At 60.6% G+C, this 56649-nt stretch carries 59 protein-coding genes (2 of these 59 running past the window's edge); 25 read left to right on the top strand and 34 right to left on the bottom strand.

Annotation, left to right across the window (positions count from 1 at the left end; genetic code table 11):
* The 6 genes from ugpC to FHT29_RS03120 form a co-directional block, all read right to left on the bottom strand.
* Positions 1-394 carry the start of a sn-glycerol-3-phosphate ABC transporter ATP-binding protein UgpC gene (gene ugpC, locus FHT29_RS03145; protein WP_037195081.1) on the bottom strand. 695 nt of this gene lie to the left of the window's left edge, so only the first 394 of its 1089 coding nucleotides appear in the window; it begins with the start codon at positions 392-394; its stop codon lies beyond the left edge, outside the window.
* A gap of 100 nt (positions 395-494) precedes the next feature.
* Positions 495-1370 carry a carbohydrate ABC transporter permease gene (locus FHT29_RS03140; RefSeq protein ID WP_080760681.1) on the bottom strand — a complete coding sequence of 292 codons (876 nt, stop codon included), beginning with the start codon at positions 1368-1370 and terminating at the stop codon, positions 495-497.
* Position 1371: 1 nt separating this feature from the next.
* Positions 1372-2277 carry a sugar ABC transporter permease gene (locus tag FHT29_RS03135; protein WP_037195084.1) on the bottom strand — a complete coding sequence of 302 codons (906 nt, stop codon included), beginning with the start codon at positions 2275-2277 and terminating at the stop codon, positions 1372-1374.
* Positions 2278-2348: 71 nt separating this feature from the next.
* Positions 2349-3617: an extracellular solute-binding protein gene (locus tag FHT29_RS03130; protein ID WP_037195087.1), complete on the bottom strand. Its 1269-nt coding sequence runs from the start codon at positions 3615-3617 to the stop codon at positions 2349-2351.
* Between the two features lie 237 nt (positions 3618-3854).
* Positions 3855-4748 (bottom strand): sugar phosphate isomerase/epimerase, encoded by an 894-nt coding sequence (locus FHT29_RS03125; RefSeq protein WP_047562463.1) that lies wholly within the window; start codon positions 4746-4748, stop codon positions 3855-3857.
* 4 nt (positions 4749-4752) lie between these two features.
* Positions 4753-5796, bottom strand: a complete 1044-nt coding sequence (locus FHT29_RS03120; RefSeq protein WP_047562461.1) for a Gfo/Idh/MocA family oxidoreductase — start codon at positions 5794-5796, stop codon at positions 4753-4755.
* A 135-nt stretch (positions 5797-5931) separates the two neighbouring features.
* Between FHT29_RS03120 and FHT29_RS03115 the strand changes: the two genes are divergently transcribed.
* The 3 genes from FHT29_RS03115 (at position 5932) to FHT29_RS03105 (ending at position 7840) form a co-directional block, all read left to right on the top strand.
* Positions 5932-6975: a substrate-binding domain-containing protein gene (locus FHT29_RS03115; protein WP_047562932.1), complete on the top strand. Its 1044-nt coding sequence runs from the start codon at positions 5932-5934 to the stop codon at positions 6973-6975.
* Between the two features lie 90 nt (positions 6976-7065).
* On the top strand, positions 7066-7455 hold the full coding sequence (locus tag FHT29_RS03110) for a group II truncated hemoglobin (protein WP_037195095.1): 390 nt from the start codon (positions 7066-7068) through the stop codon (positions 7453-7455).
* 7 nt (positions 7456-7462) lie between these two features.
* Positions 7463-7840, top strand: a complete 378-nt coding sequence (locus tag FHT29_RS03105) for a DUF423 domain-containing protein (protein ID WP_047562459.1) — start codon at positions 7463-7465, stop codon at positions 7838-7840.
* 49 nt (positions 7841-7889) lie between these two features.
* Here the strand turns inward: FHT29_RS03105 and FHT29_RS03100 are convergent, their stop codons facing one another.
* The 5 genes from FHT29_RS03100 to FHT29_RS03080 all read right to left on the bottom strand — a co-directional run bounded on the left by FHT29_RS03100 (position 7890) and on the right by FHT29_RS03080 (position 10761).
* Positions 7890-8204, bottom strand: a complete 315-nt coding sequence (locus FHT29_RS03100) for an antibiotic biosynthesis monooxygenase (RefSeq protein ID WP_037195102.1) — start codon at positions 8202-8204, stop codon at positions 7890-7892.
* Positions 8205-8222: 18 nt separating this feature from the next.
* On the bottom strand, positions 8223-8501 hold the full coding sequence (locus FHT29_RS03095; protein ID WP_047562457.1) for a hypothetical protein: 279 nt from the start codon (positions 8499-8501) through the stop codon (positions 8223-8225).
* Complete coding sequence (locus FHT29_RS03090; protein ID WP_037195104.1) at positions 8498-8896, bottom strand: DUF2325 domain-containing protein; 399 nt, start codon at positions 8894-8896, stop codon at positions 8498-8500. Before FHT29_RS03090 ends, FHT29_RS03095 begins: the two co-directional genes overlap by 4 nt.
* A 157-nt stretch (positions 8897-9053) precedes the next feature.
* The gene (locus FHT29_RS03085) at positions 9054-10307 is read right to left on the bottom strand and encodes an energy transducer TonB (RefSeq protein WP_047562454.1); all 1254 of its coding nucleotides are present in this window, start codon (positions 10305-10307) and stop codon (positions 9054-9056) included.
* 4 nt (positions 10308-10311) lie between these two features.
* Positions 10312-10761, bottom strand: a complete 450-nt coding sequence (locus FHT29_RS03080) for a hypothetical protein (RefSeq protein WP_047562451.1) — start codon at positions 10759-10761, stop codon at positions 10312-10314.
* Positions 10762-10956: 195 nt separating this feature from the next.
* Here FHT29_RS03080 and hemP point away from each other — a divergent pair, with 195 nt between their 5' ends.
* The 7 genes from hemP (at position 10957) to FHT29_RS03045 (ending at position 15993) form a co-directional block, all read left to right on the top strand.
* A complete protein-coding gene (hemP, locus tag FHT29_RS03075) occupies positions 10957-11130 on the top strand; it encodes a hemin uptake protein HemP (protein ID WP_037195115.1) in 174 nt (57 codons plus the stop codon).
* A gap of 9 nt (positions 11131-11139) precedes the next feature.
* Entirely contained in the window at positions 11140-12195 is a 1056-nt protein-coding gene (locus FHT29_RS03070; RefSeq protein WP_047562449.1) for a hemin-degrading factor, read from the top strand.
* A 10-nt stretch (positions 12196-12205) separates the two neighbouring features.
* On the top strand, positions 12206-13141 hold the full coding sequence (locus FHT29_RS03065; protein WP_047562448.1) for an ABC transporter substrate-binding protein: 936 nt from the start codon (positions 12206-12208) through the stop codon (positions 13139-13141).
* 37 nt (positions 13142-13178) lie between these two features.
* Complete coding sequence (locus FHT29_RS03060; RefSeq protein WP_052212716.1) at positions 13179-14252, top strand: iron ABC transporter permease; 1074 nt, start codon at positions 13179-13181, stop codon at positions 14250-14252.
* Positions 14253-14259: 7 nt separating this feature from the next.
* On the top strand, positions 14260-15051 hold the full coding sequence (locus FHT29_RS03055) for a heme ABC transporter ATP-binding protein (RefSeq protein WP_047562443.1): 792 nt from the start codon (positions 14260-14262) through the stop codon (positions 15049-15051).
* 180 nt (positions 15052-15231) lie between these two features.
* On the top strand, positions 15232-15579 hold the full coding sequence (locus FHT29_RS03050; protein ID WP_037195129.1) for a DUF883 family protein: 348 nt from the start codon (positions 15232-15234) through the stop codon (positions 15577-15579).
* Between the two features lie 9 nt (positions 15580-15588).
* Positions 15589-15993 carry a hypothetical protein gene (locus FHT29_RS03045; RefSeq protein ID WP_037195130.1) on the top strand — a complete coding sequence of 135 codons (405 nt, stop codon included), beginning with the start codon at positions 15589-15591 and terminating at the stop codon, positions 15991-15993.
* A 118-nt stretch (positions 15994-16111) separates the two neighbouring features.
* Here the strand turns inward: FHT29_RS03045 and FHT29_RS03040 are convergent, their stop codons facing one another.
* Complete coding sequence (locus FHT29_RS03040) at positions 16112-16663, bottom strand: RNA polymerase sigma factor (protein WP_034505427.1); 552 nt, start codon at positions 16661-16663, stop codon at positions 16112-16114.
* Positions 16664-16674: 11 nt separating this feature from the next.
* Positions 16675-16881: a NepR family anti-sigma factor gene (locus FHT29_RS03035; RefSeq protein ID WP_037195131.1), complete on the bottom strand. Its 207-nt coding sequence runs from the start codon at positions 16879-16881 to the stop codon at positions 16675-16677.
* Positions 16882-17141: 260 nt separating this feature from the next.
* On the opposite strand from FHT29_RS03035, the gene FHT29_RS03030 reads away from it, so the two are divergent.
* From FHT29_RS03030 to preA, 4 genes are all read left to right on the top strand, one after another.
* Entirely contained in the window at positions 17142-17936 is a 795-nt protein-coding gene (locus tag FHT29_RS03030; protein ID WP_037195132.1) for a response regulator, read from the top strand.
* Positions 17937-18122: 186 nt separating this feature from the next.
* Entirely contained in the window at positions 18123-19115 is a 993-nt protein-coding gene (locus tag FHT29_RS03025) for a sensor histidine kinase (RefSeq protein ID WP_047562439.1), read from the top strand.
* Positions 19116-19587: 472 nt separating this feature from the next.
* Positions 19588-20946, top strand: coding sequence for an NAD(P)-dependent oxidoreductase (locus FHT29_RS03020; protein ID WP_037195134.1), 1359 nt, complete (start codon positions 19588-19590; stop codon positions 20944-20946).
* A 13-nt stretch (positions 20947-20959) separates the two neighbouring features.
* Complete coding sequence (gene preA, locus FHT29_RS03015) at positions 20960-22273, top strand: NAD-dependent dihydropyrimidine dehydrogenase subunit PreA (RefSeq protein WP_037195136.1); 1314 nt, start codon at positions 20960-20962, stop codon at positions 22271-22273.
* 87 nt (positions 22274-22360) lie between these two features.
* On the opposite strand, the gene FHT29_RS03010 is transcribed toward preA, so the two are convergent.
* The gene (locus FHT29_RS03010) at positions 22361-23005 is read right to left on the bottom strand and encodes a TetR family transcriptional regulator C-terminal domain-containing protein (protein WP_047562437.1); all 645 of its coding nucleotides are present in this window, start codon (positions 23003-23005) and stop codon (positions 22361-22363) included.
* A 300-nt stretch (positions 23006-23305) separates the two neighbouring features.
* On the opposite strand from FHT29_RS03010, the gene FHT29_RS03005 reads away from it, so the two are divergent.
* Together FHT29_RS03005 and hydA are read left to right on the top strand one after the other, a co-directional pair.
* Positions 23306-24559, top strand: a complete 1254-nt coding sequence (locus FHT29_RS03005; RefSeq protein ID WP_047562929.1) for a Zn-dependent hydrolase — start codon at positions 23306-23308, stop codon at positions 24557-24559.
* A gap of 238 nt (positions 24560-24797) precedes the next feature.
* Positions 24798-26252, top strand: a complete 1455-nt coding sequence (gene hydA, locus FHT29_RS03000) for a dihydropyrimidinase (RefSeq protein ID WP_047562435.1) — start codon at positions 24798-24800, stop codon at positions 26250-26252.
* A 33-nt stretch (positions 26253-26285) separates the two neighbouring features.
* On the opposite strand, the gene FHT29_RS02995 is transcribed toward hydA, so the two are convergent.
* Positions 26286-26699, bottom strand: coding sequence for a cupin domain-containing protein (locus FHT29_RS02995; protein ID WP_037195154.1), 414 nt, complete (start codon positions 26697-26699; stop codon positions 26286-26288).
* A gap of 124 nt (positions 26700-26823) precedes the next feature.
* Here FHT29_RS02995 and FHT29_RS02990 point away from each other — a divergent pair, with 124 nt between their 5' ends.
* The 7 genes from FHT29_RS02990 (at position 26824) to FHT29_RS02960 (ending at position 35920) form a co-directional block, all read left to right on the top strand.
* On the top strand, positions 26824-27615 hold the full coding sequence (locus tag FHT29_RS02990; protein WP_037195157.1) for an ABC transporter ATP-binding protein: 792 nt from the start codon (positions 26824-26826) through the stop codon (positions 27613-27615).
* A 7-nt stretch (positions 27616-27622) separates the two neighbouring features.
* A complete protein-coding gene (locus FHT29_RS02985; RefSeq protein ID WP_037195159.1) occupies positions 27623-27958 on the top strand; it encodes a membrane protein in 336 nt (111 codons plus the stop codon).
* Positions 27955-28848, top strand: a complete 894-nt coding sequence (locus FHT29_RS02980) for an ABC transporter permease (protein WP_037195161.1) — start codon at positions 27955-27957, stop codon at positions 28846-28848. Before FHT29_RS02985 ends, FHT29_RS02980 begins: the two co-directional genes overlap by 4 nt.
* Positions 28845-29978 (top strand): ABC transporter permease, encoded by a 1134-nt coding sequence (locus tag FHT29_RS02975; RefSeq protein WP_047562433.1) that lies wholly within the window; start codon positions 28845-28847, stop codon positions 29976-29978. The genes FHT29_RS02980 and FHT29_RS02975 overlap by 4 nt, the downstream gene beginning before the upstream one ends.
* A 55-nt stretch (positions 29979-30033) precedes the next feature.
* On the top strand, positions 30034-31002 hold the full coding sequence (locus FHT29_RS02970; RefSeq protein ID WP_037195165.1) for an ABC transporter substrate-binding protein: 969 nt from the start codon (positions 30034-30036) through the stop codon (positions 31000-31002).
* A gap of 389 nt (positions 31003-31391) precedes the next feature.
* On the top strand, positions 31392-32582 hold the full coding sequence (locus FHT29_RS02965; protein WP_168599110.1) for an efflux RND transporter periplasmic adaptor subunit: 1191 nt from the start codon (positions 31392-31394) through the stop codon (positions 32580-32582).
* Between the two features lie 14 nt (positions 32583-32596).
* Complete coding sequence (locus tag FHT29_RS02960) at positions 32597-35920, top strand: efflux RND transporter permease subunit (RefSeq protein WP_047562430.1); 3324 nt, start codon at positions 32597-32599, stop codon at positions 35918-35920.
* A 42-nt stretch (positions 35921-35962) separates the two neighbouring features.
* On the opposite strand, the gene ureG is transcribed toward FHT29_RS02960, so the two are convergent.
* From ureG to urtA, 16 genes are all read right to left on the bottom strand, one after another.
* The gene (gene ureG, locus FHT29_RS02955; protein ID WP_037195171.1) at positions 35963-36574 is read right to left on the bottom strand and encodes an urease accessory protein UreG; all 612 of its coding nucleotides are present in this window, start codon (positions 36572-36574) and stop codon (positions 35963-35965) included.
* A gap of 106 nt (positions 36575-36680) precedes the next feature.
* On the bottom strand, positions 36681-37367 hold the full coding sequence (locus tag FHT29_RS02950; protein ID WP_047562428.1) for an urease accessory protein UreF: 687 nt from the start codon (positions 37365-37367) through the stop codon (positions 36681-36683).
* A gap of 6 nt (positions 37368-37373) precedes the next feature.
* Complete coding sequence (gene ureE / locus FHT29_RS02945) at positions 37374-37871, bottom strand: urease accessory protein UreE (protein WP_047562426.1); 498 nt, start codon at positions 37869-37871, stop codon at positions 37374-37376.
* An 81-nt stretch (positions 37872-37952) separates the two neighbouring features.
* A complete protein-coding gene (locus FHT29_RS02940; RefSeq protein WP_047562425.1) occupies positions 37953-38813 on the bottom strand; it encodes a GGDEF domain-containing protein in 861 nt (286 codons plus the stop codon).
* Between the two features lie 273 nt (positions 38814-39086).
* Positions 39087-40799 carry an urease subunit alpha gene (gene ureC / locus FHT29_RS02935; RefSeq protein WP_047562423.1) on the bottom strand — a complete coding sequence of 571 codons (1713 nt, stop codon included), beginning with the start codon at positions 40797-40799 and terminating at the stop codon, positions 39087-39089.
* 3 nt (positions 40800-40802) lie between these two features.
* A complete protein-coding gene (locus tag FHT29_RS02930) occupies positions 40803-41426 on the bottom strand; it encodes a hypothetical protein (RefSeq protein ID WP_037195435.1) in 624 nt (207 codons plus the stop codon).
* 17 nt (positions 41427-41443) lie between these two features.
* On the bottom strand, positions 41444-41833 hold the full coding sequence (locus FHT29_RS02925) for a lysozyme inhibitor LprI family protein (RefSeq protein WP_246702988.1): 390 nt from the start codon (positions 41831-41833) through the stop codon (positions 41444-41446).
* Positions 41834-41898: 65 nt separating this feature from the next.
* A complete protein-coding gene (locus tag FHT29_RS02920) occupies positions 41899-42204 on the bottom strand; it encodes an urease subunit beta (protein ID WP_037195184.1) in 306 nt (101 codons plus the stop codon).
* Between the two features lie 11 nt (positions 42205-42215).
* On the bottom strand, positions 42216-42470 hold the full coding sequence (locus FHT29_RS02915) for a DUF1272 domain-containing protein (protein WP_037195186.1): 255 nt from the start codon (positions 42468-42470) through the stop codon (positions 42216-42218).
* Positions 42471-42477: 7 nt separating this feature from the next.
* Complete coding sequence (locus FHT29_RS02910; protein ID WP_034503828.1) at positions 42478-42780, bottom strand: urease subunit gamma; 303 nt, start codon at positions 42778-42780, stop codon at positions 42478-42480.
* Positions 42781-42811: 31 nt separating this feature from the next.
* Complete coding sequence (locus tag FHT29_RS02905; protein ID WP_047562418.1) at positions 42812-43633, bottom strand: urease accessory protein UreD; 822 nt, start codon at positions 43631-43633, stop codon at positions 42812-42814.
* Between the two features lie 165 nt (positions 43634-43798).
* Positions 43799-44494, bottom strand: coding sequence for an urea ABC transporter ATP-binding subunit UrtE (gene urtE, locus FHT29_RS02900; protein WP_047562416.1), 696 nt, complete (start codon positions 44492-44494; stop codon positions 43799-43801).
* A 1-nt stretch (position 44495) separates the two neighbouring features.
* Entirely contained in the window at positions 44496-45251 is a 756-nt protein-coding gene (urtD, locus tag FHT29_RS02895) for an urea ABC transporter ATP-binding protein UrtD (protein ID WP_037195194.1), read from the bottom strand.
* Positions 45252-45255: 4 nt separating this feature from the next.
* On the bottom strand, positions 45256-46416 hold the full coding sequence (urtC, locus tag FHT29_RS02890) for an urea ABC transporter permease subunit UrtC (RefSeq protein WP_047562414.1): 1161 nt from the start codon (positions 46414-46416) through the stop codon (positions 45256-45258).
* Positions 46413-48038 (bottom strand): urea ABC transporter permease subunit UrtB, encoded by a 1626-nt coding sequence (gene urtB, locus FHT29_RS02885; RefSeq protein WP_080760680.1) that lies wholly within the window; start codon positions 48036-48038, stop codon positions 46413-46415. Before urtB ends, urtC begins: the two co-directional genes overlap by 4 nt.
* A 72-nt stretch (positions 48039-48110) precedes the next feature.
* Positions 48111-49400: an urea ABC transporter substrate-binding protein gene (gene urtA, locus FHT29_RS02880; protein ID WP_037195197.1), complete on the bottom strand. Its 1290-nt coding sequence runs from the start codon at positions 49398-49400 to the stop codon at positions 48111-48113.
* Between the two features lie 228 nt (positions 49401-49628).
* Here urtA and FHT29_RS02875 point away from each other — a divergent pair, with 228 nt between their 5' ends.
* The gene (locus FHT29_RS02875) at positions 49629-53018 is read left to right on the top strand and encodes an ATP-binding protein (protein ID WP_047562412.1); all 3390 of its coding nucleotides are present in this window, start codon (positions 49629-49631) and stop codon (positions 53016-53018) included.
* Positions 53011-53934, top strand: a complete 924-nt coding sequence (locus FHT29_RS02870; RefSeq protein WP_037195201.1) for a response regulator transcription factor — start codon at positions 53011-53013, stop codon at positions 53932-53934. The genes FHT29_RS02875 and FHT29_RS02870 overlap by 8 nt, the downstream gene beginning before the upstream one ends.
* A gap of 39 nt (positions 53935-53973) precedes the next feature.
* On the opposite strand, the gene FHT29_RS02865 is transcribed toward FHT29_RS02870, so the two are convergent.
* The 3 genes from FHT29_RS02865 to FHT29_RS02855 all read right to left on the bottom strand — a co-directional run.
* The gene (locus FHT29_RS02865; protein ID WP_037195202.1) at positions 53974-54945 is read right to left on the bottom strand and encodes a D-glycerate dehydrogenase; all 972 of its coding nucleotides are present in this window, start codon (positions 54943-54945) and stop codon (positions 53974-53976) included.
* A 150-nt stretch (positions 54946-55095) separates the two neighbouring features.
* Positions 55096-56217: a branched-chain amino acid ABC transporter substrate-binding protein gene (locus tag FHT29_RS02860; RefSeq protein WP_037195203.1), complete on the bottom strand. Its 1122-nt coding sequence runs from the start codon at positions 56215-56217 to the stop codon at positions 55096-55098.
* 183 nt (positions 56218-56400) lie between these two features.
* Positions 56401-56649: the 3' portion of a DUF6867 family protein gene (locus tag FHT29_RS02855; RefSeq protein ID WP_037195204.1), read on the bottom strand. Its footprint extends 105 nt past the window's final position; the window shows 249 of its 354 coding nt (coding positions 106-354); the start codon falls outside the window, past its right edge; its stop codon occupies positions 56401-56403.

Here is a 56649-nt window from a genome sequence, read left to right as displayed (position 1 = left end):
AAGGCTTGCGATCCAGAAGATGCGGCATCTCTAGAATCTTCGCCGCAGCCTCGATGCGTCGTTCGATCTCGGCCTTCGGCGTTTTGATGTTGCGCAGGCCGAAGGACATGTTGTCGCGAACGGTCATATGCGGATAGAGCGCGTAGGATTGGAATACCATCGATACGCCGCGCTCGCCAGGCGGCAGCTGATCGACCCGCCGCCCGCCGATCCAGATCTCACCGCTGGTGATCGACTCCAGGCCCGCGATCATCCGCAGCAACGTCGACTTGCCGCAGCCGGAGCCGCCGAGGAACACGACGAACTCCCCGCGCTCGATCGTCAGATCGATGTCGTTGAGAACCTGCACGGCACCGAAATGCTTGGTGAGGGACTTGATGTTGATTCCTGCCACTTTCTCCTCCTGCGGAAAACTTGAATTTTGCCAGACCTGCCATTCATCCCGTCCCGGCCCTTCGGATTATTGCCGAGGGGACGGGACTTTCCGCATTGGTTTATTTGACCGCACCGACAGCCACGCCCCGTGTGAGCGTACGCTGGAAAATCAGGAAGAAGATCACCGTTGGCGTGATGCCGAGCAAGGAGGCCGCCGCAATCGCTGTCGGTTCCTGCGTATTCGATCCCGACAGCACGCCCATGGCGACGGAGACCGTCTGGTTGTTGTTGGAGACCAGGAACACCAGGGGGATCAGAAACTCGTTCCAGGTCCAGATGAAGAAGAAGGTCGCGAGCACGGCGAGCGTGGGCCGCATCACGGGGACGATCACCAACCAAAGGATTTGCCAGCGGCTCGCATTGTCGATCTGCGCTGCTTCGATGATCTCGCGCGGAAACGTCGCCATGACCGATGAGAGAAGAAAGGTGCCGAAAGCGGTATGCAGGACGCCGAGGATCAGGATCACCGAGAGCATCGAGTCGAACAGCCCAACCTGCTTTGCCATGTAGTAAAGCGGATAAACCAGCGCTTCCTGCGGCGCCATGATGGCGATCAGCAAGAGAACCAGCAAGGCCTGCCCGCCACGCACCCGCCCGATGCCGATGGCATAGGCGTTGAGCAGGCTGAGGACGACAGCCAGTATGGCTGTGCATCCACTGATAAGGATGCTGTTGAAGAGCTTCCGGGGGAAATCGACTGTCGCCCAGAAGTTCTTGAGCGCCGTCAGGTCGAAGCTCTGCGGGAAGGCGAGCGGACCATTGGCGGCATAATCCGAAGGCGTCTTGATGGCGTTGAAAGCCGCCAGGAAGAACGGAAACAACGTTCCGGCCAGGAAGACGAGCAGGATAGCCAGAACGATCCAGCGACCAACCCCCTTTCCTTGGCGATGATGCACCGAAGCAACCGAGTTAGAGAGCGAAGACGTAGCTGTCATATTAGTGCCCTCCCTCGGACTGTTTCGATTGCATGCGCAGGAACACGATGCCGAGCACGATGGTCACGATTGTCTGTAGCGTCGCGATCGATGCGGCATAACCGACGCGGTTCGTTGTGAAGAAATGATAGTAGGAAAGATAAGACGGAACCGTCGTCGCATTGTCCGGGCCGCCTGATGTCAGGACATAGATCGGCGCAAAAACCTTGAGGGCCGCGATCAGCGTCGTGAGAGCGACCACGAAAATCTCGGGCATGAGCATGGGAATGGTGATAGAGCGGAAGCGACCGAACCAGCTCGCATTGTCGAGCTCGGCGGCTTCGTAAAGCGACGGATCGACGCGCGCCAATCCGGACATGAAGACGACAAGGCAATAGCCGACCTGAACCCAGACGATGACGGCTGAAACCGCCCAAAGGGCATAGTTTGCATCCCCCAGCCAGTTCTTCGCCATGAAATCAAGGCCGATCGCCCTCAGCACCGCGTTGATGATGCCGATGGGATTGAGGATCCATCCCCATAGAATACCAACCGCGGTCAGCGGCAGGATTTGCGGCAGGTAGAAGCCGGCGCGAAAGAAACTCGACCATGTCTCGCTGAACTGCGCACTGATATAGTCGAACAGCACTGCCGCCAGCACCAGCCCCAGAAGAATGGGCACGATCGTCATCGAGATGATGAACAGCAGCGTATGCTGGATCGAGCCCCAGAAGGCGGCATCCTGGAGCAGCCTCTGATAGTTCTCAAAACCAACATAGCGAGGCGGGATGACGCCGCCCTTCCATGTCGTGAAGCTTATCGCGAAATTGGCAATCAGCGGAATGAGCACCACTACCGCAAACCCCAGCATGCCGGGGATCATGTAGAAATAGTACCCCGCTTTGCCGGCGCTCCTCGAATTCTCCATCGAATTCCTCCAGTCCGATACGGCGAGGCGGCATGAAAGCCGTCCCGCCGTTGTGATTGTCGCCGATGGTGTTATTGGGCCGCCTGCACGTCGTCATATGCCTTCTTCAGGCGTACAACGAATTGATCAGGCGTGGTCGAGCCATTGACCAGGCCGGTCGTCGCCTGGATCAGCAGTTCGTAATAGCCAGGCACCGGCCAGTCCGGGTAGAAGCCGAGGCCACCCTTGCCGGAGATCTGGTTGAAGAGTTCGACGTTGCGCTTGCCGACTTCGTCGGTGACCGAGGCCGGATCGGCGGCAATGGCAACGCCACCGAGATTGGCCTGCATGTTCTGGTTTTCCTTGCGCAGGACGAGATCGATGAACTCGTACGAGAGATCCTTGTTCTTGGCGCTCTTCGGCACCATGAACAGGTTGCCGGTCGAACCCACGCTGTACTTCGGGGTCGGGAAGATGAACTGACTCCACTTGAAGTTCTTGATCGAACTCGCGAAGTTGCCGTTGTTCCAGGTGCCGCTGACAAACATCGGAGCTGTGCCCGATGAGAAGAGATTGTCGGCGCCGCCGGTACCCTTCAGGCCGGTCGAATCCTTCGAAATATAACCCTTGCTCACCCAGTCGGCGATCTTCTGAGCGGCAAACAGGAAGGGCTTGGTATCAAGCGGTGCCTTGAGCCCCTGATAGTTCTTGACCCAGGTGTCGTCAGCCTGCGTCAGTGCAAGCGTATAGACCAGATGCTGTGCGTTGGAATCCACCGTACCATAGGCAAGCGGCGTAATGCCCTTCTTCTTGAAAGTGTCCAATGCAGCTTCGAACTCGTCCAGCGTGGTCGGCACTTTCACGCCGTTAGCCTGGAACATGTCGATATTGTAGAAAACCGAAACAAATTCGCCATAGACGGGAATGCCGATAATTGGGCCCGAACCGTAGATGCCGTTCCCATCGTATTTGCTGAGCTGGCTATTGGTTTCGTTGAGGATCTTATCCCAGCCTCGCGACTTGAATTGATCGTCGAGTGGCGTCAGCAGACCTTGCGAGGCGACGAGGCCAGCCGTGGCATTGCCCTTGTTGTACTCCAGAACATCAGGTGCCTGATCCGAGTTGAGGATGAGGCTGCCTGCCTTCTGCAATTGCTCGAAAGTCTTCTGTTCGAAATTGATCGTAACGTCGGGATGCTTTGCTTTCAGTTCTTCCAGCGCCTTGGTCCATGCCTTGGCCTGCGAAGTATCCGGCAGTTCGAACCACCAGACGTTAAATGTCTTGCTCTGCGCTTGCGCCACACCGGCGGCAAGCAGAAGCGACATGCCGGCGGAGATCGCCAGCTTCGAAAAAATATTCATACATTCTCCTCCACCATGCGAACCTTGACGGTATCTGTCCGATGACATGGCCCGCGCTGCCATCGGCGTTTTCCTCTCACCTGCGCCAAGCGCCCGCCTGTCCCATGAGACAAGGTGCGGACGCTCGACAGTTCCTCCGTTGGGGTATCCCGTCATGCCCTGAGCGTCGATCACTCAGGGCATTTCATTAACGCACAACTTGCTTCCTAAATCGATGCAGTTTTGCGGATGCATGCATTACTCGATGAAGTCCCCACCCCGGCTTGCCTTGAGATAGTTCAGGCCATGAACCTGGCCAGTCATTTCGAGCGCATCGCGATAGACCGGGTCATGCCAGCCCTCAATGTCGATGGAGCCGGACCAGCCGGCCAAGCGCAGCTCGGAAATGATGTCGGTCCAGTTGCTGTCACCAAAGCCCGGCGTGCGCATGAAGACGAACTGCTCCTTGCCGAAGATGCCGTGCTCCTTGATGACATCCCAGCGGATCGTCGCATCCTTGCCGTGGACGTGGAAAATCTTTTTGGCCCACTTGCGGATCTGCGGCAGCGGCTCGATCAGATAGACCATCTGATGGCACGGCTCCCATTCCAACCCGATATTGTCGTCCGGAGTCTCGTTGAACATCAGTTCCCAGGCATCGGGATTATGCGCGATGTTCCAATCGCCGGTCGCCCAGTTGCCGTCCATGGCGCAGTTCTCGAAGGCAATCCTGATGCCCTTGTCGGCGGCCCGCTTGGCAAGCTCGCTCCACACCTGCTTGTAGCGCGGCAGGCTGTCAGTGAGCGGCTTGTTGCGGATGCGCCCGGTAAAACCGGCAACGCAGGTCGCGCCGAAATGGTGGGCGTTGTCGATGCAGTCCTTCCAGCCCTGCAGCGTCTGCAGGTCCATCTCGCGCTCTTCAAGCGGATTGCCGAACATGCCGAGGGTCGAGATGGTGATGTCACGGCCGCCGATGGCGTCGAGGCAGCGCTTGCCGAGCTCGCCGAGGTTCTGGCCGTTGGTCGTCTGCCAGAAGAAGGGTTCGAAGCTCTCGAAACCGAGATCGGCGATCTTGGCGATGCCTTGGGCGGCATCCTCGTTCGTCGCCCTGATCATCGTGCCGATGCGGATGGCCTTTGCCGGATTAGTCATGATGTCACTGTCCTTGTGCTGAAATGTCGACGCGCCGGCCCGTCTTGGCGCTCTCGATAGCGCCGAGAACCATGGCGAGGCTGCGGATGTTGTCGCGGCTTTCGGTTTCGGGCGGCTTGCCCGTCTTTATCGCCTCGATGAAGGAGGCGATGACGCTGGCATGACCATGCGTCTCCTCCTCATGCTTCGGGCCGGGAACCTCGATTGGGGTGAAGCCATGCAGCAGCCCCGGCTCATGGCCGGCAATGGTGGCCTCGAAATCCTCCTCGCCATCCCAGGTCAGCATGCCCTTGCTGCCGGTCAGCCGCCACTGGCTTTCCCAGCTCGTGCGCCGTCCCTCAGCGCACCAGGAGCCCCGATAGCTGAAGACGACATCGTCGGAAAAGTCGAAGAGCGCATGAGCCGATGCACCATGCTTGTACCAGGAGCCCACAGGGTTCTTCTCGAGGCAATAGACCGAGACCGGCACTTTGCCGGAAACGAAACGGGCGGCATCGAAGGTATGGATCGCCATGTCGAGCAGCAGCACATTGTCCATTTCCTCGCGGAAGCCGCCGAAATGCGGACCGAGGAAGAAATCGCAATGAATACCCGTGAGTTCGCCGATTGCTCCCTCTTCCACGAAGCGCCGCAAGCGGCGAATGCCCGAGATGAAACGGCGGTTCTGGATGATGGCATGGACCTTGCCCGCCTTAGCGGCAAGATCGATCAGTGCCGCACCCTCGGCGAGCGACGTCGCCATCGGCTTTTCGCTGAGCACGTGGCAACCGGCCTTCAGCGCCGTCGAAACCACGCCGAAACGCGCGGCCGGAATGACGACGTCGAAAACCAGGTCGGCCTTGGTCGCGGCGATGACCTCGGCCAGATCCGAGCCGATCACAGCATTGTCGAGGGAAAACTCCTTGGCAAGATTCTCCGCGGTCGACCGGTTGAGATCAACCAGGCCCACGATCTGAATGGATTGGGCAAGCGATGGCGTCGAGGCGATGGCTTTAAGCCAGCCCTTGGACATAGCTCCGCACCCGCACAAAATGGCATTAAATTTCACGATATCCTCCAGCGGCCGGTGTCGAACCCCTCATGACACGCGCTCCGTAAACGTTTACGATACTATGCGAAAAGATTTTCCTGTGTCAATAGAGGAGGACAACGGAAAATGGCGCATGGAGGAAAACCGCAGCCGATGAAGGGAATTCGTCAGCTTGCCGACCATCTCGATATCTCGATCGGCACAGTATCACGCGCGTTGAACGGCAAGCCTGATGTCAACGAGGAGACCCGCAAGCGCGTACTCGCCGCCGCCGAACAGCTGGGCTATGTGGCCAACCAATCGGGGCGCAGCCTGCGGCAAGGCACGACAAACGTCATCGGCTTGATGATCCAATCCAGCAGGGAAACGGTTGAAAACAGCGACAACTTCTTTCTGACCGTGACGGGCGGGCTGCAGAGCGTGTTTTCGCGCCACAACCTCGATCTGATCATGCTCCCCTGCCCGAACGATGAAGATCCCTACGAGTATCTGAAGCGCATGGTAGCGAGACGCGTCGTCGACGCGATGATCATTTCGGAGACGCAGCGCATCGACAAGCGCTTTGATCTGCTCGCCAAAGCGAAGATCCCTTTCGCAGCACTTGGCCGCAGCCTCTCGGGCGCGCAGCATCCCTGGGCCGACCTTGATTTTGACGGCGTCGCCAATTGCGCTGTCGACCGGCTCGTCGCGCATGGGCACCGCCGCATTGCCATCAGCACTCCCGCCAGCGACATCAACCTCGGCTTCGTCTTCGTGGAGGGTTATCGTCGCGCGCTGGAGCGGCACGGCATCTCCTACGACCCGGCGCTGGTCATCCGGGCCAAATCGAGCGAACAGGGCGGCTATCAGGTCGCCGACGAACTGCTTCGCCTCGACGACAGGCCGACGGCCGTGATCCTGATCTACGAATTGATGGCCATCGGCCTCTATAGGCGGATGATGGAGACCGACATCATTCCGGGGCGCGATATTGCCGTCGTGGGCTTTCGCGAGGCGCCGCGCGCCAAGTTCCTGCAACCGCCGCTCACCTGCTTTCGCACATCCCTGCACGATCTCGGCGTCGAACTGGCGGAGATCCTGCTCTCCTGCATGCCCGCCTACAGCCACATCTACCCCAAGACGAGGCGCCAGACGATCTGGCCGCTCGAACTCGTTCCCGGGGAAAGCGATGCTTTTCAACGGACGAGCATCAAATAAAGCAGCGCTGAAACGCCGCACCGGCGCTGCCGACGGTTGCGGCACCCTCTGTCAGTTGCCATGTAGGACATCGCAAACAGGGATCATGGCTTGAGCGAAGAAACCATCACACTTTACGAGGCGATCGGCGGCGATCGGACCGTGCGGGCGCTGACGGCGCGCTTCTACGAGCTGATGGACACGCTGCCGGAAGCGGCCAACTGCCGGGCCGTCCATCCGCCGAGCCTCGAAGGCTCTCAGGAAAAATTCTACGAATATCTGACCGGCTATCTTGGCGGGCCGCAGCTCTACATCGAGAAGCGCGGCCATCCGCGCCTGCGCAGCCGGCATTTCGTCGCCGCCATCGGCCCCAGGGAGCGCGACGAGTGGCTGCTGTGCTTCCGCCGCGCCATGGACGAGACCGTCGACAACGAGAAGCTGAGAGCGATCATCTGGGAGCCGATCGAGCGGCTGGCTTTCCACATGCAGAACCGGGAATGAGGAAGACATGAGCATTGACGCCATAATCCGTCCAGCTACCCTGTTTGTCGCCGGTATCCTCGGCGGCGGCGGCGTTGCGCTCGCAGCGGCGGCTACCCACGGCGGCGATACGCATTTTCTCGGCGCCGCCTCCACCATGTGCCTCGCCCACGCCCCTGCCCTGCTGGCGCTTTACGCCGGCTATGACCGCATTCGTACGGCACCGCTCGCCGCCCTGCTGCTGGGACTTGGAACGCTGATCTTCGCCGGCGATCTGATCAGCCGCCACTTCGGCGGCAGCTCACTGTTTCCCCTGGCCGCTCCGACGGGAGGATTCGGCATGATTGCGGGCTGGGCGGCGATAGCGCTGGGCGCCTTCTTCAGGATGGGCCGGGCAAAAGCATGAACGGGCAGCGCAAATTGCCGCTAGCATGGGCAAGCTAAGCTACGCCCTCTCAAATCCCGGAAACCACAGTGAAGCCTTCGAATTGCGGCGGCCCCCAATAGAGCCTCTTGTTTTCACCCGCGCTGCGGTGTGCCAGACGGAAGTTTTCGGATTTCGTCCAGTTGAGGAAATCCTCTTCGCTGCGCCAGGTGGTGTGCGAAGAAAACAGCGTGTAGCCCTCATCCATATTCGTCTTGCCACGCAGGAGACGAAACTCGAGAAAGCCGAGCACTTCGGACAGTTGCGAATCCCGCTCCCGCCACACCGTTTCGAAATCGCTCTCCAAACCGATGACGACTTTGAAGCGGTTCATGGCGATGTACATGGCAACCTCGTTCGACGATCAGACCTTCTTGCGACGGGCGACAGTCTTATCCACACCCGGTGCAAAGGCAATGACATTCGCGCCGTCCCGGGTTGCTTCGACCAATGGGCGATCCGGCGTCTCGCCCGGAAATCGCGCCTTCCAGGCAGGAAAGATCGTTACGTTCGGCGCGCGCCGCTGTTCCTCGGCGCGACGCATCAGCAGTTCGTACAGTTCGGGCACCAGCCCGTCGCTGTTCTGCGCGGCCAGCTTGTGCAGGCCGATCAGCATAAACCCCTCGGGGTCACCATCGATCATTGGGAAACGTCTCGCTCTTTCATGGTCTGCAGTGCCCGCTCGAGACTGGACTTGCTGCCGTTGCGCAAGGGAATGAACGCCTTGCCGAATTTCTTGCAGCCGGTCTTCACCCGCAGGCAGGCATCGTGGCTGATACAATCGATCGGGCAGAAGACGCAATCGACGGAAGGCAACACCGTATCGATGCGCGAGACTGCCTCACGCAAGCCGCCATCGTGATGGATCAGCTCAGCTCCGAAGTTGCTGGCGATCTGGCGCAGATGCGCCACCTGGCAATCGCGCCCGCCGACATAGAGGAAACTGCGTCCGTCGAGACTGGATTTCCCCGGAACCTCCGCCGGCGCCTGTGCCTGGCGGCTCTCGCGGCCAAAATCCTTCTTCCCCTTACGCGCCATGCATCACCCGTTTGCTGGTTGCTCTCAAGCACTCGATTCCATCGAGCGCGAGGCGACCATATTAAACATGAGTTTTCGAGTAAAGTATAAAGTTGAGGGTTTTCATCATATTTTAATGCAGCCGATAGGCCGTTCTGCTTTCAGCCGGTCTCTGGGGCTAGCGCCCTGTAACCTGAACTTCCTGGGTGAAGGACCAACTCGGCTTGCCCCATTCTGGCGGCAATGGCGGGAACGGCGCGGCTCGCCGAATACCTTCGGTAACAGCCTCATCCAACTCAGGAATGCCCGAACTCCGCGCGATCGACAGTGAGGTCAAGTCACCACTCGAACCAATCGTAAGGCGAACGCGCACTGTAATGCCGCCTTCGTATTTCGACGAAAGGCGCACGGCACGACGGATACGCGATTGAACTTTGCCTGGATAGTTGGCAACAGCAGCGCTGCCCGAGCCAGTACGACGAGCATTCGATTGTGAATTCGTATCGGATTGCGCCGTCTCGGTACCGTCGACAGACCCTTTCTTCGAATCCTGCTGGCTCTCACCCCTCGATCCCGACTTCGCCTTCACAATCTTTGCGACCGGCTTCTTGATTTCCTTCGGCTTCTCGACAGGCTTCGGCTTTTCAACAGGCGTTACGACCTCCGGTGCCGGCTGGACCGGTTGAGCCTCAACCGTCTCGCTATTGACGGGCTGAACCGGGTCGACCGGCTGCACCACGGTCATCTCGGCCGGCGCCTGTGTCGCCAATATCTGCGGCTGCTCGGAGGTTACTGTCTCGGGCTGGGTCTGCTCGTCCGGCTGGACGGCTTCAGCCGTTTCGACCGGCTGCGTTTCCGCGGTTTGCGGCTGAACGACATCGGGCTGAGGCACAGGGGTCTCTTCAGGCGTAACTTCGGTGGGTTGAACCGCCTGTGGCTGAACAGCCTCTGCCGTCACCTGCTCCGGCTCGGGCTGCTGATTGTCTTCGCCCGCCGCCATCTGATCGGCATCGGAATTGCCGATCATGATAACGCTGACGGTATCGCCCGCTTCCTCCTGCGCATCTTCCGGCGCCGCAATGAAGGTTAGCAGCAATATTACGACAACAACGGCATGAAACAGGCAGGACCCCATGCCGGAGAAAAGAAGGGACGTTGTGCGTGCCGCTATGGTCTTGCTCGGCCTCTCGGGCAGCGCATCCATCGGCAGCGGTTCCGCCGTCTCAGCGGAAGCGGGTTCTGCAGGATGGTTCGGAAAAGAGCCGATCTGCGTAAAGCGGCTATAATGCATCACCGCTTCGCCGGCCGGCGGTCGCGATACGCCCTCGAAGCCGGTCAGTTCGTGCCCTGGAAGCACACTCGGATAATTGTCATTCATGCCACCGCCGGCGCGGCGGCGCTCCATGGAAACCTTGGCCGAGCGCGTCGCCATGGCCTCAGCCTTCGAAAGGAACTGATGTCTGCGAGCGGGTCGTCAACGCGGCCTTGCACTCGCCCGCCGCAGGGCCATCGCACACGGGCGTGTCGTTGATGATGATGCGGGAGACGGTCTCGCACTTCACGCCGGGCATATCGAATTGCCGCACCCGCTTCTTGCCGAGCGGCAGGTCGCGGAAGTCAAGCACGGTGACGCGATCGACCGCGTTCTTGTCGTTGAAAAAGGCAAGCTCGAAGGAGATCTTGTTGATCGGCGCCGCCATGTCGTTTTCGGCGACGAAGGTCATCATGCATCCCTTCTGGGACGGCGCCAGCGCATTGAGTTCGACGTTGAGCTTGCGCGCGGCCGTTGCCGGAGCCGCGCCTGCATCCTGGGCAAAGGCCGGGACGCAAGATGCCGCGGCCAAAAGCCCCGAAGTAACGAGTGCCAAAATCGTTTTCGTCAGCATCGCCCATGTCTCCCGAATATGTCCTGACAAGCACCTGCCCGGGCCTTCCGCCTAAGCGTGCATCGCCGAAATTTTTAAACTTGACTTTATCAGTCTTCTATTGCGTCTTTATGGAACCATGAGTATGTGAGTCAAGTTAAATTTGGCCGCAACGCTGTTCGGCCTCCGATGAATTTTCAGGCAAAACTAAACAGGATGATCGCTGAGAAGACCCCAACGCAGCCGGCGCATTACGCGGCCGCCCAAGACATACGAATTGTCGAGAGCACGGATATTTTCCGGGGCCAGACCGAAATCATGATCAAGCACGAAGGCGTCATCTACCGCATGAAGATCACGCGCCAAGGCAAGCTCATACTCAACAAATAGGCATGACAAATGACTGAGACGACCAGACCGACCCCCGCCGCCATTCGCGCCTTCCGCGCAGAAAACCCGAAGATGCGAGAGCGCGACATCGCCGCCCGCCTCGATATTTCCGAAGCCGCCCTGGTCGCGGCCGAAGTCGGCATCTCGGCCATCCGCATCGATGCCGACGCCAACCGCTTTCTCGAGCGGGTCGCCTCGCTCGGCGAAGTCATGGCCCTGTCGCGCAATGAGAGCGCCGTGCATGAAAAGATCGGCGTCTACGAAAACATCAAGTCCGGCGTGCAGGCCGCGATCGTTCTCGGCGAGAATATCGATCTGCGTATCTTCCCGAAGCGTTGGGCGCATGCCTTCGCCGTCACCAAGATCGATGGCGACCAGAAGAAGCTGAGCCTGCAGTTCTTCGACAAGGCAGGCGACGCGGTTCACAAGGTGCATCTGCGCCCTGATTCGAACGTCGACGCCTATCACACCATCGTTGCCGAACTGCGGGTCGAAGATCAGTCGCAGGAGTTTGCCGAGGATCGCTCCGGCTATGACAATGGCGAAACCGATGGCGACGTAAGCCGCGACGAACTGCGCGATCACTGGAGCCGCATGACGGACACGCACGAATTCTTCGGCATGCTGAAGAAGCTGAAGATCGGCCGTCAGGACGCCATCCGCACCGTCGGCGACGACTATGCCTGGAAGCTGGAAACCGGCGCGGTCGGTGAAATGATGCAGGCTTCGGTGCGCGAAGGCCTGCCGATCATGTGCTTCGTCGCCAACGAAGGCACCGTCCAGATCCACTCTGGTCCGATCTTCAACGTGCAGACCATGGGCCCTTGGATCAACGTCATGGACCCGACCTTCCACCTGCATCTGCGACAGGATCATATTGCCGAGGCCTGGGCCGTGCGCAAGCCGACCAAGGACGGCCACGTCACTTCGCTGGAAGCCTACAACGCCAAGGGTGAGATGATCATCCAGTTCTTCGGCAAGCGGAAGGAAGGCTTCGACGAACGCCGCGATTGGCGCGCGATCATCGAAAATCTGACGAGAGCCGGCGCCAGCGTCGCTGCATGAGAGATGGCTTATGACGATATTTAGGAATTTCAAGCGCATCAGACCGTGGGAAGTCACCCTGACCTTGGTGGTGATGGCCTTGCCTCTCGTGCCGGCAAGCCCGATCGCCGGATTTAGCAGCCTCGTGCGGCACGCCCATGCCACAGAGACGACCAAGAAGCTGGATACCACGCGCCTCGTCTCCATCGGCGGCGACGTCACCGAGATCATCTATGCGCTCGGCGAGGAGAAGCGGCTGATCGCCCGCGATTCCACCAGCCTCTATCCGAAGGAAGCGACCACGCTGCCCGATGTCGGCTATATGCGAGCCCTGTCCCCCGAAGGGATCCTCGCCGTCAACCCGACCGCGATCATCGCCGTCGAAGGCTCCGGCCCGCCGGAAGCGCTGGCCGTGCTGCGCAATGCCAGCCTGCCCTTCGAGACCGTGCCGCAGACCTATGATCGCGACGGCATCCTGAAGAAGATCGACGTCGTCGGCTCCCTGCTCGGCGTGCCGGAAAAGACGAAGGCCCTGGAAGACAAGGTCGCCGCCGATCTGGATGCCGCCATTGCCGATTCCGCCAAGCGCCCCGAGGCCGAGCGCAAGCGGGTGCTCTTCGTGCTCAGTAATCAGAACGGCAAGATCCTCGCTTCGGGCACCGATACCGCCGCCGACGGCATCATCAAGCTTGCCGGCGCCGTCAACGCGATCACCGGCTTCACCGGCTACAAATCACTGACGGACGAAGCAATCATCGACGCCAAGCCTGATGTCATCCTCATCATGGATCGCGAGGGCCCGTTGTCGATGACGAATGACGATCTCCTCAAGCAGCCGGCGATTTCCTTGACGCCCGCCGCCAGCCATAAGGCGATCGTGCGCATGGACGGCCTGCATCTGCTCGGGTTCGGACCGCGCACCGCCAGCGCCGTTCGCGAGCTCAACGCAGCCGTCTACGGAGGCTGAGGTGGCATTCAACGATACCGTGACGGGGCTGAAGCAGATGTCGCAACGTACGACATACCGTCGCGATGGGGATCGCACCGCGCTTGCTGTTCTCGTCCTCGTCGGCCTCGTTCTCGTTTCGGCTATTGCTTTCGCCTTCTCGATCACGACAGGCGCGTCGAATGCTTCGATTATCGATGTGATCGTCAGCATGGCGACCGGCAGTGCCGACAGCGCGCTGAGCAATCGCGACCGCATCGTCATCTTCGACATACGCCTGCCCCGCGCCATCCTGGGCTTTCTGATCGGCGGCGGGCTGGCGGTCTCGGGTGCGGTCATGCAGGGGCTGTTCCGCAACCCGCTGGCCGACCCCGGCCTGATCGGCGTTTCCGCCGGCTCCAGCCTCGGCGCGGTGGCCATGATCGTGCTCGGTGGCGGTGTCCTTGCCCCGGTCGCCCACCTCTTCGGCATTTTTTCCCTGCCGATCGCCGCCTTCATCGGTGGCCTGGTGACGACGGTGCTGCTCTACAGGGTGGCGACCCGGCATGGCCAGACATCCATAGCCACCCTGCTGTTGGCCGGCATCGCCCTCGGCTCGCTTGCCCTGGCGGCTACGGGAATCCTGATCTACATGGCCGACGACCGGCAATTGCGCGATCTTACCTTCTGGAGCATGGGATCGCTTGCCGGCTCGACTTGGAGCAAGGTGATCGGTGCCGGACCGATCATTGTTCTTTCCCTCTTGCCGCTCCCCTTCATGGCACGTGGCCTCAACGCTCTGACACTCGGCGAAGCAGCGGCGTTCCACATGGGTGTCGCCGTGCAGCGGTTGAAAAATGTCGCGATCGTCAGCGTGGCTGCGGCCGTCGGGGCCTCCGTCGCCGTCAGCGGCGGCATCGGCTTCGTCGGCATCGTCGTGCCGCACATACTGCGCATGATAATCGGGCCCGATCATCGCTTCCTGTTGCCGGCCTCCGCGCTGCTCGGCGGCTCGTTGCTGATCGTTGCCGATGTGGTTGCCCGCACCATCGTTTCCCCGGCCGAACTGCCGATCGGCATTCTGACAGCCGGCGTCGGCGGACCATTCTTCCTGTGGATGCTGTTGCGGCAGCGCTCGCGCCTCAGCCTGTGAGCCAGCGATGATCGATGTTTCCAATCTCGTCGTCCGGCTCGGCGGCAAGGCCGTCGTGAAGGAAGTCTCTTTTGCGGCTGAGCCGGGAACGCTGACGGCGATCTGCGGACCGAACGGCTCTGGCAAGACGACGACGATGAAGGCAATTTCAGGCGAGCTGGCCTATCAGGGTTCGGTGCATATGAACGGCTCGGAAATCGGTAGCCTGCAGGCGTGGCAGCTCGCCGAAATGCGAGGCGTGCTGCCGCAGGCAAGCTCCATCTCCTTTCCTTTCACGGTCCGCGAAATCGTCCGCATGGGCCTGACTACCGGCCGCAACAGTCGTCCGGAACAGGCTGACCGCATAGCCGCGGACGCACTGGCCTGCGTCGATCTCATCGGGTTCGAGGGACGCTTCTACCAGGAGCTTTCCGGCGGCGAACAGCAGCGCGTGCAGCTCGCGCGCGTGCTTTGCCAGATTTCCGAGCCCGTCATCGACGGCAAGCCCTGCTGGCTGCTCCTGGACGAGCCGGTTTCCAGCCTGGACATCAGCCACCAGCTGACCATCATGACGCTCGCACGGCAATTTTGCCGACGCGGCGGCGGCGTTATCGCTGTCATGCACGATCTTAATCTGACCGCCCTCTTCGCCGACCAGATGGTTCTGCTCAAGGAAGGCCAGCTGCGGGCCGCCGGCCTGGTCAAGGAGGTCTTGCAAGACCGGCATCTGCAGGATATCTTCGGCTGCAATCTAAGGGTCAATCGCATTCCCACTGACGGTGTACCCTTCGTCCTCGCCCACAGCGCCCTCCCCGGCTGAGCTTCCCTTAAGTCACGCGCTTTGGAACTTTTCATTGCATCCACGCGTTGAGGTATAGTGATGGGAATAAATGTTCCGCACGCTCACCCACCTAGTGCGCCGCGCAATATCCGATCATAACGATAGGTGGCGCTCCACCGGCGCCAAGCAACGCAGTAAACGACGAAAGGGAGCTCAAACATGGCTTCATCCATTCTCCATTCGACGCGCAAGCGTAACGGCAGCAGCCTGCACGATGTCGAGGCAAGCATCGAAGACCAGATCGAATCCCTGCGCGAGGAAGTTGCAGCCTTTGCCAAACTGATTGGCAATAATGGTGCAAAGCAGGGCAAGAAATTGCGCGCGAGGGCCGAGTCGGGATTCGACGACCTGACGGTTCGCGGCGAGGAATTGCTACGCGACCTGCAAAAGGGTTATACACGGGGCTCTCGCGAAGTCCGCAGGACCGTTCGCCAGCATCCGGTCGCCACGGTCGGCGCGGCTGCGGCATTCGGACTTGCAATCGCTCTGCTTCTGTCACGCCGCTAGGAAGTTGGCATGCTCGCTCCGATTCTCGGCCTGCTCTTGTCCGGCTCTATCAATCGCACCGTTGCGCGAACCAAGCGCAACGGTATTTTCATCGCCATAGCGGTCCTTCTTCTGCTGACGGGCTACGCCTTTGCGCTGATCGCCGCTGCGATATCGCTGGCGACCATCTATGGCGCCGCAGTCGCGGCACTTCTGATCGCCGCAGGCGCACTCTTGCTAGGTTTGATTGTCCTAGTCGTCATGGCGATCGTCAACAAGCAGGAGCAACGCCGAGCCCGCGAACGGCGGCTCGCATTGGAATCTGCAGCAGCAGCGGTACTCGGCCTTGTCAGGAAGCAACCGCTGATGACAGCGGCCATTGCTGCCGCGCTCGTGTTTGGCAATGTATTCGGATCGAGCGACGACGACGATTGACGCCTCACGTAGAAAAAAGCCGACGCAAGCGCCGGCTTTGAGAAACGCATCAGGTGTAAAACATAATGAAAAATGGGAGGACGCCCGGCCGTATCAAATACGGCCGGGCTTTTTGCTATCAGAAAGCGAATGCCTTGGAGGTAAGCGGCGCCGACGTCGCATCAGGCCCAAAGTCAGCTTCACCGGAGATGTCAAGCAATTCCTGCAGGCGCTGGCGAGCGCGGTTGACGCGGCTTTTGATCGTGCCGATGGCGCAGCCGCAGATCTCCGCAGCCTCTTCATAGGAAAAGCCGGAAGCGCCCACCAGGATGATGGCTTCCCGCTGATCCGGCGGCAATTGATCCAGCGCCTTGCGAAAGTCCTGCAGGTCGAGCGCGCCGTATTGCGAGGGATGTGTCGCCATCGATTCAGTAAATATGCCGTCGCTGTCTTGTACCTCGCGCCCGCTCTTGCGCATCTGGCTATAAAGTTCGTTGCGCAGGATGGTGAAGAGCCAGGCCTTCATATTCGTGCCCATCTCGAAATGATCCTGCTTGGCCCAAGCCTTCATGATTGTGTCCTGCACAAGATCATCGGCACGGTCATGGCGCCCGGTCAGCGAAATGGCGAAAGCACGAAGACTCGGCAGAGCCGCGAGAAGTTCGCGCTTGAAGCTCGATTGCGTTTCCATCACGCCCACCCCTATTCGGACACCTTTACGGAAGCCATGCGCTCTGCCTGATCCAACTTCTCAAGCAGATCAAGAAAGCGATCGGGAATGACTTCGTCCTGCATAGCAGCGTAGAAGGAACGCAGGCGGTTGCCGATCTGATTGTTGGGGTCGAGGATATCCATCACGCGTAGGTCTGATGCCTTGTTGTCCGCTTCCTCATTATTCTGAATTGTCATTTAACCTGCTCGCTTCTCATGTGTCGCGTTCGTGGGTCGGGTATGCTTCCTGCCTCCCGTCCGGAAGACCGGCAAACCTCTCCAGAACTGTTTCCTAACGAATCGTAAAGGATGAAGCCAACCGTTTGTAAGCATTGTAATGCGACTGCCTAAAAAAAGTTCCGACAAAGAGGAACTTTTTTACTCAACTGACGTTTGTTAGTCATTGCGGCCTCCGGGCTGTATTTTAATTAGAATGTGATAAAAGGCGGGAGCCATTGATGACACTTTCCACACGCATTGCGCCGCACCTTCCGTATTTGCGTCGCTACTCACGTGCTTTAACCGGAACGCAGACGTCAGGAGACGCCTATGTTGCTGCGGTTTTGGAAGCTATCATCGCCGATATTTCCATATTCCCGGATACGGACAACGACCGCGTTGCACTCTATAAACTGTTCACAAAGCTGTTCGGTTCCCTGACCCTACAGATTCCTGAACCGAATTCGCCCTACGCATGGGAACAGCGCGCCTCGGTAAACCTGTCCAAGGTCTCTCCGGTTGCGCGTCAGGCGTTTCTACTTGCCTCCGTTGAAAGTTTCCGTCTCGGCGAGATCGCCGATATTCTCGATGTATCGGAAAGCGACACGATGCATCTGCTTGATGTGGCATCGCAGGAAATTTCGCGGCAGGTAGCGACCGATATTATGATCATCGAGGATGAGCCGCTGATCGCCATGGATATCGAGCAGATGGTGGAAAGCCTTGGGCATCGGGTCACGGGCATCGCTCGCACCCATGCCGAAGCGGTCGCGCTGCATAATGCCACCAAGCCCAGCATGGTGCTTGCCGATATTCAGCTTGCCGACGGCAGCTCGGGTATCGATGCCGTCAACGATATCCTCAAGACTGCAAACATCCCGGTCATCTTCATCACCGCGTTTCCAGAACGCCTTCTGACCGGCGAGCGACCGGAGCCGACCTTCCTCGTCACCAAGCCCTTCAATCCGGACATGGTGAAGGCTCTTATCAGCCAGGCTCTTTTCTTTAACGAAACCACAAAGGTGGCCGCCTGATTCAATTGAAACCTCCGTCGCGGAACAAAGGTGATAGCCGGACGTTTTGGTCCGCGGCGATCGGTTTACCGACTGTTATCCCGCACGATTTTATAGATCGGTCCGAGTTCTTCCGATTGAGAATGTCCCCGTCGGTGGACATCTCGAAATTCGAGTGAAAGGCACGCCGTGAATACGTCTGAACCATTGTCCGGCGCGCCTTTGAGTTTGGAAGGCAAAGCCGCTCTGATGGAGCGGGCGCTTGCTAGCGCCAATGTATCCGTCCTGTTTCAGGACACGACACTCGCAATCCGCTATGCCGACAACCTGCCCGAGCACCTCATGCCATCTTTGCTGATCGGCGGCAACGATTACCATTTGTTCGGCGACAAGGATGGCGAGCATCTTACGCTGCTGAAGCGGGGCGTGCTTGAAAACGGCAGGGCCGTGACCGCCGAAGTAGAAATTGCAAGCGGCGACGGCGTGCGCATCTATGAGCTGAAAATGGAACGCGTTGGTGGCCGCAAGGCGCAAGGCGTGCTGTCCGTCATCTCCGAAGTCACGGAAAGCCGCCACCGCGAAAAAGTTCTGAAGTCGCTGCTGCGCGAACTGTCGCACCGCTCCAAGAATCTCCTGGCGATCATTCAGGGGATTGCGACGCAGACGGCGCGCCACACGCTTTCCCTCGATAATTTCCTGATCAAATTCCGCGGCCGCCTGCAATCCCTGTCGAATTCGCAGGATCTCATTACCGACTCCAGCTGGCGCGGCGCATACTTGTTCGAGCTTGCCGAGAAGCAGTTCGCTCCCTATTGGCCCGATGCCGGCGTCCCCATGCCGATCTACGGCATCAATGCACATCTGACACCCAATGCCGCCGTGCATCTCGGGCTTGCCCTGCATGAACTGATCGTCAACTCCGCGTCGCACGGCGCCATTTCAGCGGGGGCAACCAGCATCACGCTGAATTGCAAGGAAGCCGAGCTGGACGGGAAGAAAGCCATAGAAGTGGCTTGGCTGGAGCGTTTCCACGCGCCTGCCGACCATGAATTTGAGGATAACAGTTTCAGCCGCACGGTGCTCGAACGAGTCGTGCCGACTTCCATGAACGGGCGTGCCCAGTTCACCATCAGCGACGGCAATATCGGCTATCACCTCACCATTCCCGAGACAGAGTATGAAATACTGAGACGCCGCTGACGGCGTCAAGAAAACAGCCAGTGCGAGGGCGACGCACTGGCTGCTTTACACTCATCGGGAGGGGACCGTGAGTAGAAGTCCGATGATGGCTTTGGGCGCGCATCAGGAGATGCGATCATCATCCGGACGCTAGGTAAACGGGGCAGCAGGGCCTTGGTTCCACGCGATCACGAAAAAAATCATTTTTTCTTCACATCCATCGCAACCGCGAAATGACGCCGGCTACGTTCCGGCGGCTGTCCCGCGCCATGGCGAAACCGCGCAGCCTTCGAACGCCCTCATCTGAAGATCACAAGAAAACCTGTCAAAGCATATAGTTGAACGACCCGACGCAGTCCTCCCGGACGCTTGCCCGCCACGGCCGAAATGTGTGCCCAGGCAATTTCAAGGGTCAAAATTTTACCGTTTGATAAATTTTTTATCCTGAGTTACCGTTCTTGCCACTAGCCGTTTACTATAAGAGGGAACTTCAATGGGACGACTGGAAACTGGGATTCATAAAGGCAGGCTGACGCCCGCCGAATATGATGCAAACTTTTCCGATCTTCACCCGCGCCTGAACAATCACGAGGCGCTGGTCGCAGCCGACCGCTGTTATTTCTGCTACGACGCGCCGTGCATGACGGCCTGTCCCACCTCCATCGACATTCCGATGTTTATCCGCCAGATTTCGACGGGCAATCCGATCGGCTCGGCCAAGACGATCTTCGATCAGAACATCCTCGGCGGCATGTGCGCCCGCGTCTGTCCCACCGAACAGCTCTGCGAGCAGGCTTGCGTGCGCAACACCGCCGAAGAGCGTCCGGTCGAGATCGGCCGGCTGCAGCGCTATGCGACAGATGCCGCAATGGCTGAGAACAAGCAGTTCTATGCCCGTGCCGCCACGACCGGCAAGAAGATCGCCGTCATCGGCGCCGGTCCGGCCGGTCTTGCCTGCGCCCATCGCCTCGCCGTGAAGGGCCATGAGGTCACTATCTTCGACGCTCGCGAAAAGGCCGGCGGCCTCAACGAATACGGTATCGCCACCTACAAGGCAGTCGACGATTTCGCCCAGAAGGAAGTCGAATACGTGCTCGCCATCGGCGGCATCGAGGTGAAGAATGGCCAGGCGCTTGGCCGCGACTTCAGCCTGTCCGACCTCTCCCAGCAATATGACGCCGTCTTCCTCGGCCTCGGTCTTGCCGGCGTCAACGCATTACGCGCCGAAGGCGAGGATCTCGACGGCGTCGCCGACGCCGTTGCTTATATCGCCGATCTGCGCCAGGCAAACGACAAGGCCGATATCGCCATCGGCCGCCGCGTCGTCGTTCTCGGTGGCGGCATGACCGCAATCGATGCGGCCGTGCAGGCAAAACTGCTCGGCGCCGAGGAGGTGACCATCTGTTATCGCCGCGGCAAGGAACACATGAACGCCTCGGAATACGAGCAGGATCTCGCCGCATCCAAGGGCGTCATCATCCGCCACTGGCTCGCCCCGAAGCGCATCCTCGACAAGGACGGCAAGGTCGCCGGCATCGAGGTTGAATATACCGAGCTGCGCGACGGCAAGCTCACCGGCACCGGCGATGTCGGCGTCATCGCCGCGGACCAGATCTTCAAGGCGATCGGCCAGACCTTCGAGGCCTCCGGCCTCGGCGCCCTGCGCATGGAAGCCGGCCGCATCGCCATCGACGGCGAAGGCCGGACCTCGGTCGAAGGCGTATGGGCCGGCGGTGACTGCGTGCTCGGCGGCGACGATCTGACGGTTTCAGCCGTCGCCCAGGGCCGCGACGCGGCCGAATCCATCAACCATGCGCTCGCTGCCGCCCAGTCGGCCGCCGCAGTCGCCTGAAAGGAGAATCGAAATGGCTGATCTCCGCAATAATTTCATCGGCATCAAGTCTCCGAACCCGTTCTGGCTGGCCTCCGCGCCGCCGACCGATAAGGCCTACAACGTCGAACGCGCCTTCAAGGCCGGCTGGGGCGGTGTCGTCTGGAAGACGCTCGGCGAGGAAGGCCCGCCGGTCGTCAATGTCAACGGCCCGCGCTACGGCGCGATCTGGGGCGCCGACCGCCGCCTGCTCGGCTTGAACAACATCGAGCTGATCACCGACCGCGACCTCCATACCAACCTGCGCGAAATGAAGCAGGTTAAGAAGAACTGGCCTGATCGTGCCTTGATTGCCTCGATCATGGTTCCCTGCGTCGAGGATGCATGGAAGGCGATCCTGCCGTTGGTGGAGGACACCGAAGCAGACGGCATCGAATTGAACTTCGGCTGTCCGCACGGCATGTCGGAGCGCGGCATGGGTGCTGCGGTCGGACAGGTGCCGGAATATATCGAAATGGTCGTGCGCTGGTGCAAGCAATACACCCGCATGCCCGTCATCACCAAGCTGACGCCGAACATCACCGACATCCGCAAGCCCGCCCGCGCCGCCAAGGCCGGCGGCACTGATGCCGTATCGCTGATCAACACGATCAACTCGATCGTATCAGTCGATCTCGACAATTTCGCACCGAACCCGACCGTCGGCGGCAAGGGCAGCCATGGCGGCTATTGCGGCCCGGCGGTCAAGCCGATCGCGCTCAACATGGTGGCCGAGATCGCCCGCGATGCCGAAACCTACGGCCTGCCGATATCAGGCATCGGCGGCATCACCACATGGCGCGATGCGGCCGAATTCCTGGCGCTTGGCGCCGGCAATGTGCAGGTCTGCACGGCGGCGATGACCTATGGCTTCAAGATCGTCGAAGAGATGATCACGGGCCTTTCCGACTGGATGGACGAGAAGGGACATCGCAGCCTGGACGACATCATCGCCCGCGCCGTGCCGAATGTCTCCGACTGGCAGTATCTCAACCTCAATTACATCGCCAAGGCCAAGATCGACCAGGATGCCTGCATCAAGTGCGGCCGTTGCTACATTGCCTGTGAGGATACCTCGCACCAGGCAATCACCAACATGGTTGATGGCGTCAGGCATTTCGAGGTGATGGACGAGGAATGCGTCGGCTGCAACCTCTGCGTCAGCGTCTGTCCGGTCGAGAACTGCATCACCATGGAGGAACTGCCGGCCGGCAGCCTCGACAAGCGCACCGGCAAGATCGTCGATCCGAACTACGCCAACTGGACGACCCATCCGAACAATCCGATGGCGCAGCAGGCGGCGGAGTAAGCCTCTCTCCACCAGTCAACATTGCACCCACGTCCAACGACGTGGGTGTAAAAAGCCAGGCCGGTAGAGAGTGGCGGTAATGCCGAATTATGGTTGGCGAATGCCGAGCCCATCGACGAAGAGCTTTTCCAGATAGCGCGCAGCATCCTCGAACCGCCCCTCGCCCGAATGCTCTTGCCCGAGCACCGCGCGCACCTGCACGTCGAAGTCAGCATAATGCTGCGTCGTCGACCAGATGGAGAAGATCAGGTGGTAGGGATCGCATTTGGCGATCTTGCCGGCCTTGGCCCAGGCACGGATGACTTCCGCCTTCTCGTCGACAAGGCTCTTCAGCGGCCCGCGCAGCTCATCCTCGACATGCGGCGCCCCCTGCAGCATCTCATTGGCGAAGAGCCTGCTTTCGCGCGGGAAATCGCGGGCCATTTCGAGCTTGCGGCGGATGTAGGAGCGGATCTCGCTTTCGGGATTGCCGTTGGCATCGAAGGCACGCAGCGGTTCCAGCCAGGTAAACAGCACCCTGTCTATCAGCGCCCGATGCATGGCCTCTTTCGTTCGGAAATAATAGAGCAAATTGGGCTTCGACATGCCCGCCACTTCGGCGATCTGATCGATGGTCGAGCCGCGAAAGCCGTTTACGGAAAATACATCGAGTGCGGCCTCGAGTATGATTTCCTCTTTTTCTTCCTGAATCCGGGTGCGTCGTTGGGTGCGGGCGGCTCTGGGGATGGCCATATCTGCTCTGTTTCTCCTTGAAATCCAAGCCTTTCGGCCAAGCTCTCATTCACCCTGTCAGTGCTTTGAATTTAGGCAATCGCCTGAAATTTTATCGGAATTTTTCGTGCTTTTCGTCTTGAGCCGCGCCACGGAAGTTGTAATGTTTACCAATCGGTCAAATTATCTGTCAGATGTCTCTTAAAGGCAACTGGCGATTTCCCGAGGCGATAAAAACAAGTAGACGCTTCGGGTAGACCATCGGGAACAATCGGGCATGCACCTTGCATGCCCCGGGACGAAACAGGTGAGGATTGCATCATGGTGGCAGCGCCAGGCGAGAACATGCGTATCAATGGCGATCGCCTTTGGGACGCATTGATGGACATGGCGAAGATCGGCCCCGGCATTGCCGGCGGCAATAATCGTCAAACGCTGACCGATGCCGACGCCGAAGGACGCAGCCTTTTCAGGACATGGTGCGAAGACGCCGGCATGAAAGTCGGTGTCGACAAGATGGGCACCATGTTTGCGACCCGCGCCGGCACCGATCCAAACGCACTACCGGTCTATGTCGGCTCGCATCTCGATACCCAGCCGACCGGCGGCAAATATGACGGCGTGCTCGGCGTGCTCGGCGCCCTCGAAGTCGTTCGCACCATGAACGATCTCGGCATCCGGACCAAGCATCCGATCGTGGTCACCAACTGGGCCAATGAAGAGGGCGCACGCTTTGCTCCCGCTATGCTCGCCTCGGGCGTCTTTGCCGGCGTACACTCGCTTGACTATGCCTATGGCCGTAAGGATCCGGAGGGCAAGACCTATGGCGAGGAACTGAAGCGCATCGGCTGGCTCGGCGACGAAGAGGTCGGTGCCCGCAAGATGCACGCCTATTTCGAATATCATATCGAACAGGGGCCGATCCTCGAGGCCGAAGAGAAAACCATCGGCGTCGTCACGCACTGTCAGGGCCTGTGGTGGCTGGAATTCACGCTGACCGGCAAGGAAGCCCATACCGGCTCGACGCCGATGAACATGCGTGTCAATGCCGGTCTCGCCATGTCACGGATCGTCGAGATGGTGCAGAGCGTGGCGATGGAGAACCAGCCGGGCGCCGTCGGCGGCGTTGGCCAGGTGTTCTTCTCGCCGAACTCGCGCAACGTGCTTCCCGGCAAGGTGGTCTTCACCGTCGACATCCGCACCCCCGACAAGGCAAAGCTCGATCGCATGCGCGCCAAGATCGAGGCCGAGGCGCCTGCCATCTGCGACGCCCTCGGCGTCGGCTGCTCCGTCGAGGCCATCGGCCATTTCGAGCCTGTGACCTTCGACCCAAAGCTCGTAGCCGCGGTGCGTAGCGCCGCCGACAGGCTCGGCTACAGCCATATGAACATCATCTCCGGCGCCGGCCACGATGCCTGCTGGGCCGCCAAGGTGGCGCCGGCCACCATGGTCATGTGCCCCTGCGTCGGCGGCCTGTCGCACAACGAGGCCGAGGAGATTTCCAAGGAATGGGCGACCGCCGGTGCGGATGTGCTGTTCCATGCGGTCGTCGAGACGGCGGAGATCGTGGCTTGATCACGGCTCGCGCCCAGCCATCCCCCTCGTCCGCCCTTCGGGCACCTTCTCCCCGAGGGGAGAAGGGGATTTCCGCCGCAGCGCCATCTTTCTCAAGAAACCGTTGGTACAATCAGAAATTGTTTATCGCCGAAGACTCGCCACGCCTCTCCTTCTCTCCTCGGGGAGAAGATGGCCCGAAGAGTCGGATGAGGTGGCGCCACGGATGCCAGCCTCTTAAGAACAGGGAACAAACGTCATGAGCACAGTCATCAAGGGTGGAACCATCGTCACGGCCGACCTGACCTATAAGGCCGATATCAAGGTCGAAGGCGGGAAGATCGTCGAGATCGGGCAGAACCTGTCGGGCAACGAGGTGCTGGATGCCTCCGGCTGTTATGTCATGCCGGGCGGCATCGATCCGCATACGCATCTCGAAATGCCGTTCATGGGCACCTATTCCTCCGACGATTTCGAGAGCGGCACCCGCGCGGCGCTCGCCGGCGGCACGACGATGGTGGTCGATTTCGCGCTGCCCTCGCCCGGCCAATCGCTGCTCGAAGCGCTGACCATGTGGGACAACAAGTCGACGCGGGCGAATTGCGACTATTCCTTCCACATGGCGATCACCTGGTGGGGAGAACAGGTCTTCAACGAGATGGAGGCCATCGTTCGCGACAAGGGCATCAACACCTTCAAGCACTTCATGGCCTATAAGGGCGCGCTGATGGTGGATGACGACGAGATGTTCTCGTCCTTCCAGCGCTGTGCCGAGCTCGGCGCATTGCCGCTCGTCCATGCCGAAAACGGCGACGTGGTCGCGCAGATGCAGGCAAAGCTGCTGGCCGAAGGCAATAACGGGCCGGAGGCACATGCCTATTCCCGTCCGGCCGAGGTCGAAGGCGAGGCGACGAACCGCGCCATCATGATCGCCGATATGGCCGGCTCGCCCGTCTACATCGTCCACACCTCCTGCGAACAGGCCCACGAAGCCATCCGCCGCGCCCGCCAGAAGGGCATGCGCGTCTATGGCGAGCCACTGGTCCAGCACCTGACGCTCGATGAAAGCGAATATGCCAACCCCGATTGGGATCACGCCGCCCGCCGCGTCATGTCGCCGCCCTTCCGCAGCAAGCAGCATCAGGACAGCCTCTGGGCTGGCCTCGCCTCGGGCTCGCTGCAGGTGGTCGCAACCGACCACTGCGCCTTTACGACAGAGCAGAAGCGCTTCGGCCTCAACGATTTCACCAAGATTCCGAACGGCACCGGCGGCCTCGAGGATCGCCTGCCGATGCTCTGGACCCATGGCGTCAAGACCGGTCGCTTGACCATGAACGAGTTCGTCGCCGTCACCTCCACCAACATCGCCAAGATCCTCAACATCTATCCGAAGAAGGGCGCGATCCTCGTTGGCGCCGATGCCGATATCGTCGTCTGGGATCCGAATCGCTCGAAGACCATCACCGCCAAGACGCAGCAGTCGGCGATCGACTACAACGTCTTCGAGGGCAAGGAAGTGACCGGCCTGCCGCGTTACACGCTGACCCGTGGCGTCGTCGCCATCGAGGAAGGCACGGTAAAGACGCAACAAGGCCACGGCGAGTTCGTCAAGCGCGAGCCGTTCACCGCCGCCAACCGGGCGCTTTCGACCTGGAAGGAAGTCACCGCGCCGCGCAAGGTTCAGCGCAGCGGCATCCCCGCAAGCGGGGTGTGACGCTTGGCCCCAGTCGTTCGGCCCATCGGTTTATCAACGTGGCACATGCCGCTCCAGATCCGGCAGCAGGACGACGCTTTCCTGCTCGTTCGGATCGGTGCGGGCGATGACGGCTGTCGCCGGCCGGTCGCTGAGATTGGCGGGAAGATGCGGGACGCCGGCCGGAATGTAGAACATTTCGCCCTCGCGAACGATAACGTGTTCTTCCAGCTGATCGCCGAACCAGCAATGCGTCTCGCCGGAAAGTGCATAGATCGCCGTCTCGTGCGACGCATGCAGATGCGCCTTGGCGCGGCCACCCGGCGGAATGGTCAGAAGATGCATGCAGATGCCCGTCGAACCCACTGTCTCGGCGGCGATCCCCTCGAAATAGCTGAAGCCCTGCTTTCCGGCATAGGTGCTGCCGGGCCGCACGACACGACAGGTGGGCTTTGATGACAAACTCATGGCATTGCTCCTCTGGATCCGGCAGCCGCGCGGCGCCCTGGTCTTCCAAAGCTACAGCAATGCTAAACTGGATAACAAGCAATCCGCCCCGACTGCGTGGCGAAAATAGGACTGGTAGGTGTTAATGACGTCGTCCGCTTCCTCCGTCGTCTCCGCGCGGAACCTCTGTCTCACCTACGATACGAATGACGGGCCTGTGCATGCGCTGAGCAATGTCGATCTCGATGTTCGAAAGGGCGATTTCGTCTCCTTCATCGGCCCTTCCGGCTGCGGAAAGACTACATTCCTGCGCGTGATCGCCGATCTGGAGCGGAAAACCTCTGGCGATATCACCGTCAACGGCATGACGCCGGACGAAGCGCGCAAGGCCCGTGCCTACGGTTATGTCTTTCAGGCGCCCGCACTCTACCCCTGGCGCACCATCGAAAAGAACATTGCCCTGCCGCTGGAAATCATGGGCTATGCCAGAAACGAACAGGCCCAGCGCATCGCCCAGACGCTCGACCTCGTCAATCTCAGCGGCTTCGAGAAGAAATTCCCCTGGCAGCTTTCTGGCGGCATGCAGCAGCGCGCCTCCATCGCTCGCGCGCTCGCCTTTGACGCCGATCTTCTGCTGATGGACGAGCCCTTCGGCGCGCTCGACGAGATCGTTCGCGACCATCTCAACGAACAGTTGCTGAAGCTCTGGAAGCGAACGAACAAGACCATCTGCTTCGTCACGCATTCCATCCCCGAGGCAGTCTATCTCTCCACCAAGATCGTGGTCATGTCCCCTCGCCCCGGCCGCGTCACGGATGTCATCGAATCCACGCTTCCGCTCGAACGCCCGCTCGGCATTCGCGAAACGCCTGAATTCCTGGAGATCGCCCATCGTGTCCGCGAAGGTTTGCGGGCCGGACACAGCTACGAGGAATAGGATCATCATGAACCCGCAATTCCTCCTCTGGCTCACCGGCGCGATGGCGATCTTCATCAGCGGAGCGACCGCCTCGCGCGCCTATATCGCCAACAACAACATATTGGTCCTGATCCTGGCGCTCATCCTTTATTGCATCGGCAACCTGATGATGGTGCGGCTCATGCGCGAGGGTGGGCTGGGTCTGGCGATATCAGCCTCCTCCATTGCCCAGCTCATCGTCGTCAACATCATCGCCTTCCTCGTCTTCGGCGAACGGCTGAGCCTGCCGCAGCTGGCTGGCGTCGGGCTCGGTATCGTTGCCATGGCGCTGATGCTGCTGCCGGCACAAGGGAGGGCATGACCGTGGAGAAGCAGCAATTCTTCAGACACAAGTTCGTGCCGGTCGCAAGCATCGTGCTCGCGATCGTCGTCCTCTGGTATGTCTTCGCGGTTGTGCTCAACGCGCCGTTCCAGCGCGATCTCGATCGCCGCGGCAATGTCACCTCGACAACAATGGAATTCATCGGCAAGACGCTGGCCCAGCCGAAACCGATCCTGCCGGCACCCCATCAAGTGGCGCAGAATGTATTCGAAAACACCTTTCTGCGGGCGCTGACCAGCAACCGCAGCCTGGTCTACAATGCCTGGGTGACCTTATCCTCGACGGCAGTCGGCTTCGCCTTCGGCACGGTTCTCGGCATCCTGATCGCGGTCGGCATCGTGCATGTGGTGGCTCTTGACCGCAGCCTGATGCCCTGGATCATCGCATCGCAGACCGTACCGATCCTCGCCATCGCGCCGATGGTCGTTGTCGTGTTGGGTTCGATCGGCGTCACCGGCCTTATTCCCAAAGCGCTGGTCTCGACCTACCTCTCCTTCTTCCCCGTCGCCGTTGGCATGGTCAAGGGACTGCGATCGCCGGAAACCATGCATCTCGACCTGATGCGCACCTACAATGCCAGCGCCATGCAGACCTTCTGGAAACTGCGGGTTCCCGCGTCGGTCCCATTCCTCTTCACCTCGATGAAAGTTGCAATCGCAGCGAGCCTGACCGGAACGATCGTTGGTGAACTGCCAACGGGCGCAGTCGCAGGCATCGGCGCCAAGCTCCTCGCCGGCTCCTATCAAAGCCTGACGATCGATATATGGGCGACGCTCGTCGCCGGCTCGATACTCGCCGCCGTGTTGATTGCCATCGTCGGCATCGCGGCGCGTATCGTCGATCGTGCTATGGGAGGTCGGGCGGCATGAAGAATTCTCATCTGTCGTGGCAGGGCACACTTTCCCTTCTTCTCTGCCTTGTTGCGCTCCCGGCGCTGCCGCTGCTCGCAGCGGATGCAGCAACGCCCATCAGCAGCGGAACCACTTTCGTCATTTTCATTCTCATTGCGGCCGCGGCCGCGATTTCCTTCATGAACCTGTCCGCAACCCTCAGCGCGGCGATCCTCTTCTTCGCCGCGCACGCAGCGGCCTGGCTGCTGCTGGCCGGAATATCGGGTAATGAAGGCAACGCGCTTGCGTCGTTTTTTATCCTGCTTGCCGCTGCCTGGCTGCTTGCCTGGCGTTGCGTCTCGATCTTGTCGATCATCCGCGTGCACTCGACCGCCGACAGCTATACGTTACGATTGCTCATTCCCGCGATCTTCGGCGTCTGGATCATCATCATGTGGGAAGCGGTGACGCGCGGGGCCGGCGTCCCTTTCATCCTCCTGCCGCCGCCGAGCGCCATCGGCGCGCGGATTGCCGGCTCCATCTCGATACTATGGACGGATGTCCAGCAGACGATCTTCCGATCGGTCCTGATCGGCTACACCATCGGCTGCGCCAGCGGCTTCATCGTCGCTATCCTCGCCGACCGCTTCACCTTCCTGCGCCGCGGCCTGCTGCCGATCGGCAATCTCGTCTCGGCATTGCCGATCATCGGCGTTGCGCCGATCATGGTCATGTGGTTCGGCTTCGATTGGCAGTCCAAGGCCGCCGTCGTCGTCGTCATGACCTTCTTCCCGATGCTGGTGAACACGGTGGCCGGCCTGGCGGCAGCCGGCAATATCGAGCGCGACCTGATGCGCACCTATGCATCGAACTACTGGCAGACGCTGCTGAAGCTGCGCCTGCCGGCCGCCGCTCCCTTTATTTTCAATGCGCTGAAGATCAACTCGACCTTGGCTCTCATCGGTGCCATCGTAGCGGAGTTCTTCGGCACTCCCATGTCGGGCATGGGCTTTCGCATCTCGACCGAAAACGGCCGGTTGAATCTCGACATGGTCTGGGCTGAGATCGCGGTCGCCGCGGTCGCAGGCTCCGTCTTCTACGGTATCGTCGCCATTATCGAGAGAATGACGACGTTCTGGCATCCGTCTATCCGCAGTGGGCAGACGTAATCCGGGATCTCCTCAAGGGATCAAGGCATAACTTCAGAGGGAAAAGGGTGAAAACATGAAAAAACTGATGTTCGCATTGATGGCAAGCGCTATGACGCTGGCCGCAACCCAGGCCGCGACGGCCGCCGACAAGCTGACGCTGCAGCTGAAATGGGTGGCCCAGGGCCAGTTCGGCGGCTATTTCGTCGCCAAGGACAAGGGCTTCTACAAGGAAGAAGGCCTCGACGTCGACATCAAGCCGGGCGGCCCGGATATCGCCCCGGAACAGGTGATCGCCGGCGGCGGCGCCGACGTCATCGTCGACTGGATGGGTGGCGCGCTGGTTGCCCGCGAAAAGGGCGTACCGCTGATCAACATCGCCCAGCCCTTCGAGAAGTCCGGCCTGGAATTGATCTGCCCGAAGGATGGCCCGGTCAAGACGGAGAAGGATTTCAAGGGACATACGCTCGGCGTCTGGTTCTACGGCAACGAATATCCCTTCTTCGCCTGGATGCACAAGATCGGCCTGAAGACCGATGGCGGCAAAGACGGCGTCACCGTGCTGAAGCAGAGCTTCGATGTGCAGCCGCTCGTCCAGAAGCAGGCCGACTGCATCTCGGTCATGACCTATAATGAATACTGGCAGGCAATCGATGCCGGTTTCAAGCAGGAAGACCTGACCGTCTTCAACTATACCAAGCTCGGCGTCGACCTTCTGGAAGACGGCCTCTATGTCAAGGAAGACAAGCTGAAGGATGCGAAGTTCAAGGCCGATATGGTCAAGTTCGTCCGCGCCTCGATGAAAGGCTGGAAATATGCCGTCGAACATCCGGATGAAGCCGCCGGGATCGTCATGGACAATGGCGGCCAGGACGAAAACCACCAGAAGCGCATGATGGGCGAAGTCGCCAAGCTCATCGGCAGCGGCAAGCTCGACGCGAAGCTCTATGATCGCACCGTCGAGGCGCTGCTTGACCAGAAGATCATCAACAAGAAGCCGACTGGCGCTTATACGCATGAGATCACGGACGCGGCCCTGAAATAGTCTCAGGCATCGCGAACAACCGAAACGCGCGAGGTTTCATGCCTCGCGCGTTTTTTTTCATTTTGTAACAGCAGCAACAAAAAGCTGGCCTTATCGCGGCACTTGCACGAAAAGCTCACAACTAAACTATTCGAATGCCGACATCACAATGCCGTGATTGCTTCGCAGAGTTGCGATGGGTAAAATTACCCGCGAAATCATTTTCTCGTGATCTTGTGAAATTTGGAAACCGCTCCCATGTACAGGAGCGAATTTAGGATGAGGGACCTGCAGGCATGACAGACGGATATTGATCCGCCGGAGTAGCCGGCCCGCACGCATTGATCCCCGTGTTCGCGACGGAAAACAGCGAAATCCTTTTACCGAGATGCCGAACTGGAACCGGACGCATGGCCCTTACGCCGTTTAGATTTCTAAGCACGACCGCAATCATGCTTTCCTTTTTGGCCGCACCCGCCGCGCTGGCGGAGGAGCCTGCCGTCACGACCCCGAAGCAGAACCTGCCGGCGATCGTCATTACCACCGCCACGATGCGCAAGCTGGTCGACAGGGTCGTCGCGACGGGCACGGTGAAGGCCGTCGAAGAAATCTACATCCAGCCGCAGGTCGATGGCCTCTCCATCCGCTCGCTGAATGCCGATGTCGGCGACAAGGTCGAGGCAAACAGCACGCTCGCCACGCTGAACGAAGACGCGCTGATCCTGCAGAAGAGCCAGATGCAGGCCACGCGCGCCAAGGGCGAGGCAAGCCTTGCCCAGCTGCACGCGCAGCTCGCCGAGGCTCACGCCAACGCGGAAGAAGCTGAATTGCAACGCGTCCGCGCGGTCACAATGGGCGCCAAGGGCACGATGTCGACCTCGTCAGTCGAGCAGGCAAACGCGTCGGCCGCAGCCAACAAGGCTCGCGTGGGGTCCGCCGAACAGGCGATCGCGGTTGCGGAAGCCGATCTCAAGGTCACCGACAGCCAGATCGCCGACACCGACCTGAAACTTGCCCGTACCGGCATCAAGACCCCGGTCGCAGGCACGGTTGCCTCGCGCAACGCCCGCGTCGGCGCCATCGCCAACGGCAGCGGCGATCCGCTCTTCACGATCATCCGCGACAGCCAGCTTGAACTGGTGGTCGACGTTTCCGAAAGCGACATCACCAAGATCGCCACCGGGCAGAAGGCTTTGATTTCGCTTTCCGGCAGCCGCGAAAAGCTTGGAGGCACCGTCCGCCTCGTCGCGCCTGTCGTCGATTCCGTTACTCGCCTCGGCGCGGTGCACATCACCATCGACGAGGGCGACAAGGCGCGTGCCGGCATGTACGGCAGCGCCGAGATCGTCATCCGGCAGGAAGAGGGTGTCTCCCTGCCGCTGACCGCCGTCAATAGCGACGAAAACGGCTCTTCCGCCCGCAAGGTCGAGAACGGCGTCGTCAAGTTCGTCAATGTCGAGACCGGCATCCAGGACGGAGCCTATGTCGAGATCCTCAAAGGCCTGACGGCCGGCGAAGATGTCGTCGCCAAGGCCGGCGCCTATGTCCGCGACGGCGACCACATCACGCCCGTGCGCGAAACGCCGCAAGCCTCCAACTGAGCGAGAATGGCAAGATGAACTTCTCCGCCTGGTCCATCCGAAATCCGATAGCCCCGCTCCTCGGCTTTTTCCTGCTGATGGTGGTGGGCGCGCACGCCTTCTTCAATCTGCCCATCACGCGCTTCCCGAACATCGACGTGCCTGTTGTCAACGTCACGGTGACGCAGAGCGGCGCCTCGCCCGCCGAGCTCGAAATGCAGGTGACGAAGGAGGTCGAAGACGCCGTTGCCGGCATCAACGGCATCGACGAGATACAATCGACCGTCACCGACGGCCAATCGCAGACCGTCGTGATCTTCCGTCTGGAAGTGCCGACCCAACAGGCCGTTCAGGATACCAAGGACGCCATCGATCGCATCCGCGGCAATCTGCCGTCCACGATCGATGAGCCCATCGTCTCGAAGGTCGATGTCGAAGGCCAGGCGATCCAGAGCTTCGCCGTCTCCTCGCCGAACATGACCCTTGAGGAAATGTCCTGGTTCGTTGACGACGTTATCAAGCGCGCGTTGCAGGGCCAGGCGGGTATCGGCCGCGTCGATCGCTACGGCGGCGCCGACCGCGAGGTGCGCATCGAGCTCGATCCGAACAAGCTGAATGCCTATGGCATTACGGCGCTTTCGGTCAGCCAGCAGTTGCGCAGCACCAACATCGATCTGGGTTCCGGCCGCGGCCAGGTCGCGGGCAGCGAACAGGCGATCCGCGTGCTTGGCGACGCCCGCGAGGTCGCGCAGCTTGTCGATACCACGATCGCGCTGACCAACGGCCGCTTCGTCAAGCTCTCCGCTCTCGGCGTCATCAAGGACACCTATCAGGAGCCGAAGTCGTTCTCGCGGTTCAACAGCGCCCCCGTCGTCACCTTCGGCGTGTTCCGCGCCAAGGGCGCCAGCGAGGTAACGGTCGCCAAGACGGTTGGCGATACGCTCAACAAGGTGCGCGCCGAAAATCCGAACGTCTCTATCGAGATGATCGACGACTCCGTCTATTACACCTACGGCAATTACGAAGCGGCGATGCACACGCTGCTCGAAGGCGCGCTCCTGGCGGTTCTCGTGGTCTTCCTCTTCCTGCGGAATTGGCGCGCGACGCTGATTTCGGCGGTCGCCCTGCCACTGTCAGCGATCCCGACATTCTGGATCATGAACCAGATCGGCTTCTCGCTGAATCTCGTCAGCTTCCTGGCGCTGACGCTGGCAACCGGCATTCTGGTGGATGATGCCATCGTCGAGATCGAGAACATCGCCCGCCACATCAAGATGGGCAAGACGCCTTACCGTGCCGCCATCGATGCCGCCGATGAAATCGGCCTGGCCGTCATCGCGACGACCTTCACCATCATCGCGGTCTTCGTCCCGGTCTCCTTCATGCCGGGCATTCCGGGCCAGTACTTCATTCAGTTCGGCCTGACAGTCGCCTTCTCGGTGTTCTTCTCGCTGCTTGTGGCGCGTCTGATCACACCGATGATGGCGGCCTATCTCATGCGCGCCGAAGATGCGGTCGACGATCACCACGACAAAGACGGCCCCTTCATGCGCGGCTACAGCGCACTGGTGCGGTTGACGACCAAGCGGTGGTATACGCGTTATCCGACGCTGCTGGCGGCCTTCGCCTTTTCCATCGCCTCGGTTTTTGCGCTGATCATGTTCGTCCCCGGCAGCTTCATTCCGCCGGACGATTCATCGCGTATCGTTTTGTCAGCCGAGCTGCCGCCAAATGCACGGCTCGAGGATACGGAACAGGCGACCAACGAGATCTACCGGCGCGTTAAGGGCATCGACGGCGTTGAAAACGTCTTCGTTCTCGGCGGTGCTTCGCCGAAGGGCGATCTGGAGCTTCGCCGCGCGACCGTGACGCTGACACTCGGCAAGCTCGACCAGTCGCTCGTCAAGAAGCTGGTGAACGACGTCCTCGGCTCGCTGCCCGTCATCGGCCCTCACCTGCCGAAGGTCACCGTGCATGGCCGCGAGCGTCCGCAATGGGATGTGGAAAAGGAAGTCTTCGCGAAATTGCGTTCGATACCTGACGTCCGCATCACCAAGCTCAACGACCGTGGCGACCGCGACCTCACCTACAACTTCCTCTCCCGCAACGAGAAGGATCTGAACCAGGCGGTCGGCATACTCGAAGCCAAGTTGCGAACCGACCCTGCGCTCGCCAACGTCAGCGCCGACGGCGCCCTGCCGCGTCCCGAGCTGCAGATCTATCCGCGCAAGGACGAAGCCGCACGCCTCGGCATCACGCCGCAGATGATTTCCGATACGGTTCGTGTGGCCACCATCGGCGATATCGACGCGTCGCTTGCGAAGATCTCGCTCGACGATCGCCAGATACCGATCCGCGTCCAGGCTTCGCTCGGCATGCGCCGCGATCTGGCGGCGATCCGTGCCTTGCGCATCAAGACCGCCTCAGGCACCACCGTGCCGATGTCGAGCGTCGCCGACATCGACTATACCGAGGGCCTGTCTTCGATCAAGCGCAACAACCGCTACCGCGTCGTTTCCATCGGCGCGGACCTGCCGCAGGGCGTGGCGCTGGATACAGCATCGGAGCATTTCCTCGATATCGTCAACAGCGCCAAGATCCCGGCAACCGTGCATCTGGCCGAAAGCGGCGACACCAAGGTCCAGAAGGAAATGCAGCAGAGCTTCGGCAATGCCATGCTGCTTGGCCTACTGCTGGTTCTGACCGTGCTGGTGCTGCTGTTCAAGGACATCATCCAGCCCTTTACCATTCTGCTGTCGCTGCCGCTGGCGATCGGCGGCGTGGCGCTGGCACTCATCCTGACGGGCAATGCCCTGTCCATGCCTGTAATGATCGGCATTCTCATGTTGATGGGCATCGTGACCAAGAATGCCATCCTTCTGGTCGATTTCGCCATCGAGATGATGCATCAGGGCATGCCGAGGCTGGAAGCCGTCGTCGAGGCCGGCCGCAAGCGTGCGCGGCCGATCATCATGACCTCGATCGCCATGTCGGCCGGCATGCTGCCGTCCGCGCTCGGTGTCGGCGAAGGCGGCTCCTTCCGCGCGCCGATGGCGATTGCCGTGATCGGCGGCATTATCGTGTCCACCGTCCTCAGCCTGGTGGTCGTGCCGTCCTTCTTCCTGATCATGGACGACCTCTCGCGCCTGCTCGGCTTCCTCTTCGGCAAACTGGTCGGCAAAAAGGACGCGGATGATGAAGTCGTGACCAAGGAAAGCCTGGCGACTGCCGTCAATGAAAACCGACAGTCGCTCGCCACCTTGGAAGAGCGACTGGAGGTCATGGAGAACAGGGATGTCAGGGGTCGCAAGGCGACCGGTACGAATGTGCTGAAGCTACCGCCGTTCGCCGCCGAATAGCGGTCGGCTCGACCTGGCGAAACCGATGGGTGACGGGACGGCCTAAAGGCCGCCCTGTTCCTTCAGGAAGCTGACGATCGTACCGACGCCCTCTCCCCGCTTCATGTCGGAAAACACGAAAGGACGAGCCTGGCGCATGCGCGTGGCATCGCGGTCCATCACCTCGAGATCGACCTCGACGAAGGGCGCCAAATCCTTCTTGTTGATGACGAGCAGGTCCGATTTGGTGATGCCGGGGCCGCCCTTGCGCGGAATTTCCTCGCCCTGGCACACAGAAATCACGTAGATGGTGATATCGGCGAGATCGGGCGAGAAGGTCGCGGCCAGATTGTCGCCGCCGGATTCGATGAAGACGACGTCGAGATCCGGAAGCCGCTCGTTGAGGCCGGCGATGGCCTGCAGGTTGATCGTCGCATCCTCGCGAATGGCGGTATGCGGGCAGCCGCCGGTTTCGACGCCGACGATGCGATCCGACGTCAGCGCCTGCATCCGCACCAACGCCTCCGCATCTTCAGTCGTATAGATGTCGTTGGTGACGACCGCGACGGAATAATCGTCGCGCATCGCCTTGCACAGCTTTTCCGTCAGCGCCGTCTTGCCCGAACCGACGGGGCCGCCGATGCCGACACGCAAAGGTCCATTTCTCGATTTCATGCTGGAAACTCCAATAAAATAGCAGCATAGCGAAGCGTCGGCCTGCCGCACAGCGGCGAATGACGTAGGGCGTGCCTCGTTTGTAGAATTTCCCCAAAGACGCGGATCATGAGCGAAAGAGCCGCGTCTCCTGGGTTTCATGACGCAGGCTTGCAATGTCGGCCTGCACTGTCGCAGCGCCAAGATCATCGAGATCGGATTGCGCTGCCCGTTTCGCCATGTCGGCAATGATATCCTCCAAAGCCGCCAGGATCGCAACGCCATCCTTCTGCCCGGTCACGCCGAGCCGGATGCCGGCCGACAGCATCTGCGACGCAAGGGCATGCAGGAAGGCGGCGAGTGTCTTCTCGATGGATATCTCGTGTGCGCCGGCTACCGCGCCGACTGCGACGGGATATGCAGTCTTTGCCGGCAGCATCGAAAATATCCCGTGCGGCCAGGCGCCGGCGGCCGACAAAAAGGCGTCGCCGAGCAGCATCGTTTCATTGTGGCGCTCTTTCGAGCCCGCCAGCGCTTCTGCAAGTTCCGCTACCGCGGCTAGCCGCAGCGCATCCTCGCCGGCATGATGTGCCTCGGCAAGCAGGACGGCATCATTCCAGACAGGGCCATGCTGGATGAGGGTCGCGATCCAATCACGCAGGCTCTTGCTATCGTGAACCAGCCCGTCATGCACCGCACGCTCGAGCCCGCCGGAATAGGCAAAGGACCCCACCGGAAAAGCCGGCGACAGCCAAGCCATCAGCCGCAACAGCGCCTGCAGATTGCGATCGTCCGCTGCCATCCCCTCGCTCATCGGCGTTCAATCGTGCGAATGGTGATCGTGCCCATGATCGTGATGATCGGCATGGCCATGCGAATGGCCGCCATGGGAGTGGTAGGCACCGCGAGCAGGCTGGAAAGGCTCACTGACTTCCGTGACCGTCGCGCCGAGCCCTTCGAGCATGGAACGGATCACATGATCGCGCAAAATCAGGATGCGTTCCTCTTCGATCTGCGCCGGGAGATGGCGATTGCCAAGATGCCAGGCAAGCTCGATCAGATGCCTGCGATCACGCGGCTTGATCTCGAAAAGCTTCTCATTCGCCGCAACGATCTCGATCAACTCGCCGTCCTCGCGCACCAGGAGGTCGCCATTGGCAAACAGGACCGGCTCTTTCAGGTCGAGCATGACCATGTCGCCATTTTCGAGATGCAGCAGCTTGCGGCGCAGATGCCGCAAATCATGCGGCAGGACGACACGATCGATCGGATTGGAGGACGGGGTGCCGGCCGGCAGATAGGAGGTAACATGTTGCATGGCGGGTCCAATTCAAAGCTTTGTCAGACCATGCAAAATAGTCGCTTCCGGCGCAAGCGCCAATGCCGCTTTCGCAAAGCTCTATATTCGTTGCGCGTAGCGTTTCGGTTCCACATGCTCCGCCGTGGCTTCGCGCTTCTGGTCGGTTGCAGAACGATGCCAGACGTGGTTCAGCCGTTCGTATTCGTGGATCACGCGGTTGCGGCCAAGCGTCTTGGCGAGATAGAGCGCCTTGTCGGCTGCCGCATAGACGGCTTCCGACTTGCGGTCCTTGCCTATGTCGGCGATTCCCGCGGAAATGGTGATCTTCACCGAACCACCTTCGACGGCGATGGGATGATTGGCGATCTCAGCCCTGATGCTCTCGACGCGGGCAACGCGTTCAGACGTGTCGCCGCCGTGAACGATGGCGCCGAATTCCTCCCCGCCGAGACGAGCGACCACGTCCTCGCCGGCAAAGACATGCGCAAATATCTGCGATACGGCAACGATGACAGCATCGCCGGATGCATGTCCGAAGCGATCATTGATCGTCTTGAACCGATCGACATCGAAGATGACGAGTGACGCACCTTCGGCGGCCTGATCCAATGCTTCGGTAAAGGCACGACGATTGAGCAAGCCGGACAGCATGTCAGTGCGGCTCAGCCGCTGGAACTCGGCGCGCGAGACGGCAAGCTTGTGAATCGAACAACCTGCCAGCGCCGCCAGCGCGCCGGAAACGGTACCGCCGACGATCCATGCCAAGAGGACACCGAGACGCATCGCCTCCGAAATCGGCACTGGCAAGAGATCGAACCACTGCAGCACGGGCAGCATTACAAGCATGATCAAAAGTGACATGATGACGGCTGCAAAACTCATCTTTAACGCGAAAATATAGATCGCACGCCGCCGCTGAAAATTACCGAGATCGGCTTGCAGCGAAATCCATTGTCTCATGCGATTCACCTTCCTCAGCCACCATTTCAATCATGTGAAATAGGGGTGAAGACGCTTCCAGGTCTTTAATGTAACGATTAAAATGCGTGGTATTTCCCAAGTTGTGAACAATCAGAAATGGCCGCCGACATCATCGCTTTTCGCAAGTCGAAAAGCGATGCGCAAAGTTGCCGCCACAAGCCTATGATAACGCAGCATTAAGTACGCGGAGCTGAAAAAGCCCCGGAAACCGGGGCTTTTTCAGCTGCCAATTATCGGCCGTCAGAAAACCTGTCAGAACAGGAAATAACGCTGCGCCATCGGCAGCACCGTCGCCGGCTCACATGTCAGAAGCTCGCCATCGGCGCGAACTTCATAGGTCTCGGGATCCACCTCGATATGCGGCGTCAGGCTATTGTGGATCATCGACGCCTTGGAAATGCCACCGCGCGTGTTCCTGACGGGCAGGAGCGTCTTGGCAATGCCGAGCTTGCCGGCAAGACCTGCATCGAATGCGGCCTGGGAGACGAACGTCACCGAGGAATTCGTGCGATTCTTGCCATAGGCACCGAACATCGGGCGATAGTGCATCGGCTGCGGCGTCGGGATCGAGGCGTTCGGATCGCCCATCGGTGCAGCCGCTATGGAGCCGCCGAGCAGGACCATCTCCGGCTTGACGCCGAAGAAGGCCGGGTTCCAGATCACCAGATCGGCACGCTTGCCGACCTCGATCGATCCCACCTCGTGGCTGACGCCATGGGCGATGGCCGGGTTGATCGTATATTTGGCGATGTAGCGCTTCACGCGGAAATTGTCGTTGTCGCCGGTCTCCTGGGCCAGGCGGCCGCGCTGACGCTTCATCTTGTCGGCGGTCTGCCATGTCCGGATCGCCACTTCGCCGACGCGGCCCATGGCCTGGCTGTCGGACGAAATGATCGAGAAGGCGCCGATATCGTGCAGGATGTCCTCGGCCGCAATCGTCTCCTTACGGATGCGGCTTTCGGCAAAAGCGATATCCTCCGGGATCGATGGCGACAGGTGATGGCAGACCATCAACATGTCGAGGTGTTCGGCGATGGTATTAACCGTATAGGGGCGCGTCGGATTGGTCGAAGACGGGATGACGTTCGACTGGCCGCAGATCTTGATGATGTCGGGCGCATGCCCGCCGCCCGCGCCTTCCGTGTGGAAGGCATGGATGGTACGACCCTTGATGGCACCGATCGTATCCTCGACGAAGCCGCTTTCGTTCAACGTATCCGTGTGGATCATCACCTGCACGTCATATTCGTCGGCAACGCTCAGGCAGCAGTCGATCGCCGCCGGCGTGGTGCCCCAGTCCTCATGCAGCTTCAATGAGCAGGCACCACCGAGCACCATCTCCTCCAGAGCTGCCGGCAGCGAGGCATTGCCCTTGGCCGAAAGGCCGATATTCATCGGGAAGGCGTCGAAGGCCTCGATCATGCGCGCCAGATGCCAGGGTCCCGGCGTGCAGGTGGTCGCCAGAGTGCCATGCGCCGGCCCGGTGCCGCCGCCGAGCATCGTGGTGATGCCAGACATCAGCGCTTCCTCGATCTGCTGCGGGCAGATGAAATGGATGTGGCTGTCCATGCCGCCGGCGGTGACGATCTTGCCCTCGCCCGCAATCGCCTCGGTGCCCGGCCCGACGATGATGTTGACGCCCGGCTGGGTATCCGGATTGCCGGCCTTGCCGATCGCGACGATGCGGCCGTCCTTCAAGCCGATATCCGCCTTCACGATCCCCCAATTATCGAGAATCAAAGCATTGGTGATGACGGTGTCGACGGCGCCGTTTGCGCGCGTCACCTGGCTCTGCCCCATGCCGTCGCGAATGACTTTGCCGCCACCGAACTTCACTTCCTCGCCATAGGTGGTGAAATCCTTTTCCACCTCGATGAACAATTCGGTATCGGCAAGCCGCACCTTGTCGCCGACGGTCGGTCCGAACATGCTGGCATAGGCGGCGCGGGAAATCTTATAGGGCATGAATCAGTCTCCTTCGGAGGCAGAGATAAGGTTCGTATCGGCGAGGCGCTTCAGGCGGCCCCGGGACACATAGCCGTCCACCAGCCGCTTCTCGGCGGCAAAGGGATGGCCGTCCCAGCCCGTATGGCTGAAGCCGGTAATGGCGATATCGTCGTCGGGGTGGTGCAAGAGTACGTCCGCGATCACGATCATGCCGCTGCTCGGCGCCACATAGGCGCCGGGCTCGTAGGCCGCCAGCGCCGCATCGACGCTGTCATGGACGGACCGGTCGATCACGACATGACGCTTGCCCGTCGCATGGCAGAAGGCGGTGAATTGATCGGTATAGTCGTCGCAGAAATCATCGAGTTCCGGATGCGACAGCGCCAGCGGCGCACGCAAGGCAGCGAATTTACCGGGATCGCGCACGCTCCAGATTTCGGAGGCGGAGGCGACGGCTGGGCTCTTGCGCCATTCAGCCGAACCCAGCATGGCGCGCGCCGGCCGGCCGGTATTGCAAACCGCGACGACATGGGTCCGGCTGCCGCCGGCACCCATGGAGCGGCAATCGTTGAAGCGGATCACCAGATCGGCGGCGTCGATCTCTTCCGTGACCCCTTCCGCAATCTCGCCGTTGCCGACGATCATGATCGTGCGCTTCGCGCTCACTGCGCGCCCTCCGATCCATCTGCCAGCACCTTCAACTCCTTGGTCCGCTGCTGCGTCAAAGTCGTCTTGCAACCGGAAATGAGCAGCGGCTCCATCGTTCCGCCCCGGGCTTCGAAACCTTCCGCCTCGCACTGGCTGTCACGGAAATCGATCCAGGCGCGCTGTGCCTTCACCAATGCCTTTTCCGCGCCCTTGATATCGGCGTCGAGGTCGGCATCTATCGCGACCATGGCGGTACGGGTCTTCTTGTATTGCTCGTTCAGCGCCTTGTCGGCCCTCTGAAAATCGAGGGCGGCGCAGGTGTTCATATCCGTCTGCGTCTGGGCATTCTTGCAATCGATTTTCGGTTGATCCGCGTCGCTTTGCGCAAACGCCTGACCGCACATCAAAACCGCCGCAACAAACGGACCGAATGCAATCAATTTCAAAGACATGTCGCTCCCCCGCGAGCCTAGAGCTTGCCCATGACCTGCTGCCGAAAGCCATAGACTTCACGCTTGCCGGAAAGTGGGATGAGCGTCACCGAGCGCGTCTGGCCCGGCTCGAAACGCACCGCGGTGCCGGCGGGAATATCGAGCCGCATGCCCTTCGCCCTGTCGCGATCGAAGGATAGGCCGCCGTTCGTTTCGGCAAAATGATAGTGGCTGCCGACCTGCACCGGCCTGTCGCCGGTATTGGAAACCTCAAGCGTTACTGTGGGTGCACCGACATTGAGTTCGATATCGCCGCTTGCGGCAATGATTTCGCCTGGGATCATGGTCTTTCTCCTTATGCAGCCCGGACGGGCGCACAGCCTTCCGCTTTCAGAACACGTTTGGTCGACGCAGGGTATTTGGCGAGCAACGCCGCCGGGCGAATGGGACGTTGAACGAGTTCGCCGCCGCAATTCGGGCAGATGCCGCCGAGAACATTACCGACGCAATTAACGCAGAACGTGCACTCGAAGGTGCAGATCATCGCATCAAGGCTTTCCGGCGGCAAATTCCGGTCGCAGCATTCGCAATTGGGTCTGAGTTCCAGCATCGCAACCTCAGCGGATTGGTTCGTGCACGGTCACCAGCTTGGTTCCATCCGGAAACGTCGCCTCGACCTGTACGTCATGGATCATCTCGGCAATGCCCTCCATCACCTGATCGCGGGTGATGACGTGGGCGCCGGCCTCCATCAGCTCGGCAACCGGACGGCCATCCCGCGCGCCCTCGACCACGAAGTCGGTGATCAGCGCGATGGCCTCGGGATGATTGAGCTTGACGCCACGCTCCAGCCGCCGCCGCGCCACCATTGCCGCCATGGAAATCAGCAGCTTGTCTTTTTCTCTCGGAGTGAGGTTCATCGCCTACCTATGTAATTGCTGTTTTCTCGGACTACAGGTTCCAGACTTTCGGCACTGGCGCTCCGTTGCGCAAGGCGGAAATGATCGGGATCAGGATTTTTCTGAGCGCGAAACCATCGGAGGCCGCAAGCCGCACCACGAGCTTCTCTCTCCAGTGGCTGACGCCTCCCATATGGCTTTCGACAAGCGGCCGGACCTGGCGCAGATAGGTTTCCGCCAGCGGTCCGGCATAAAGCAGCGTCGCGAAGGCGACCTGGCCGCTGAGCACGGCATTCTCGGCCGTCAAAGCCGCGATATCGCCACCAAGCCTCAGTTCCTCGGCATGGATCAGGCGCCCGTCGCGGCGGATGCGCCAACGATCACGGAACAGCCCCTGCGCCATCGTCTCGCCCATTGCCTTCCGTCCCAGCAGAATCGCCTCTACGGCAAGAAATTCGGCTGTTTCGTCAAGCTCGACATGCAGCTTGCGAGACAGCGAGGCGCGGTCGAACAGAATGGTTTCCTGAGGCAGCCAATCGACGCGCGCGCTGGCACCGATCCTGATTGATGTCTCCACCACGGCGCTATCGGCCAAAGCCTTGTAGATCTTCTCACAGGCCTGGGTGGTCACGTCAATGCGCGTGCCAGGCCCGGCAACGACGCTCCAATCCATGCGGTCACCGCCGGTGAGCCCGCCGGCGGTATTGATGATGACCGCTTCCATGGAACTGTCGAAAGTCTCGGGCAACCGGATTTTCGCCGCCCCTTCCTGGTAAAGCTCGGCAAGACGCGTGCGACCGCCAAGCGACTTGGCCGCCAGATGGCCGCGACCTCGCGCCCTCTGCGGTCTCGTGTTCGCCGCTGCCATTGCCATTCGGTCTCTCCGCTCAACACACCATGCCAATACCCAGGCATTGAAACCCGGCAAGGAATAAAGGCAAGCAATTTCTGTGCCTTATGCAATCGCCCGCAATGGCGCTCTGCGATAGGTGACGCCCGCTGCATTTTTCACCAGACGCTGAAAAGAAAGGCATTCGCCTCAGACGGTCAGATGTCTGCGGGCTTCAGGTGTATCCAGCGACTCCGCCAGGCCCTCATGCACGATCTCGCCGCGATCCATGATGTAGACGTAATCGGCAAGCTCGCGGCAGAAATCGAGATATTGCTCGACCAGCAGGATCGCCATGCCGGTGGAATCCCTGAGATAGCGGATCGCCCGGCCGATATCCTTGATGATCGATGGCTGAATGCCCTCCGTCGGTTCGTCCAGCACCAATATTTTCGGCCGCGTCACCATGGCCCGCCCGATCGCCAGTTGCTGCTGCTGCCCGCCGGAAAGATCGCCGCCCCGTCGCGACAGCATGGATTTCAGCACCGGAAACAGGCTGTAGATGTCATCGGGGATATTGCGGTCGCGGCGAGAGAGCGGCGCGTAGCCGGTCTCCAGATTTTCCTTCACAGTCAACAGAGGAAAGATCTCGCGGCCCTGCGGCACATAGCCGATGCCCTGCCTGGCGCGGGTAAAGGGCGCCATGCCGTTCAGCGTCACGCCGTTAAAGGCGACCGTGCCTGCCGACAGCGCATGCTGGCCGGTGACGGCGCGCAACAGCGAACTCTTGCCGACGCCATTGCGCCCAAGGACACAGGTGATCTTGCCCATCTCGGCCTTGATGGAGATGCCGCGCAGCGCCTGTGCCGCGCCATAATGCAGATTTGCGTTTTCGACTGTCAGCATCTCACCGCCCCAGATAATTCTCGATCACCTTCGGATCGCTGCTGACGAAATCGATCGAACCCTCGGCCAGCACCGAGCCTTCCGCCAAACATGTCACCTTGACGCCGAGGTCGCGGATGAAGCCCATGTCGTGCTCGACCACGACGACCGAGCGCGTCTTGGCGATCTCCTTCAGCAAGACCGCTGTCTCCGCCGTCTCCGCATCCGTCATGCCGGCAACGGGCTCGTCCACCAAGAGCAGCTTCGGCTCCTGCGCGAGCAGCATGCCGATCTCCAGCCATTGCTTCTGGCCGTGGGAGAGATTGGCCGCCAGTTCGTCCCGGCGATGCGACAGGCGCACCGTCTCGAGGATTTCGTCGATGCGGTCGCGATCTGCCGGCGTCAGGCGATAGAACAGCGTCGCGAAGACGCCGCGATTGCGGTTGAGCGCCAGTTCGAGATTGTCCCAGACGGTGTGGCTTTCGAAGACGGTCGGCTTCTGGAATTTGCGGCCGATGCCGAGCTGGGCGATATCGGCCTCGTCCTTCTTGGTGAGGTCGACCTGGCCGTTGAAGAACACCTCGCCCTCGTCGGGTCGCGTCTTGCCGGTGATGATATCCATCATCGTGGTCTTGCCGGCGCCGTTCGGGCCGATGATGGCGCGAAGCTCCCCCGGCTCGATGACGATCGACAGCGCATTCAGGGCCTTGAACCCGTCGAACGAGACCGAGACGTTGTTGAGGTAAAGCATGCTGTTGGGCTTGATATCCGGGATCATGGTCTCACTCCGCCGCCTGTACGGGCTTGCTGGCTTCCTCTTCCGCGGCTTTGGGCTGCGAGCTCTCCGGCTTGCGCCCTCTGCCGATGTAGGGAGCGATCGTTCCGACGATGCCCTTGGGCAGGAACAGCGTCACCGCGACGAACAGGCCGCCGAGCGCAAACAGCCAGAAGCTCGGGAACAGGCCGGTGAAAACCGTCTTGCCACCGTTGACGAGGATGGCGCCGATGATCGGGCCGATCAGCGTTGCCCGGCCGCCAACCGCCGTCCAGATGACCACTTCGATCGAGTTGGCCGGTGCGAACTCGCCGGGGTTGATGATGCCGATCTGCGGCACGTAGAGCGCGCCGGCAATGCCCGCCATCATCGCCGACACCACGAAGACGAAGAGCTTCATATGCTCGACGCGGTAGCCGAGGAAACGCGTGCGGCTTTCCGCGTCGCGCACGCCGACCAGCACCTTGCCGAATTTCGAGCGCACGATGGCCGAGGACAGCATCAGCGCCAGCGCCAGGATCAGCGCTGTGATGGCGAAGAGCACGGCGCGCGTCCCGTCGGCCTGGATGTTGAAACCGAGGATATCCTTGAAGTCGGTCAGACCGTTGTTGCCGCCAAAGCCCATGTCGTTGCGGAAGAAGGCGAGCAGCAGGGCATAGGTCATCGCCTGCGTGATGATCGACAGATAGACGCCGTTGACGCGTGAGCGGAAGGCGAACCAGCCGAAGATGAAGGCAAGCAGGCCGGGTGCCGCCAGCACCATGATCATGGCGAACCAGAAATGGTCGAAGCCGTACCAGAACCATGGCAGTTCCTTCCAGTTCAGGAAGACCATGAAATCAGGCAGGATCGGGTTGCCATAGGTGCCGCGCGAGCCGATCTGCCGCATCAGATACATGCCCATCGCATAGCCGCCGAGCGCGAAGAAGGCGCCGTGGCCGAGCGAGAGAATGCCGCAATAGCCCCAGACGAGATCGAGCGCCAAGGCGAGCAGCGCATAGGTCAGATACTTGCCGAGCAACGACATCAGGTAAGTCGGCACATGCAGTGCGCTGGTTTCCGGCAGAGCCAAGTTCGACAGTGGCACGAGGAAGGCGACGGCGATCAATATCGCGATGGCGATGCTGATGCGGCGGTCGAGAGAGCGGAGGATGAAGGCCGTGATCATGCTTCCACCGCCCTTCCCTTGAGCGCGAACAGACCGCGCGGACGCTTCTGGATGAAGAGGATGATGAGGACGAGCACGAGGATCTTGCCGAGCACCGCCCCCGCATAGGGTTCGAGGAACTTGTTGAGAATGCCGAGCGAGAAGGCGCCGACCAGCGTGCCCCAGAGATTGCCGACCCCGCCGAACACCACGACCATGAAGCTGTCGATGATGTAGCTCTGGCCAAGGTTCGGCGAGACGTTGTCGATCTGCGAGAGCGCGACACCCGCCATGCCGGCAATGCCGGAACCCAGAGCAAAGGTGAAGGCATCGACCCAGGGCGTGCGAATGCCCATGGAGGAAGCCATGCGCCTGTTCTGCGTCACCGCCCGCATCTGCAGGCCGAAGGCGGAACGCTTCAGCAGCAACAGCAGCGCCACGAAGACACCGAGCGCGAAGACGATGATCCAGAGACGGTTCCAGGTGACGGAGAGATAGCCGAGATCGAAGGAACCCGACATCCAGGAGGGATTGCCGACTTCCTGATTGGTCGGCCCGAAGATAGAACGTACCGCCTGCTGCAGGATCAGCGAGATGCCCCAGGTGGCAAGCAGCGTCTCCAGCGGCCGGCCGTAGAGAAAGCGGATGACGCCGCGCTCGATGACGAGGCCGACAGCGCCGGTCACGATGAAGGCGACCGGCAAGGCGATCGCCAGCGACCAGTCGAAGAGTTCCGGATAGGATGTGCGGATGACGCTCTGGACCATGAAGGTGGAATAGGCGCCGAGCATCACCATCTCGCCATGCGCCATGTTGATGATGCCCATGACGCCGAAGGTGATGGCAAGGCCGATGGCCGCCAGAAGCAGCACCGAGCCGAGCGACAGGCCGTACCAGACGTTCTGCAACGCATCCCAGAACTTCAACTGTTCCTGGATGCCGGCAATCGCGGCTGCGACGTCCGGCTTGAGACTGTCATCGACGGAAACCGAGGAGAGGATGCCGATGGCATCACGGCCGCCCTCGACCTTGATCGTCTCGATCGCGGCCTTTTTGTCTTCCACAGGGCGATCGGAGCTGAGCACGGCAACAGCTCGTGCCCGTTCAAGAGCGACACGAATTTCTGCGTCCTTCTCGTTCTGCAGCGCCGTCTCGACAGCCTCCAGCGAATCCGCGCTCGGCGATTTCAACACCGATTGCGCCGCCTCCAGGCGGACACCGCGATCCGGGCTCATCAGCGTCAAACTGCCGAGAGCCGCACGAACGGCGCGGCGGAGACTGTTGTTGATCTTGATCTTGCCGAGATTGTCCTGGGCTTCCTGCCCGGCCGCCTGCCCCGTAAGTGGATCCACCAGGGCCATCGCATCGCCGGAGGACTTGGCGATGAAGACCTGGTTGTCGGATTTCCTGATATAGAGATCGCCATCGGAGAAGGCCTGCAGTGCCGGCACGACCTTGGGGTCGCCGGTCTTTGCAAGATTCTGGACGATTGCAGCGGCCTGCTGGAAATTGGCCTGACCAAGCGAATTGATGAGGCCGTGAGCATCCTCCTGGGCGCGCAGGCTCGTGGCCGTTAGCGCCAGCACCAGGCAGAAGCAGGCGACGAGCGCCAAAGCCATGCGGTAAACGAATTTGTCGAACATTGCGCTTGTCCCCTCAAGCTGCCACGGGCAGAAAAGCCTGCCCGCGGCGGTCTTGCGTTACGGCGGCGAAAATCAGGAACCCTTGCCGCCGCACTTGCCGGTGGAAACGTTGAAGTTGCCGCAGTTCATCGGCATGCGCCAATCCGAGATCAGATCCTTGCTGTCGGGCAGATAATCGGACCATTCCTTGCCGACCACGGCAGGGGTCTGCGAAACCACGTCGAATTGGCCGTTCTCCTGCACTTCGCCGATCAGAACCGGCTTGGTGATGTAGTGGTTCGGCATCATGGTGGCGTAGCCGCCAGTGAGGTTCGGAACCGAGACGCCGACGAGTGCGTCGATGACCTTATCGGGATCGGTCGTGCCGGCCTTTTCGACGGCCTTCACCCACATGTTGAAGCCGATATAGGCGGCTTCCATCGGGTCGTTCGTGACACGCTTGTCGTTCTTGGTGTAGGCGTGCCATTCCTTAATGAAGGCGGCATTGGCGGGCGTGTCGACGGACTGGAAGTAGTTCCAGGCGGCCAGATGTCCCACGAGCGGCTTGGTGTCGACGCCGGCCAGTTCCTCTTCGCCGACCGAGAAGGCGACGACCGGGATATCTTCGGCCTTGACGCCCTGGTTGCCCAGTTCCTTGTAGAAGGGCACGTTGGCATCGCCGTTGATGGTCGAGACGACGGCCGTCTTCTTGCCGGCTGCGCCGAAGGCCTTGATCTTCGAGACTTCCGTCTGCCAGTCGGAGAAGCCGAACGGCGTGTAGTTGATGATGATGTCTTCGTCCTTGACGCCCTTGGACTTCAGATAGGCTTCGAGGATCTTGTTGGTCGTGCGTGGATAGACATAGTCGGTGCCTTCGAGCACCCAGCGCTGCACGCCTTCGTTCTTCATCAGGTAATCGACGGCGGGGATCGCCTGCTGGTTGGGAGCAGCACCCGTATAGAAGACGTTGCGCTCGGACTCTTCACCTTCGAACTGAACCGGATAGAACAGGATCGAGTCCAATTCCTTGAAGACGGGCAGAACCGACTTGCGCGATACGGAGGTCCAGCAGCCGAAGACAGCCGAGACCTTGTCCTTCTGGATCAACTCGCGGGCCTTTTCGGCAAAGAGCGGCCAGTCGGAAGCCGGGTCGACGACGACGGGCTCGAGCTTCTTGCCGAGAACGCCGCCCTTCTTGTTCTGCTCGGCGATGAGCATCAGCATGGCGTCCTTGAGCGTCGTTTCCGAAATCGCCATGGTGCCGGAAAGGGAATGAAGGACACCGACCTTGATGGTGTCGTCGGCGGCAAAGGCGCCGTGGAATGCGGTGGTGGACATGATGGCGCCAAGCAGCGCGCCGGAGACGAGAGTCTTCAGTTTCATTTGTGGTTCCCCTCTTTTGTCTGCCGCAACGGCCGGTAACGAAGATTAACCGTTGCCTTCCGCGACTATCCGGCAGCCCCTGGGGAAACCACATACGTAATATGACGTAGGCGCCGGGGCGAAATGTGCAGTCTATGGTGCTCTCATGCCCTTAAGCACGGTATCGATCCATGTTACGACATTTCTGGACTGCCGGGATACGATGGGCAGGACTGCTGAAGGGTAAGCATGGCTGCGCGGCAACGCATTATTCCGGTGAGACGCGAGTATAACCGCTGGGTCGCGAACCAGACGCTGGAAGACTACGCCCTGCGTTTCACCGCCAAGAGCGCCCGGCAATTCTCCTCGCAACGCATCTCGCAGACGGCGATCGGCGCCATCTCGTTCCTGGCACTGGAGGCGATCGGTGGCGCGATCACGCTTTCCTACGGCACGACCAACGCCTTTTACGCCATCGTCGTCGCCAGCATCGTCATGCTGGCCATCGGGCTGCCGATCAGCCGCTATGCCATCCGCCACGGCGTCGACATCGACCTGCTGACGCGCGGCGCAAGCTTCGGCTATATCGGCTCGACCATCACATCGCTGATCTATGCCAGCTTCACCTTCATGCTGTTTGCGATCGAAGCATCGATCATGTCGGGCGCACTGGAGCTGACGCTCGGCATACCCCTGTGGATCGGCTACATCATCAGCGCCGTCATGGTGATCCCGCTGGTGACCTATGGTGTGCGCCTGATCAGCCGGTTCCAGCTGCTGACGCAGCCCTTCTGGATCGTTCTCAACATCCTGCCCTTCGTCTTCATCGCCTTTTCCGACTGGGGGAAATTCGATCTCTGGCGGGCTTTCGCCGGCATTCATCACGCATCGAGCGCGCCGGGAAGTGCCGCACCCTTCGATCTCGTGGAATTCGGCGCCGCCTCCGCCGTCATTCTGGCGCTGATGTCGCAGATCGGCGAGCAGGCCGATTTCCTGCGTTTCCTGCCGCCGGAAGGGCACCGCAAATGGCGCCATCGCCTGGCGATCTTCCTCGCAGGCCCCGGCTGGGTGATCATCGGTGCGCCGAAGCTGCTGGCCGGCTCGTTCCTCGTCGTCTTGACCTTGACCTCAGGCGTGCCAGCCGATCGTGCCGCCGATCCCGCCCAGATGTACCTCACCGCCTTCGGCTACATGATCCCCTGGCACAATGCCGCGCTGCTCCTCATGGCGGCTTTCGTCATGGTCTCCCAGCTGAAGATCAACGTCATGAACGCCTATGCCGGCTCGCTCGCCTGGTCGAACTTCTTTTCGCGACTGACGCACAGCCATCCCGGCCGCGTCATCTGGCTGGTCTTCAACGTCGCCATCGCCCTGCTTTTGATGGAGCTCGGCATCTACCGGCTGCTGGAGGAGACGCTCGGCATCTTCTCGATCATTTCCATGGCCTGGCTCTGCACGATCTCTGCCGATCTCTTCATCAATAAGCCGCTCGGGCTGGCGCCGCCGGGTATCGAATTCAAGCGCGCGCATCTCTATGACATCAATCCGGTCGGCCTCGGCGCCATGGCCTTGTCAGCGACGATCTCGCTGATCGCCCATTTCGGCGCTTTCGGCGCGGTCGCCGCCTCGCTTGCGCCCTACATCACCCTGATCGTCGCGCTCATCGCCTCGCCTCTTCTCGCCTGGGCCACCAAGGGCAAATATTATCTGGCCCGCAAGCCGCGCCAGAGCTGGAAGAATCTCTCGACCATCACCTGCTCGATCTGCGAACATCCCTTCGAGCCGGAAGACATGGCCTGGTGCCCGGCCTATGCCGCGCCGATCTGCTCGCTCTGCTGCTCGCTCGACAGCCGCTGCCACGATATGTGCAAGCCGAAAGCACGGCTCAACACGCAAGTCGGCACCGTCGCCAAGACGCTTCTGCCCGAAAGCATCGTCGCCAGGCTCGCCACGCGTCTCGGCCGCTACGGCATCGCCGTCGCCGTGGCATTGACCGCCGTCGGCGCCATCCTGGCGATGATCGCGCATCAGGTCGGCGCCGCCTCGCCCGAAACGGCTGTCGTGGTCAACCGCACCATCCTCATCGTCTTCTTCGTCTTCGCCGTCATCGCCGGCGTCGTCTGCTGGTTCTACGTGCTTGCCCACGACAGCCGCGTGGTGGCGGAGGAGGAATCCTCGCGCCAGAACACGCTTCTCTTGAAGGAAATCGCCGCGCACAAGAAGACGGACGCCGCCTTGCAGAGCGCCAAGGAAGTGGCGGAAGCAGCAAACCGCGCCAAGAGCCGTTATGTCGTGGGTCTCAGCCACGAATTGCGCACGCCGCTCAATGCCGTGCTCGGCTACGCCCAGATCCTCGAGCGCGACGAGACCATTCCGGCACCCCGCCAATCCTCGCTGAAGGTCATCCGCCGCAGCGCCGAGCATCTGTCCGGCCTGATCGACGGGCTGCTCGACATATCGAAGATCGAGGCCGGCCGCCTGCAGGTCTATTCCAACGAGATCAACATCCACGACTTCCTCGACCAGATCGTCGACATGTTCCATCCGCAGGCGCAGGCGAAAGGACTGGCCTTCATCCATGAGCGCTCGGCCGCCCTGCCCGACTATGTTCGCACCGACGAGAAACGCCTGCGGCAGATCCTCGTCAACCTGCTGTCCAATGCCATCAAATTCACCGATGCGGGCAGCGTTCGCTTCGAGGTCGGCTACCGCAACCAGGTCGCCACCTTCACCGTTTCGGATACGGGCCGGGGCATCGCCGAAAAGGATCTCACCCGCATCTACGAGCCTTTCCAGCGCGGCGAGGCCGACAGCGTAAGGCCCATGCCTGGCCTCGGCCTCGGCCTGACCATCACGCAATTGCTGACGAATACGCTCGGCGGCGAGATCTCCGTCGCCAGCGAGAAGGACAAGGGCTCGACATTCCGCGTGCGCCTGATGCTGTCGGCCGTGCTTCGCCCGATGAAGCCGCCGCCGCAGGAGCAGCGCATCGTCGGTTATGAGGGGCCGCGCCGCACCGTCGTCGTCGTCGATGACAATGAAGATCATCGCGAACTGATGCGCGAAGTGCTGTCACCGCTCGATTTCATCGTGCTGACCGCTGCCGGCGGCCCCGATTGCCTGACGCTGATCGAAGGCATCAAGCCGGACCTTTTCCTGGTCGATATCTCCATGCCCGGCATGAACGGCTGGCAGCTGGTCTCGCGGCTGAGAGAAAGCGGCCAGACGGCGCCGATCCTGATGCTGTCGGCCAATATCGGCGATGCCGCCGCCGCAGCCGATAGCGACGACAGCCACAATGACGCCGTCTCCAAGCCCATCGACATCCGCCAGCTTCGCGACAAGCTTGCCCTGCATCTCGGCCTCAAATGGGCCTATGCCGACGCATCGGCCCCGGTCGCCCCGAAACCGCCGCCGCCCTTGAAGAGCCCGGGGATGGAGCATGTGCACGAATTGATGCGGCTGGGCGAGATCGGCTATGTCAGAGGCATCGAGGCAAAACTTTCCGACCTCGCCAAGCTGGACGAAAACAAGCCCTTCACCGACGCTTTGCGCACCTATGTCCAGGCCTTCGATCTTGGCGGCTTCCTGGAAGCACTGCGTACCTTCGACAACGAAAAGGTAGAACAGATTGGCTGAGCCCACCCTGCCCCGCGATATAGTCTTGCTGGTGGACGATTCGCCGGAGGCGCTCGGCTTCCTGACCGATGCCCTCGAACAATCCGGCTTCTCGGTGCTGATCGCCACGTCGGGATCGGCGGCGCTGAATATCGTCGAGCGTATCACGCCCGACCTCATCCTGCTCGATGCCGTCATGCCGTCGATGGATGGTTTCGAGACCTGCCGCCGGCTGAAGGCCAATGCGGGCATCGCCCAGATTCCCGTCGTCTTCATGACCGGGCTCACCGAGACCGAGCATGTGGTGCACGCACTGGAATCCGGCGGCGTCGATTATCTCACCAAGCCGATCAATGTCGACGAGCTGCGCGCCCGCATCCGCGTTCACCTGCGCAATGCCCGCTCTGCCCAGAGTGCGCGAGTGGCGCTCGATGCCGCAGGTCGTCATCTCCTGGCGGTCAAAGGCAATGGTTCGATCCATTGGTCGACGCCGCAGGCGACACGCCTCATCAACGCCGCCACCGGCAGCGACGACGGCCTCGATCTCGCGTCGAAACACATCGCTGCCTTCATGCTCGAACGCGAACGGCTCGGCCCGGCGCGCGACAACATCGTTTCGATCAGCAATGGCGGTCAGGCCGCCCTCCAATTCGCTTTCCTCGGCGCCATCGGCCCCGACGAATACCTGTTTCGCCTGACGGCAACCAATCAACGCGCCGACGACGAGATCCTGCGCCAGCACTTCTCGCTGACGCAACGCGAATCCGAGGTGCTGCTATGGATCGCCAAGGGCAAATCCAACCGCGACATCGGCGAAATCCTTGGGCTTTCAGCCCGCACGGTGAACAAGCATCTGGAGCAGATCTACGTGAAGCTCGGGGTGGAAAACCGGGCGTCCGCCGCCGTCAAGGCCGCTCATGTGCTGCACGAGATCTAGATGCGATCACCCTTCTCCTCGCCTTGCGGGGCGAAGGAGCTAGACCACCCGATCTGGCGGCTCGCGCCCCGCAAAGAAGGCGGTGATGTTGTCCACCACCTTCATGCCCATGGCCGTGCGCGTCTCTTCGGTGGCGCTGCCGAGATGCGGCAGAAGCACCACGTTGTCCATCGCTCTCAACCGCTCCGGCACGTTCGGTTCCGCCTCGTAAACGTCGAGACCGGCGCCGCGGATCGTGCCCAGCTCAAGCGCCGAGATCAGCGCTGCCTCATCGACGACATCACCGCGCGCAGTATTGATCAGGAAGGCGCTCCGCTTCATTGCGGCAAAACGGGCGGCATTCATCAGGTGATGGTTTTCCGCACCGCCGGGGCAATGCAGGGAGACGAAGTCGGAGACTGCAAGCACATCCTCCACCGTCGGCAATTGCATAGCGCCATAGCGCGCGGCTTCCATCGGATCGATGGCGGAGCGACTATGGAAGACGACATCCATGCCGAAACCGAAATGGCAGCGCTGCGCGAACGCCCTGCCGATGCGGCCGAAGCCGATGATGCCGACGGTCTTGCCGGTAACCTTGGTGCCGACCAGATGTGTGGGCCGCCAGCCGGTCCACGCGCCGGCGCGCAATTCCCGCTCGCCCTCCCCGCCACGGCGGGCGACGGACAGCAACAGCAGCATGGCGATATCGGCGGTGCAATCCGTCAGCACACCGGGCGTATTGGTGACAACGATACCCTTCGCCCGGGCGGCGGCGATATCGATGTGATTGAAGCCGACACCGAAATTGCCGAGGATCTTCGTCCTGATCGCATCACCCTCGAAAAGGGCTGCCGGAAGCTTGTCGGAAACGGTCGGCAGAACCGCATCATAAGCCCGCAGCGCCTCGTGCAGCTGCCCCGCATCAAGAGCAATGTCATCCTTATTCAGCGTGACGTCGAAGCGCTCTGAAAGGACCGCTTCGACCGTAGCAGGCCAGCGCCGGGTAACGAGAATACGGGGTCTACTCATGATGCACCTCCTCCTGTCTATATCGGGCAGACTTAAAGCAGGTTCACCGCGAAGAAAATGGCGATCCTCTGCCGGCAGCAATGAAAAAAGCCCGGCCAGTGGCCGGGCTCCTCAGATCGAACGGATGCCGGCAAGCCGGCAGCGCGAAGATTACTTCGAGATTTCGTCGTAGCTGTACTTGCCGTCGGAACCCTTGGACCACTTGTACATGACGTAGTCAGGACGGGTGATGTCGCCCTTGGCATTGAAGCCGAGTTCGCCGATGGCAGTCTTGTACGGACCCTTTGCCTTCATCGCGTCGGCAACAGCCATCGGATCGTTGGAACCGGCAGCCTTGGCAGCGGCGGCAATGACCTGCAGAGCAGAGTAGGAGTACAGCGTGTAGCCTTCCGGCTCGTAGCCGGCAGCGCGGAACTTGGCGACGAGATCGGTGGAAGCCGGGTTCTTGCGCGGATCCGGAGCGAAGGTCATCAGCGTGCCGTTAACGGCGTCGCCGGCGATCGAAGCAAGTTCGTTCGACACGATACCGTCACCGGACATGAAATGAGCCTTGACGCCCTGGTCGGCCATCTGACGCATGATCAGGCCGGCTTCGGTGTGCAGACCGCCGTAGTAGACGAAATCGACGCCGGCTTGCTTCATCTTGGCGATGAGGGCCGAATAGTCCTTGTCGCCGGGGGTGATGCCTTCATAAAGAACTTCCGTCACGCCAGCGGCGTTGAGGTTCTTCTTGGTTTCGTCAGCGAGGCCCTGCCCATAGGGGGTCTTGTCGTGAACGACGGCAACCTTGGCACCCTTGAAATTGTCGGCGATATACTTGCCGGCAACTGCGCCCTGCTGGTCGTCACGACCGCAGGTGCGGAAGGTGTTCCAGAGGCCGCGCTCCGTAAATTGCGGGTTGGTGGAAGCCGGGGTAATCTGGAGAATACCGTTTTCGGCGTACACTTCCGAAGCCGGGATGGAAACGCCCGAGTTGAAGTGACCGACAACGAACTTCACGCCGTCAGCGACGAACTTGTTGGCAACCGAAACGCCCTGCTTCGCGTCCGAGACGTCGTCGCCGAGTTCGATCTTGACCTTTTCCCCGTTGATGCCGCCGGCTGCGTTGATATCGGCAGCAGCCTGCTCGGCACCCTTCTGGAGCTGCGCACCAAACGCAGCATTCGGGCCCGTCAAGGGACCACCAACGCCGATAATGATGTCGGCCTTCGCGACGCCGCCGAACGCGATCATTGCCGACAAAGCCACCGCCGACAGAAGATACTTCTTCATATTGTTACTCCCAATTTTTAAGCGGGTTCCGTTTGATTTGCCCTGCGCGATACCCACCAATCATCACGCCGGTAACGCTTGTATTCCGAATACTTAAAGCATGATCCCGTCGGGTGTCATTCGTTTTATAAGACAGGATTACGCCGATGCCGCACGCAGACTGTGCCTAGTTTAGGCACAGTGTCAATTCTTCTTCTTCCATGAAAAGGCGGAGGTCTTTTCATAGAGCCAGTAATAATTATTGACCATTTGGTCGGTGCGCCGATAGCGATATCCGGCCGTCGCGAAGATCAGCAGCAGAACCACGTCGAGAGCATAGTTTCCGAGATCGAAGACTGGCCCGTTGAACAAGGCGTGGTGCAGAAATTGCAGCCCGAGCCCGACCAGGAAGGTGTAGATCACCGCCAACGGATAGGAATCCCAGTTGGAGGC

Source organism: Rhizobium sp. SG741, assembly GCF_012275435.1.
GTDB classification, from domain to species: domain Bacteria; phylum Pseudomonadota; class Alphaproteobacteria; order Rhizobiales; family Rhizobiaceae; genus Rhizobium; species Rhizobium lusitanum.
Note: the sequence above shows the minus strand (reverse complement) of the source record. Positions and strands in the feature narration are given on the sequence as shown.

Coding starts and splice junctions, on each gene's coding strand:
- FHT29_RS03140 (WP_080760681.1), bottom strand. CDS start 1,370: ATGACAGCTACGTCTTCGCTCTCTAACTCGGTTGCTTCGGTGCATCAT.
- FHT29_RS03135 (WP_037195084.1), bottom strand. CDS start 2,277: ATGGAGAATTCGAGGAGCGCCGGCAAAGCGGGGTACTATTTCTACATG.
- FHT29_RS03130 (WP_037195087.1), bottom strand. CDS start 3,617: ATGAATATTTTTTCGAAGCTGGCGATCTCCGCCGGCATGTCGCTTCTG.
- FHT29_RS03125 (WP_047562463.1), bottom strand. CDS start 4,748: ATGACTAATCCGGCAAAGGCCATCCGCATCGGCACGATGATCAGGGCG.
- FHT29_RS03115 (WP_047562932.1), top strand. CDS start 5,932: ATGAAGGGAATTCGTCAGCTTGCCGACCATCTCGATATCTCGATCGGC.
- FHT29_RS03105 (WP_047562459.1), top strand. CDS start 7,463: ATGAGCATTGACGCCATAATCCGTCCAGCTACCCTGTTTGTCGCCGGT.
- FHT29_RS03100 (WP_037195102.1), bottom strand. CDS start 8,204: ATGTACATCGCCATGAACCGCTTCAAAGTCGTCATCGGTTTGGAGAGC.
- FHT29_RS03095 (WP_047562457.1), bottom strand. CDS start 8,501: ATGATCGATGGTGACCCCGAGGGGTTTATGCTGATCGGCCTGCACAAG.
- FHT29_RS03090 (WP_037195104.1), bottom strand. CDS start 8,896: ATGGCGCGTAAGGGGAAGAAGGATTTTGGCCGCGAGAGCCGCCAGGCA.
- FHT29_RS03085 (WP_047562454.1), bottom strand. CDS start 10,307: ATGGCGACGCGCTCGGCCAAGGTTTCCATGGAGCGCCGCCGCGCCGGC.
- FHT29_RS03080 (WP_047562451.1), bottom strand. CDS start 10,761: ATGCTGACGAAAACGATTTTGGCACTCGTTACTTCGGGGCTTTTGGCC.
- hemP (WP_037195115.1), top strand. CDS start 10,957: ATGATCGCTGAGAAGACCCCAACGCAGCCGGCGCATTACGCGGCCGCC.
- FHT29_RS03070 (WP_047562449.1), top strand. CDS start 11,140: ATGACTGAGACGACCAGACCGACCCCCGCCGCCATTCGCGCCTTCCGC.
- FHT29_RS03065 (WP_047562448.1), top strand. CDS start 12,206: ATGACGATATTTAGGAATTTCAAGCGCATCAGACCGTGGGAAGTCACC.
- FHT29_RS03060 (WP_052212716.1), top strand. CDS start 13,179: ATGTCGCAACGTACGACATACCGTCGCGATGGGGATCGCACCGCGCTT.
- FHT29_RS03055 (WP_047562443.1), top strand. CDS start 14,260: ATGATCGATGTTTCCAATCTCGTCGTCCGGCTCGGCGGCAAGGCCGTC.
- FHT29_RS03050 (WP_037195129.1), top strand. CDS start 15,232: ATGGCTTCATCCATTCTCCATTCGACGCGCAAGCGTAACGGCAGCAGC.
- FHT29_RS03045 (WP_037195130.1), top strand. CDS start 15,589: ATGCTCGCTCCGATTCTCGGCCTGCTCTTGTCCGGCTCTATCAATCGC.
- FHT29_RS03040 (WP_034505427.1), bottom strand. CDS start 16,663: ATGGAAACGCAATCGAGCTTCAAGCGCGAACTTCTCGCGGCTCTGCCG.
- FHT29_RS03035 (WP_037195131.1), bottom strand. CDS start 16,881: ATGACAATTCAGAATAATGAGGAAGCGGACAACAAGGCATCAGACCTA.
- FHT29_RS03030 (WP_037195132.1), top strand. CDS start 17,142: ATGACACTTTCCACACGCATTGCGCCGCACCTTCCGTATTTGCGTCGC.
- FHT29_RS03020 (WP_037195134.1), top strand. CDS start 19,588: ATGGGACGACTGGAAACTGGGATTCATAAAGGCAGGCTGACGCCCGCC.
- preA (WP_037195136.1), top strand. CDS start 20,960: ATGGCTGATCTCCGCAATAATTTCATCGGCATCAAGTCTCCGAACCCG.
- FHT29_RS03010 (WP_047562437.1), bottom strand. CDS start 23,005: ATGGCCATCCCCAGAGCCGCCCGCACCCAACGACGCACCCGGATTCAG.
- FHT29_RS03005 (WP_047562929.1), top strand. CDS start 23,306: ATGGTGGCAGCGCCAGGCGAGAACATGCGTATCAATGGCGATCGCCTT.
- hydA (WP_047562435.1), top strand. CDS start 24,798: ATGAGCACAGTCATCAAGGGTGGAACCATCGTCACGGCCGACCTGACC.
- FHT29_RS02995 (WP_037195154.1), bottom strand. CDS start 26,699: ATGAGTTTGTCATCAAAGCCCACCTGTCGTGTCGTGCGGCCCGGCAGC.
- FHT29_RS02990 (WP_037195157.1), top strand. CDS start 26,824: ATGACGTCGTCCGCTTCCTCCGTCGTCTCCGCGCGGAACCTCTGTCTC.
- FHT29_RS02985 (WP_037195159.1), top strand. CDS start 27,623: ATGAACCCGCAATTCCTCCTCTGGCTCACCGGCGCGATGGCGATCTTC.
- FHT29_RS02980 (WP_037195161.1), top strand. CDS start 27,955: ATGACCGTGGAGAAGCAGCAATTCTTCAGACACAAGTTCGTGCCGGTC.
- FHT29_RS02975 (WP_047562433.1), top strand. CDS start 28,845: ATGAAGAATTCTCATCTGTCGTGGCAGGGCACACTTTCCCTTCTTCTC.
- FHT29_RS02970 (WP_037195165.1), top strand. CDS start 30,034: ATGAAAAAACTGATGTTCGCATTGATGGCAAGCGCTATGACGCTGGCC.
- FHT29_RS02965 (WP_168599110.1), top strand. CDS start 31,392: ATGGCCCTTACGCCGTTTAGATTTCTAAGCACGACCGCAATCATGCTT.
- FHT29_RS02960 (WP_047562430.1), top strand. CDS start 32,597: ATGAACTTCTCCGCCTGGTCCATCCGAAATCCGATAGCCCCGCTCCTC.
- ureG (WP_037195171.1), bottom strand. CDS start 36,574: ATGAAATCGAGAAATGGACCTTTGCGTGTCGGCATCGGCGGCCCCGTC.
- FHT29_RS02950 (WP_047562428.1), bottom strand. CDS start 37,367: ATGAGCGAGGGGATGGCAGCGGACGATCGCAATCTGCAGGCGCTGTTG.
- ureE (WP_047562426.1), bottom strand. CDS start 37,871: ATGCAACATGTTACCTCCTATCTGCCGGCCGGCACCCCGTCCTCCAAT.
- FHT29_RS02940 (WP_047562425.1), bottom strand. CDS start 38,813: ATGAGACAATGGATTTCGCTGCAAGCCGATCTCGGTAATTTTCAGCGG.
- ureC (WP_047562423.1), bottom strand. CDS start 40,799: ATGCCCTATAAGATTTCCCGCGCCGCCTATGCCAGCATGTTCGGACCG.
- FHT29_RS02930 (WP_037195435.1), bottom strand. CDS start 41,426: ATGATCGTCGGCAACGGCGAGATTGCGGAAGGGGTCACGGAAGAGATC.
- FHT29_RS02925 (WP_246702988.1), bottom strand. CDS start 41,833: ATGTGCGGTCAGGCGTTTGCGCAAAGCGACGCGGATCAACCGAAAATC.
- FHT29_RS02920 (WP_037195184.1), bottom strand. CDS start 42,204: ATGATCCCAGGCGAAATCATTGCCGCAAGCGGCGATATCGAACTCAAT.
- FHT29_RS02915 (WP_037195186.1), bottom strand. CDS start 42,470: ATGCTGGAACTCAGACCCAATTGCGAATGCTGCGACCGGAATTTGCCG.
- FHT29_RS02910 (WP_034503828.1), bottom strand. CDS start 42,780: ATGAACCTCACTCCGAGAGAAAAAGACAAGCTGCTGATTTCCATGGCG.
- FHT29_RS02905 (WP_047562418.1), bottom strand. CDS start 43,633: ATGGCAATGGCAGCGGCGAACACGAGACCGCAGAGGGCGCGAGGTCGC.
- urtE (WP_047562416.1), bottom strand. CDS start 44,494: ATGCTGACAGTCGAAAACGCAAATCTGCATTATGGCGCGGCACAGGCG.
- urtD (WP_037195194.1), bottom strand. CDS start 45,251: ATGATCCCGGATATCAAGCCCAACAGCATGCTTTACCTCAACAACGTC.
- urtC (WP_047562414.1), bottom strand. CDS start 46,416: ATGATCACGGCCTTCATCCTCCGCTCTCTCGACCGCCGCATCAGCATC.
- urtB (WP_080760680.1), bottom strand. CDS start 48,038: ATGTTCGACAAATTCGTTTACCGCATGGCTTTGGCGCTCGTCGCCTGC.
- urtA (WP_037195197.1), bottom strand. CDS start 49,400: ATGAAACTGAAGACTCTCGTCTCCGGCGCGCTGCTTGGCGCCATCATG.
- FHT29_RS02875 (WP_047562412.1), top strand. CDS start 49,629: ATGGCTGCGCGGCAACGCATTATTCCGGTGAGACGCGAGTATAACCGC.
- FHT29_RS02865 (WP_037195202.1), bottom strand. CDS start 54,945: ATGAGTAGACCCCGTATTCTCGTTACCCGGCGCTGGCCTGCTACGGTC.
- FHT29_RS02860 (WP_037195203.1), bottom strand. CDS start 56,217: ATGAAGAAGTATCTTCTGTCGGCGGTGGCTTTGTCGGCAATGATCGCG.